The sequence below is a fragment of the Nonomuraea sp. NPDC005692 genome (assembly GCF_040631115.1).
Lineage (GTDB): Bacteria > Actinomycetota > Actinomycetes > Streptosporangiales > Streptosporangiaceae > Nonomuraea.
The window spans coordinates 225,158-271,201 of the sequence record NZ_JBEXYU010000012.1 but is presented as its reverse complement, the minus strand read 5'-3'; the positions used below and the strand labels follow the sequence as shown (position 1 = coordinate 271,201).

The 46,044-nt window shown below is 71.1% G+C and carries 38 protein-coding genes, 1 tRNA gene and 1 pseudogene (1 of these 40 running past the window's edge); 26 read left to right on the top strand and 14 right to left on the bottom strand.

What is annotated here, in order from left to right; all coding sequences use genetic code 11:
- Positions 1-690: pseudogene (locus ABZ459_RS25770) on the top strand (phospholipid carrier-dependent glycosyltransferase); the annotation flags it as partial.
- On the opposite strand, the gene ABZ459_RS25765 reads toward ABZ459_RS25770, so the two are convergent.
- Entirely contained in the window at positions 626-2,113 is a 1,488-nt protein-coding gene (locus ABZ459_RS25765; protein WP_357974890.1) for a hypothetical protein, read from the bottom strand. The pseudogene ABZ459_RS25770 and the gene ABZ459_RS25765 sit on opposite strands and share 65 nt — an antisense overlap.
- 160 nt (positions 2,114-2,273) lie before the next feature.
- Between ABZ459_RS25765 and ABZ459_RS25760 the strand changes: the two genes are divergently transcribed.
- Both ABZ459_RS25760 and metG read left to right on the top strand, forming a co-directional pair.
- Positions 2,274-3,494: a glycosyltransferase gene (locus ABZ459_RS25760; protein WP_357974887.1), complete on the top strand. Its 1,221-nt coding sequence runs from the start codon at positions 2,274-2,276 to the stop codon at positions 3,492-3,494.
- Between the two features lie 119 nt (positions 3,495-3,613).
- Positions 3,614-5,395, top strand: a complete 1,782-nt coding sequence (gene metG / locus ABZ459_RS25755; RefSeq protein ID WP_357974884.1) for a methionine--tRNA ligase — start codon at positions 3,614-3,616, stop codon at positions 5,393-5,395.
- On the opposite strand, the gene ABZ459_RS25750 is transcribed toward metG, so the two are convergent.
- A complete protein-coding gene (locus tag ABZ459_RS25750) occupies positions 5,340-6,569 on the bottom strand; it encodes an FAD-dependent monooxygenase (RefSeq protein ID WP_357974881.1) in 1,230 nt (409 codons plus the stop codon). The genes metG and ABZ459_RS25750 overlap by 56 nt on opposite strands.
- Positions 6,570-6,698: 129 nt before the next feature.
- On the bottom strand, positions 6,699-9,857 hold the full coding sequence (locus tag ABZ459_RS25745) for a BTAD domain-containing putative transcriptional regulator (protein ID WP_357974878.1): 3,159 nt from the start codon (positions 9,855-9,857) through the stop codon (positions 6,699-6,701).
- Between the two features lie 18 nt (positions 9,858-9,875).
- Between ABZ459_RS25745 and ABZ459_RS25740 the strand changes: the two genes are divergently transcribed.
- Together ABZ459_RS25740 and ABZ459_RS25735 are read left to right on the top strand one after the other, a co-directional pair.
- Positions 9,876-10,730: a TatD family hydrolase gene (locus ABZ459_RS25740; RefSeq protein WP_357974875.1), complete on the top strand. Its 855-nt coding sequence runs from the start codon at positions 9,876-9,878 to the stop codon at positions 10,728-10,730.
- Between the two features lie 158 nt (positions 10,731-10,888).
- On the top strand, positions 10,889-11,734 hold the full coding sequence (locus tag ABZ459_RS25735) for a ubiquitin-like domain-containing protein (RefSeq protein ID WP_357974872.1): 846 nt from the start codon (positions 10,889-10,891) through the stop codon (positions 11,732-11,734).
- A 64-nt stretch (positions 11,735-11,798) separates the two neighbouring features.
- Here the strand turns inward: ABZ459_RS25735 and ABZ459_RS25730 are convergent, their stop codons facing one another.
- On the bottom strand, positions 11,799-13,046 hold the full coding sequence (locus tag ABZ459_RS25730; RefSeq protein WP_357974869.1) for an FG-GAP-like repeat-containing protein: 1,248 nt from the start codon (positions 13,044-13,046) through the stop codon (positions 11,799-11,801).
- Entirely contained in the window at positions 13,043-15,130 is a 2,088-nt protein-coding gene (locus ABZ459_RS25725; RefSeq protein ID WP_357974924.1) for a protein kinase, read from the bottom strand. The genes ABZ459_RS25730 and ABZ459_RS25725 overlap by 4 nt, the downstream gene beginning before the upstream one ends.
- A 71-nt stretch (positions 15,131-15,201) precedes the next feature.
- Between ABZ459_RS25725 and rsmA the strand changes: the two genes are divergently transcribed.
- Both rsmA and ABZ459_RS25715 read left to right on the top strand, forming a co-directional pair.
- Positions 15,202-16,062, top strand: coding sequence for a 16S rRNA (adenine(1518)-N(6)/adenine(1519)-N(6))-dimethyltransferase RsmA (gene rsmA, locus ABZ459_RS25720; RefSeq protein ID WP_357974866.1), 861 nt, complete (start codon positions 15,202-15,204; stop codon positions 16,060-16,062).
- Positions 16,063-16,496: 434 nt separating this feature from the next.
- On the top strand, positions 16,497-17,129 hold the full coding sequence (locus tag ABZ459_RS25715) for an NlpC/P60 family protein (protein ID WP_357974863.1): 633 nt from the start codon (positions 16,497-16,499) through the stop codon (positions 17,127-17,129).
- Positions 17,130-17,500: 371 nt separating this feature from the next.
- Here the strand turns inward: ABZ459_RS25715 and ABZ459_RS25710 are convergent, their stop codons facing one another.
- From ABZ459_RS25710 to ABZ459_RS25700, 3 genes are all read right to left on the bottom strand, one after another.
- Entirely contained in the window at positions 17,501-18,322 is an 822-nt protein-coding gene (locus ABZ459_RS25710) for an arginase family protein (protein WP_357974860.1), read from the bottom strand.
- A gap of 267 nt (positions 18,323-18,589) precedes the next feature.
- Complete coding sequence (locus ABZ459_RS25705) at positions 18,590-19,669, bottom strand: hypothetical protein (RefSeq protein WP_357974857.1); 1,080 nt, start codon at positions 19,667-19,669, stop codon at positions 18,590-18,592.
- 179 nt (positions 19,670-19,848) lie between these two features.
- On the bottom strand, positions 19,849-20,361 hold the full coding sequence (locus ABZ459_RS25700) for a sigma-70 family RNA polymerase sigma factor (protein ID WP_357974854.1): 513 nt from the start codon (positions 20,359-20,361) through the stop codon (positions 19,849-19,851).
- A gap of 336 nt (positions 20,362-20,697) precedes the next feature.
- Here ABZ459_RS25700 and ABZ459_RS25695 point away from each other — a divergent pair, with 336 nt between their 5' ends.
- From ABZ459_RS25695 to ABZ459_RS25685, 3 genes are all read left to right on the top strand, one after another.
- Positions 20,698-21,600 (top strand): 4-(cytidine 5'-diphospho)-2-C-methyl-D-erythritol kinase, encoded by a 903-nt coding sequence (locus ABZ459_RS25695; protein WP_357974851.1) that lies wholly within the window; start codon positions 20,698-20,700, stop codon positions 21,598-21,600.
- A gap of 252 nt (positions 21,601-21,852) precedes the next feature.
- A complete protein-coding gene (locus ABZ459_RS25690) occupies positions 21,853-23,670 on the top strand; it encodes an ABC-F family ATP-binding cassette domain-containing protein (protein WP_357974848.1) in 1,818 nt (605 codons plus the stop codon).
- A 164-nt stretch (positions 23,671-23,834) separates the two neighbouring features.
- On the top strand, positions 23,835-24,167 hold the full coding sequence (locus ABZ459_RS25685; protein ID WP_357974845.1) for a hypothetical protein: 333 nt from the start codon (positions 23,835-23,837) through the stop codon (positions 24,165-24,167).
- Positions 24,168-24,233: 66 nt separating this feature from the next.
- Here the strand turns inward: ABZ459_RS25685 and ABZ459_RS25680 are convergent, their stop codons facing one another.
- Positions 24,234-24,737 carry a MarR family transcriptional regulator gene (locus tag ABZ459_RS25680; protein ID WP_357974843.1) on the bottom strand — a complete coding sequence of 168 codons (504 nt, stop codon included), beginning with the start codon at positions 24,735-24,737 and terminating at the stop codon, positions 24,234-24,236.
- Positions 24,738-24,793: 56 nt separating this feature from the next.
- Here ABZ459_RS25680 and ABZ459_RS25675 point away from each other — a divergent pair, with 56 nt between their 5' ends.
- The 4 genes from ABZ459_RS25675 to ABZ459_RS25660 are packed head-to-tail and all read left to right on the top strand — an operon-like array spanning position 24,794 to position 28,632.
- Positions 24,794-25,564 (top strand): trans-aconitate 2-methyltransferase, encoded by a 771-nt coding sequence (locus ABZ459_RS25675; protein ID WP_357974840.1) that lies wholly within the window; start codon positions 24,794-24,796, stop codon positions 25,562-25,564.
- Between the two features lie 17 nt (positions 25,565-25,581).
- On the top strand, positions 25,582-25,932 hold the full coding sequence (locus ABZ459_RS25670) for a VOC family protein (RefSeq protein WP_357974837.1): 351 nt from the start codon (positions 25,582-25,584) through the stop codon (positions 25,930-25,932).
- A 52-nt stretch (positions 25,933-25,984) separates the two neighbouring features.
- The gene (locus tag ABZ459_RS25665; protein ID WP_357974834.1) at positions 25,985-27,460 is read left to right on the top strand and encodes a CYTH and CHAD domain-containing protein; all 1,476 of its coding nucleotides are present in this window, start codon (positions 25,985-25,987) and stop codon (positions 27,458-27,460) included.
- A complete protein-coding gene (locus tag ABZ459_RS25660; protein ID WP_357974831.1) occupies positions 27,457-28,632 on the top strand; it encodes a cytochrome P450 in 1,176 nt (391 codons plus the stop codon). The genes ABZ459_RS25665 and ABZ459_RS25660 overlap by 4 nt, the downstream gene beginning before the upstream one ends.
- A 4-nt stretch (positions 28,633-28,636) precedes the next feature.
- Here the strand turns inward: ABZ459_RS25660 and ABZ459_RS25655 are convergent, their stop codons facing one another.
- The 4 genes from ABZ459_RS25655 to ABZ459_RS25640 all read right to left on the bottom strand — a co-directional run bounded on the left by ABZ459_RS25655 (position 28,637) and on the right by ABZ459_RS25640 (position 33,460).
- On the bottom strand, positions 28,637-29,470 hold the full coding sequence (locus tag ABZ459_RS25655) for an NUDIX hydrolase (RefSeq protein WP_357974828.1): 834 nt from the start codon (positions 29,468-29,470) through the stop codon (positions 28,637-28,639).
- Positions 29,460-31,520, bottom strand: coding sequence for an RNA degradosome polyphosphate kinase (locus ABZ459_RS25650; RefSeq protein ID WP_357974825.1), 2,061 nt, complete (start codon positions 31,518-31,520; stop codon positions 29,460-29,462). The genes ABZ459_RS25655 and ABZ459_RS25650 overlap by 11 nt, the downstream gene beginning before the upstream one ends.
- 55 nt (positions 31,521-31,575) lie before the next feature.
- Positions 31,576-32,442, bottom strand: a complete 867-nt coding sequence (locus tag ABZ459_RS25645; RefSeq protein ID WP_357974921.1) for a TetR family transcriptional regulator — start codon at positions 32,440-32,442, stop codon at positions 31,576-31,578.
- Positions 32,443-32,521: 79 nt separating this feature from the next.
- Complete coding sequence (locus ABZ459_RS25640; RefSeq protein WP_357974822.1) at positions 32,522-33,460, bottom strand: acyl-CoA desaturase; 939 nt, start codon at positions 33,458-33,460, stop codon at positions 32,522-32,524.
- Positions 33,461-33,765: 305 nt separating this feature from the next.
- Here ABZ459_RS25640 and ABZ459_RS25635 point away from each other — a divergent pair.
- The 12 genes from ABZ459_RS25635 to ABZ459_RS25580 all read left to right on the top strand — a co-directional run bounded on the left by ABZ459_RS25635 (position 33,766) and on the right by ABZ459_RS25580 (position 45,304).
- A tRNA-Gln gene (locus tag ABZ459_RS25635) sits at positions 33,766-33,837 on the top strand.
- A 135-nt stretch (positions 33,838-33,972) separates the two neighbouring features.
- Positions 33,973-35,424 carry a bifunctional UDP-N-acetylglucosamine diphosphorylase/glucosamine-1-phosphate N-acetyltransferase GlmU gene (glmU, locus tag ABZ459_RS25630; protein WP_357974819.1) on the top strand — a complete coding sequence of 484 codons (1,452 nt, stop codon included), beginning with the start codon at positions 33,973-33,975 and terminating at the stop codon, positions 35,422-35,424.
- Positions 35,421-36,398, top strand: coding sequence for a ribose-phosphate diphosphokinase (locus ABZ459_RS25625; RefSeq protein WP_352321976.1), 978 nt, complete (start codon positions 35,421-35,423; stop codon positions 36,396-36,398). The genes glmU and ABZ459_RS25625 overlap by 4 nt, the downstream gene beginning before the upstream one ends.
- 97 nt (positions 36,399-36,495) lie before the next feature.
- Positions 36,496-37,125 (top strand): 50S ribosomal protein L25/general stress protein Ctc, encoded by a 630-nt coding sequence (locus ABZ459_RS25620; protein WP_357974816.1) that lies wholly within the window; start codon positions 36,496-36,498, stop codon positions 37,123-37,125.
- Positions 37,126-37,188: 63 nt separating this feature from the next.
- Positions 37,189-37,773 (top strand): aminoacyl-tRNA hydrolase, encoded by a 585-nt coding sequence (pth, locus tag ABZ459_RS25615; protein WP_357974813.1) that lies wholly within the window; start codon positions 37,189-37,191, stop codon positions 37,771-37,773.
- 236 nt (positions 37,774-38,009) lie between these two features.
- Entirely contained in the window at positions 38,010-39,386 is a 1,377-nt protein-coding gene (locus tag ABZ459_RS25610) for a sugar transferase (RefSeq protein WP_357974918.1), read from the top strand.
- Entirely contained in the window at positions 39,386-40,150 is a 765-nt protein-coding gene (locus ABZ459_RS25605) for a 3'(2'),5'-bisphosphate nucleotidase CysQ (protein WP_357974810.1), read from the top strand. Before ABZ459_RS25610 ends, ABZ459_RS25605 begins: the two co-directional genes overlap by 1 nt.
- 18 nt (positions 40,151-40,168) lie before the next feature.
- Positions 40,169-41,083, top strand: a complete 915-nt coding sequence (cysD, locus tag ABZ459_RS25600; protein WP_357974807.1) for a sulfate adenylyltransferase subunit CysD — start codon at positions 40,169-40,171, stop codon at positions 41,081-41,083.
- Complete coding sequence (gene cysN / locus ABZ459_RS25595) at positions 41,083-42,345, top strand: sulfate adenylyltransferase subunit CysN (protein WP_357974804.1); 1,263 nt, start codon at positions 41,083-41,085, stop codon at positions 42,343-42,345. The genes cysD and cysN overlap by 1 nt, the downstream gene beginning before the upstream one ends.
- A gap of 138 nt (positions 42,346-42,483) precedes the next feature.
- The gene (locus ABZ459_RS25590; protein WP_357974801.1) at positions 42,484-43,383 is read left to right on the top strand and encodes a sulfotransferase; all 900 of its coding nucleotides are present in this window, start codon (positions 42,484-42,486) and stop codon (positions 43,381-43,383) included.
- The gene (locus ABZ459_RS25585; protein ID WP_357974798.1) at positions 43,380-44,267 is read left to right on the top strand and encodes a glycosyltransferase family 2 protein; all 888 of its coding nucleotides are present in this window, start codon (positions 43,380-43,382) and stop codon (positions 44,265-44,267) included. Before ABZ459_RS25590 ends, ABZ459_RS25585 begins: the two co-directional genes overlap by 4 nt.
- Positions 44,264-45,304, top strand: a complete 1,041-nt coding sequence (locus ABZ459_RS25580; protein ID WP_357974796.1) for a WecB/TagA/CpsF family glycosyltransferase — start codon at positions 44,264-44,266, stop codon at positions 45,302-45,304. Before ABZ459_RS25585 ends, ABZ459_RS25580 begins: the two co-directional genes overlap by 4 nt.
- Here ABZ459_RS25580 and ABZ459_RS25575 read toward each other — a convergent pair.
- Positions 45,294-46,044, bottom strand: partial view of a sulfotransferase gene (locus tag ABZ459_RS25575; RefSeq protein WP_357974793.1) — the 3' portion only. It continues 140 nt past the right edge of the window; the window shows 751 of its 891 coding nt (coding positions 141-891); its start codon lies off the right edge, out of view; the stop codon is at positions 45,294-45,296. The genes ABZ459_RS25580 and ABZ459_RS25575 overlap by 11 nt on opposite strands.

Sequence of the window (46,044 nt, the reverse complement as noted above, 5' to 3'; positions counted from 1 at the left end):
ACCGGCTGGTTCGCCTCCGCGGGCGGCTACGGCCGCAACTGGGACCAGGCCACCTCCTCCGGCCCCTTCTTCTTCCTGTTCGACTCCATGCGCTCATGGGTCCAGTACCAGTGGCAGGTCTTCACCTTCCACAGCGGTGTGCACGACTATCACCAGTACATGTCCGACCCCTGGACGTGGCCGCTGCTCATCCGCCCGGTGTCGTTCCACTACCCCGCGAACCTGCCGCCGTCGGCGTGCGGGGCCTCCGCGTGCGCGCAGGCGATCCACGGGGTCGGCACCCCCGCCCTCTGGTTCGGCGCGCTGCTCGCGCTGGCGGGCACGGCCGTCCTGTACGCCAGGAGACGCGACTGGCGGGCCGGGGCGGTGCTGCTGGCGTACGCGATGGGCTGGCTGCCCTGGTTCTACTACGCCCTGGCCGACGACCGCACGATGTACCTGTTCTACATGCTGCCGGTGGTGCCGTTCATGGTGCTGGCGGTCGTGCTGATGGCCGGGCTCGTGCTCGGCCGGGCCGACGCGCCGCCCACGCGCAGGGCCGTCGGGGCGGCGTTCGTGGGCGCGTTCGCGATGATCGTGCTGATCAACTTCTGGTGGCTGCAGCCGGTGCTCACGGCCGAGACGCTCACGCAGGCACAGTGGTGGGCTCGGATGCTGATGCGCTCTTGGGTGACCGCCGCCCCCAAGTGACGCCCTTGCGCAGCGTGATGGCCGCCGCGATGCAGGCCAGCGGGACGGCCGGCAGCACGTAGCGGTAGTCGAACTCGGCCGTCGCCGCCGGGGCCAGCAGCAGCCCGAACGCCCCCAGCCAGGGCAGCGCCACCGGGCCGCCGAACCTGCGCCAGCGGACGACAATGCCGTACAGGCCGATCAGCATGATGCCGCCGAGCATGATGCCGCGCAGGTAGAAGATCTTCTGGTAGCCGCTCATGATGTCCGCCCACGGGTGGACGATCCTGGTCTCGGGCGGGCCCTGCTCGTAGCTGAACGCGTCGGTGTCGGTGTGGCCGCCGCCGTAGGAGGACCACTTCGGCAGGCGCTTGGGCCGCCCGGTGTCGTCCACCTCGTAATAGGGCTTGAACTGGTACATGTTGTACGTCGACTCGTCCGGGAAGCGCGGCCGTCCCCAGTGGAAGGAGCGGAAGAAGTCGCGCGCGACCACCTTCAGGTAGTCGCCCGGCTGGGACAGGATCGCCCGGGTCGCGAACGCGCTGGCCGCGTCGTTGGTGATGCCGCTGAACTTCTTGTTGATGCCCCACCGGTGGAGGACCTCGCCGGTGCCCGTGCCGTCGCCGTTGCCCTGGCCCCACAGATACCACTGTGCGTAGTCTTTGCGCTGGTTGACCGGGTCGTTGATGCACAGCAGGAGGAGCTGGACCTCCTTGTACTTGTCGATCTTCATCTCGTTGCAGTCGGCGAAGATCGCGGTACGCATGTAGAGGATGAGCCCGTCGCTGTTGGTCATCGCGAATTTGCCGTAATTTGTAGAAAACCACCCCATATAGCTAAGAACGGGAACCGCGCACGCCGCGATGACGGTCACAATGGGCCGCCACCCCGTGCGCTGGACGATCAGGTAGAGCACCACGAGCCCGAGGATCGGCATGCCGATCGACCGGGTCAGCCAGGTCAGCGCGAGCAGCAGCCCGACCACGATCCCGGCCCGCCACGACAGCCGCCGCTTCCACAGCACCAGCGTCACCACGCCCACGACCAGCAGCGTGAACAGGGTGTCGGACATGACCATCTGCTCGAGCTGGATCTGGTAGGCGTCGAACAGCACCGGCGCCGCCGCCAGCGTCGCCCCCCACTTGGGCAGCGCGAACTTGCAGCGCAGCAGGGCGTAGATGAGCGCGGCCGCGGCCAGGCCCATCAGGTGTTGGGTGAAGATGGCCAGCGTGAAGCTGTGGAACGGCTTGAGCAGCATCAGCCAGAAGCTGTAGCCGTCGGGCCTGATCGGGTGGGGCCTGGGGTGCAGCGCCACGTTGACGTACTCGTAGGAGTCGTTGAACCACATCGCCGGGCCGTAACCGAGCATGGTGATCAGCCGCAGCACGGCGCCGACGCCGAAGGCCACGGCGAACACGCGATGACGGCGCACGAGGGACAGCACGCGAGCTGCCCGGCCAGGAGCGGAGTGGTCCACAGGGGTAATCTCCGCGACGCTCACCATGCTGTAAAGAATGCCAGTCGTTTTTAGGTCTTGACCCGAGCACGCCGGGCACAGGGCATGATGGTTCACTGGAAGAGCCTTATTACTGAAGGGTTGAGACGTGGAACTGACGGTGGTCATGCCCTGCCTCAACGAGGCGGAGACCGTGGAAGTCTGTGTGCGCAAGGCATTGGCGTGCATGGAGGAGCACGGAATCGAAGGGGAAGTCCTGATCGCCGACAACGGCAGCACGGACGGCTCGCAGCAGCTCGCTCGTGATGCCGGCGCCCGTGTCGTCCACGTCGACGAGAAGGGCTACGGCAACGCCCTCATGGGCGGCATCCGCGCCGCCCGCGGCAAGTACGTCATCATGGGCGACGCCGACGACTCCTACGACTTCACCTCGTTGCTCCCGTTCGTCGAGCAGCTCCGCGACGGCGCCGACCTCGTGATGGGCAACCGCTTCAAGGGCGGCATCGCTCCCGGGGCCATGCCCCCGCTCCACCGCTACCTGGGCAACCCGGTGTTGTCGTTCATCGGCCGGCTGTTCTTCCCGTCGGCCATCGGCGACTTCCACTGCGGCCTGCGTGGCTTCCGGCGCGACTCCATCCTGCGCCTCCACCTCCAGACCGGGGGCATGGAGTTCGCCTCCGAGATGGTCGTCCGCTCCACGCTGTCCGGCCTCGACGTGCGCGAGGTGCCCACCACGCTCTCGCCCGACGGCCGTTCGCGCCCGCCCCACCTGCGCTCCTGGCGCGACGGCTGGCGCCACCTGCGCTTCCTGCTGCTCTACAGCCCCAAGTGGCTGTTCTTCTACCCCGGCGTGTTCCTGATGGTCCTCGGCCTGGTCGCGGGCACGGCGCTGACGTTCGGGCCGGTGGAGATCGGCGAGCTGGCCTTCGACGTCGACACCCTGGTCGGGTCGTCGGCGCTGGTCGTGATCGGCTTCCAGGCGGCGTTGTTCGCGGTGTTCACGAAGGTCTACGCGGCCGAGGAGGGCTTCCTGCCCGAGTCGCGGCGGATCCGGAAGATCATCGACATCGTGACCCTGGAAAAGGGCCTCGTGGTCGGCGGCCTGCTGGCGCTGGCCGGTCTGGTCGGCCTGGTGATGTCGCTGGTCCACTGGCAGGTGCGCAGCTTCGGCGCGCTCGACCCGCGCGAGTCGCTGCGCATGGTGGTCCCAGCCGCCACGGCGCTCGTCATGAGCTTCCAGACGATCTTCGCCTCGCTGTTCATCAGCATCCTCGGCATCCGCCGTACCAAGGAGAGCTCGATCGACGTGGCCGCCAAGGCGGCCGAGGAGGCCGCTGAGGCGGTCTCCCTGGAGAAGTCCAAGCACTAGGGTCCTCCGCGTCCCGGTGGGAGCCGGCGCCGGCCACGTGCCGGCGCCGGCTTCCGTCTTTCCGCGTGGGGGTTGGGGGTTTGGACGAGGAGCAGGGCCGCGCCCCGTAGGCTAAGCACATGTCCCAGCACATCTTGACCGCCGTCGCGTGGCCGTACGCTAACGGCCCCCGCCACATCGGGCACGTCTCGGGTTTCGGCGTGCCGTCCGACGTCTTCAGCCGCTACCAGCGGATGGCGGGCAACAAGGTGCTGATGGTGTCCGGCACCGACGAGCACGGCACTCCGATCCAGGTGCAGGCCGACAAGGAGGGCGTCAGCGCCCGCGAGCTGGCCGACAGGTACAACAGGGTGATCGCCGAAGACCTGACCGGTCTCGGGCTCTCCTACGACCTGTTCACCCGGACCACGACGAAGAACCACTACGCCGTCACGCAGCAGATCTTCAAGGGCCTCTACGACAACGGCTACATCTTCCCCAAGACCACGATGGGCGCGATCTCGCCCTCGACCGGCCGTACCCTGCCCGACCGCTACATCGAGGGCACCTGCCCCATCTGCGGCTACGACGGCGCGCGCGGCGACCAGTGCGACAACTGCGGCAACCAGCTCGACCCGATCCAGCTCATCAACCCCAAGAGCCGCATCAACGGCGAGACCCCCGTCTTCGTCGAGACCGAGCACTTCATGCTCGACCTGCCCGCCTTCGCCGAGGTCCTGGGCTCCTACCTGCAGTCCAAGCAGGGCGAGTGGCGGCCCAACGTGCTGAAGTTCGCCCTCAACCTGCTCGGCGACCTCCAGCCCCGCGCGATCAGCCGCGACCTCGACTGGGGTGTGCCGATCCCGCTCGACGGGTGGCGCGACCAGCCCAACAAGCGCCTCTACGTGTGGTTCGACGCGGTCATCGGCTACCTGTCGGCCTCCATCGAGTGGGCCAGGCGCTCCGGCGACCCCGACGCCTGGCGCCAGTGGTGGCAGAACCCCGACGCCCGCGGCTACTACTTCATGGGCAAGGACAACATCGTCTTCCACGCCGAGATCTGGCCGGCGATGTTGTTCGGCTACAGCGGCATCGGCGCGCGCGGCGGCTCGGCCGGCGAGCTGGGCGCCCTCGACGTGCCGTCCGAGGTGGTCTCCAGCGAGTTCCTGACGATGGAGGGCAAGAAGTTCTCCTCCTCCAGGCAAGTAGTAATTTACGTACGCGACTTCCTGGCGCGTTACGACGCCGACGCCCTGCGCTACTACATCGCCGTGGCCGGCCCCGAGAACCAGGACACCGACTTCACCTGGCAGGAGTTCGTCAACCGCAACAACGGCGAGCTCGTCGCCGCCTGGGGCAACCTGGTCAACCGGTCGATCTCGATGGCGTCCAAGAACTTCGGCGTCGTGCCCGAGGCCGGCGACCTGACCGACGCCGACCGGGCCATGCTGGAGCGCTCGCGCAACGCGTTCGCCCCGGTGGGCGCCGAGCTGGGCAGGTCGCGGTTCAAGAACGCGATCACCGAGGCGTTCGACGTCGTCCGCGAGGCCAACAAATACCTGGCCGAGCAGGAGCCCTGGAAGCTCAAGGACGACATCGAGCGGCAGAAGTCGATCCTCCACGTCGCCCTCCAGGTCGTCGACGACGCCAAGACGATGCTCACGCCGTTCCTGCCGGGCTCGTCCAACAAGGTCTTCTCGATGCTCGGCGGCCAGGGCGTCTGGTCGGGCATGCCGGAGATCCGCGAGGTCGACGAAGACGGCGGCGCCCCCTACCCCGTCATCACCGGCGAGTACGACGGCGCCGCGCGCTGGGAGCACCGGCCGATCAAGCCGGGCACCCCGCTCGCGCCGCCCGTGCCGCTGTTCAAGAAGCTCGACCAGAAGGTCGTCGAAGAGGAGCTTGGCCGGCTGGCCGACTGAGGCCGTAGTCCTTGAGCGTGATGGCGGAGGCCGTCTTCCTGACGGACTTCGCCATCATGCCCTTCCACGGCAGATACGGCATGATCTTGTAGTTCTGGTTCATGAACCAGGCCATCAGCCGGCTCTCCGGCACCATGAACTTGCTGACGCCCACGGCCGACTTCTGGCAGCCGGTGGCGTAGCCGCGCACCTCCTGCTCATAGCGGGCGAACGCGGTCCGGTGGTCGCCGCCGGCCGCGGCCAGCTCGCCCGCCAGCACGTGCGCGCCGACGAGCGCGAGGCCCGTGCCCATGCCCGACAGCGGTGAGGGGCAGCAGGCGGCGTCGCCGATCAGCACCACCCGGCCGCGCGACCACGAGTCCAGGTGCACCTGGCTGGTCGAGTCGAAGTAGAAGTCGTCCGCGTCCCACATCTTGCGCAGCAGCTTGGGCGTCTCCCAGCCGACCCCCCGGTACGCCTCGGCCAGCAGTTCCTTCTGCCGGGTGACGTCCCGGCGGTCATGCTCCAGCGGCGGTGAGCCGAAGTAGAACATGGCCTTGGCCTCGGTGTTGTTCCTGGCGCTGTAGAGGCCGACCGTCTTGCCGGGCGTGCTGTAGAGCAGGCCCGTGTGGTCGAGGTCCAGGTAGTTGTCGAGCGTGAACACCGCGCAGTAGAGCCCGAGGTGGCTGGTGACGGCGGCCTCCGGCACGTCGAAGGCCAGCGAGCGCACGTTGGAGTGCAGGCCGTCCGCGCCGACCACGAGGTCGAACCTGCGCGTCGCGCCCCGCTCGAACGTCACCGTCACCCCGTCCGCGTCCTGGGTGAGGGAGGTGATGGAGTCGCCGAAGACGTACTCGGTGCGGTCCTTGGTGGCGTCGTAGAGGATGCGGGCCAGGTCGCCGCGGAGGATCTCGACGTCGCCGGAGAACAGGTCGCCGGGCACGGAGGCGAGCTTCCCGCCGGACTCGTTGACGTACGACATGTCGCCCATGTGGGTCTGGAGGCGCTCGACGTCGGCGAGGATGCCGAGCGCGCGCAGCGCGGTCATGTGCGCCTCGCCGCGGAAGTCGACGGAGTAGCCGCCCTCGCGCAGGGCGGGGGCGCGTTCGACGACGGTGACGCGGTGGCCGGAGCGGGTGAGGTGAAGGGCCAGGGCGGGGCCGGCGACGCTCGCGCCGGAGATCAGGATGTCCATGCCCGAGAGCCTGCCGGGCCCCGCTCACCGCCCCCTCACCCCACACTCACCGCCGGCCGCGCCCCCGCTCACCGCCTTCTACGCCCCCCGCTCACCGTCTTCCGCGCCCCCGCTCGGGTCTTCCGCGTCTCAGGTCGGGTCGTGGAGCGGGAAGTCGTCGATGGAGTGCAGGGGGGAGGCGTCGATGACCGCCGCCGGGACGCCGGCCAGCATCAGCGCCTCCCGGTGGGAGAGCCGTGCGCCCGCGCGCCGCGCCCCCGCGTACGCCTGCTCGCCCAGCGCCTCGCGCAGCCGCCGGGACAGCCCGGCGACATCGTCGTCCTCGGGCACGTCGATGCCACGGATCGCGACGGCGGCGCCGAGCAGTGTGGCCGCCGCCGCCGGATCGTCGTCGAAGGCCAGCACCGCCAGCGCCTCGATCGCCCGGACGCTCTCCGACAGCGCGCCCGACGTGACCGTGCTCTCCATCGCCCGCAGGTAGGAGGCCCGCGCCCCGGCCGTGTCGCCCTCGGCCGCGGCCAGCCGTCCGAGCCCGACGAGCAGCCTGGCCATATTCCCGGACGTCTTCACCCAGACCGGGTCGGACCGGCGCAACGCGTCCTCGTAGAGCTCCCGGGCCCTGGGCAGGTCGCCCTCGCGTACCGCCACGTCGCCCAGGCCGCGCAGGGCCGCCGGCAGGATCGCGCCGCCCGTACGCCCGGCCAGCTCGGCGGCGCGCTCGTAGTCGGCCCGCGCGCCGGCCAGGTCGTGCCGGATGCGGTAGTCGCCCCGGTTGCAGTAGTGGTCGGCCAGGTCCTCCTCCGCGCCGAGCTGCTCGGCCAGCGTGATGGCCTCCTCGGTGCGGGCCAGCGCGGTGGCCTCGTCGCCGCACGTGCTGGCCAGCCAGGCCAGGGCGTCGAGCGTCATCGCCGAGCCCCAGCGCTCGCCGAGGCCGTGAAAACCCTGGAGGGCCGCCTTCAGGTCCGCCTCGGCGGCGGCGAACTCGCCCGCCGCCATCCGCGGGTAGGCCCAGATCAGCCGGGTGGCGGCCTTCTCCCATGCGTCGGGGCCGCGCTCGCCGCGCCGGATCAGCGCGATCGTGACGGCCGGGTCGACCGCCGCCGAGGTGACCATCGGCCACAGGCACGTGACGACCGGGTTCCGCAGGCCGTCCGCCGCGATCATCGTCTCGGCGTCGTCCTTGTGGTGCTCCCACAGCTCCCGCCGCCCGCTCGCCGCGGTGAGCAGGGTCAGCAGGTACGCGTCCCCCAGCGCGGGATCGGGCCGTGGACCGGCCGCCTCCAGCAGGGCCGCCGCCGCCTTGGCGGGAACCGTGCGCATGCCGCGCATCCACAGCGAGAACGTCTGCGCGGCCAGCAGCCGCATCCCGAGCGCCACCTCGCCCTGCTCCACCGTCCAGCGCAGCGCCGCCTGGAGGTTGTCGTGGTCGGCCGCGAACCGGGCCAGCCACGGCAGCTGCTCCGCGCCCCGCAGCCGGGGATCGCCCTCCTCGGCCAGGGCGAGGAAGTACGCGGCGTGCGCCCGCCGGAAGGTCGCGGCCTCCTCGCCGAGCCGGTCGGCGCAGAACGCCCGGATCGTCTCCAGCATGCGGTAGCGGCCGTCGGCCACCTCCAGGAGCGACTTGTCGGCCAGCGAGTCGAGCAGGTGCTCGGGCAGGCCGCAGACGGCCGCGGCGGCGGCCGCGGTGGCCCCGCCGGAGAAGACGGTCAGGCGCATGGCCATGGCCTGTTCGGGCTCGGTGAGCAGCTCCCAGCTCCAGGCGACGACCGCGCGCAACGTCTGGTGCCGGGCGTCGGCCGTACGGCTGCCGCGCAGGCTGAAGCGGCCCTGACCGGCCAGGCGTTCGGCCAGCTCGCCGGCCTCGTGCGTACGCATGCGGGCGGCCGCCAGCTCGATGGCCAGCGGGAGGCCGTCGAGCGCGGCGCAGATGCGTTCGACCGGCTCACCAGGGGTGAAACCGGGACGTACGGCCTTGGCCCGGTCGGTGAAGAGCGTGCGGGCGTCGGAGGGGGCGAGGGGGCGTACCGGCCACAGGTGTTCGGGGGTGATCGCGAGCGGCTCGCGGCTCGTGGCCAGCACGCGCAACGCCGGGCACGCCGACAGCAGCCGCTCGGCCAGGGCCGCGGCCTCGCCGACGACGTGCTCGCAGTTGTCCAGGACCAGCAGGGCCGGCCGATCGGCGAGCACCGCGACCAGGCGGGCCAGCGGATCAGGCTCACCGGCCGCGCCCAGCGCAGCGGCCCCCAGCAGCGCGCCGTCGCGTACGCCCAGCGCGACGAGGACCGCTCGCGCGAGGTCGGCCCCCGGGCCGAGCGGGGCCAGCTCGACCAGGACGGCGTCGCGGTGGTCTCTGGCCAGCTCGACCGCCAGCCGGCTCTTGCCCGCGCCGCCGGGGCCGAGCAGCGTGACGAGACGGGTGGCGGCCAGCAGCGCCCGGACCTCGGCCAGGTCGCCGTCGCGGCCGACGAAGCTGGTGAGCCTCCCGGGCAACGGCACCGGCGCTGTGCGCGTCTCGGCCCGGGGCGCCGAGGGCGGGGGCGTGCTGGTCGCGCCGCGCAGGAGGGACCGGTGGAGCGCGGCGAGCTCGGGGGAGGGGTCGGCGCCCAGCTCCTCGGCCAGCAGCCGCCGGGTCTCCTCGTAGAGCACCAGCGCCTCGGCCGGCCGGCCGTCGGCGCGCAGCGCCCGCATGAGCTGGCCGCGCAGCCGTTCGCGCAGGGGGTGGCGCTGGACCAGCTCGCCCAGCTCGGGGATGACGCCCTGGTGGCCGCCGCAGCGCAGGTCGGCCTCGATGCGGTCCTCCAGCGCGGCCAGGCGGCGCTCCTCCAGCGGCGCGCCGTGCACGGGGTCGAGGTCGGCGAACGCGGGCCCCCGCCAGAGGGCCAGCGCCTCCCGCAACAACTTCCCGGCCAGCGCGGCGTCGGCCCGGTCGGCGTCGGCCCGGTCGGCGGGGTGGTGGCTGAGGAGGGTGGCGCGGCCGGTGTCGGCGAGGTGGAGGAAACGGCCGGCGTCGATGTCGTCGGGGGCAACGGGCAGCCGGTAGCCGGCGGGGGTCAGCTCGACCGGGATCCCGTCGCCCCGCAGGCGGGAGACCTGGGAGTGCAGGGCGTGCTGGGCGTTCTTCGGCGAGCGGTCGCCGTACAGGAGGTCGACCAGGCGGTCCTGGCTGACGATCTCGCCCGGACGGACGAGCAGCAACGCCAGCAGCGCGCGCCTGGCCGGACCACCCAGGGGTACGTCGACGCCGGCCGCGTCCCAGGCTCGGGTGCTGCCGAGAATGCCGAAGCGCATGGAGGCTACTTTAGATGCGTGAGCAAGATTCCCGCCGCGCCCGAGCCGCTTTCCGCACCGGTGTTCGACAGCCACTGCCATCTGGACATCATGGTCGGCAACAGGCAGGCGTCCTCGGGCGATCCGGTGGCCCAGGCCGCCCAGGCGGCGTCGGCCACCGTCCGGTCCATCCTGCGGGACGCCCGCGAGGTCGGCGTGACCAGGCTGGTCACCATCGGGTACGACCTGCCCTCCTCGCGCTGGAACGCCGAGGTGGCGGCCGAGCAGGAAGGCGTGTACGCCGGGGTCGCCATCCACCCCAACGAGGCCCACGAGGCGACCCCCGAGGTCCTGGCCGAGATCGAGTCGCTGGCAGGGCAGGCCGACGTCCGCGCGGTGGGGGAGACCGGCCTCGACTACTTCCGCGACTGGGCGAGCAAGGACGACCAGCACGCGAGCTTCCGCGCGCACATCGAGATCGCCAAGCGCACCGGCAAGGCGCTGGTCATCCACGACCGGGACGCGCACGACGACGTCCTGAAGGTGCTGGCCGAGCAGGGCGCGCCGGACAAGGTGGTGTTCCACAGCTACTCAGGCGACGCCGAAATGGCGAAAAAGTGCGCGGAAGCCGGATATTTCATGTCTTTCTCCGGTCCCGTCACCTACAAGAACGCCGGTTACCTGCGCGAGGCCGCCGCCGTCGCCCCCGTGGAGCTCATGCTCGTCGAGACCGACGCCCCGTACCTGCCGCCGGTCCCGTACCGGGGCAAGCCCAACGCCCCCTACCTCATCCCGCTCACCCTGCGCTGCCTCGCCGAGGTCAAGGGTGTCCATCCGGACGAGTTGTGCGCGGCGATCAGCACCAACGGAGTCACGGTCTTCGGCGAGTGGTGACCATCTTTCGGTGCGGCTTTTCGTGAAGCGGTGGAGGCGGTCGCGCCGCCGCCGCTAGCGTTCGGGCGATCCCTGGCCGTTTCCGGAGGTGGTTCGTGCGAGGCAGGAGGCGTGCGCCGCGTCCGCGGATCCCCTGGCGTTCTCCGTGGACGCCGGTGGTGTGCGTCGTCGGTACGCTGGCCGCCGGCCTGCTGGTCGCGGCCTCGTACCTGGTCAAGGATGTCGTCGTGGTCGTCGACGGCAGCCCGGTGGCGATCCGCAGCTTCGCCGCGCGGGTGGCCGACGCGCTCGGCGAGGCGGGCGTGGCCGTGGGGCAGGGCGACGTCGTGCGTCCCGCCCTGAGCGAGGGCCTCGCCGACGGCTCCACCATCGAGGTGCGCCACGCCCGCCTGATCACGCTGACCCTCGACGGCCACACCACGACCCACCTGGTCACCGCCACGAACGTCCGGGACGTCCTGGCCGAGCTCGACGTCGAGGCGGCGGCCGGCAGCCTGTCCGCGCCGCCCGGCCGCCCGGTGCCGCTGTCGGGCATGTCGCTCACGGCGTACACCGAGCGCAGGGTCTACGTGGTCGCGGGCACCACCCGGCTCGCCTCGCGCACCACGGCGCGTACCGTCCGGCAGGTGCTCAGGCAGGAGCGCGTCGTCGTCCGGCGCGGGTCCATGGTGCGCCCGCCGCTCGGCAGCTTCCCCGAGGACGGGACGGTCATCACGGTCATGCCGCCGCGAGCCGTACAGATCCCGTGGGAGGTGACCAGGCTCGACTGGCAGGCGCTGGCCGCCTGCGTGGCGCGCGGCGACCCCCAGGCGTACAACCCCGACGGCCCCTACTACGGGATGTACCAGTTCAGCCTGCCCATGTGGCAGGCGGTCGGCGGCGTCGGCCTGCCGAGCGCCTGGCCCGAGGAGGAGCAGACCTACCGGGCGCAGCTGCTCTACCAGCGGGTCGGCGGCCGGTGGCAGACCCAGTGGCCCAACTGCGGCGACCGCCTGTTCACCTGACGCCGCCCTGTCCGCCGCCCTGTTCGCCGTCCTGTCCGGGACCCTGTCAGGGGCCCCGGCCCGCTCACCCGGCCAGTGACGTCCCGAAGTCGGTGCCCTTGGCCGGTTGCACCGACTGCACGTCGTCGGCGTTGCGCGGCGCCACCGCGACCTTCCCGTACGGCGGCCCGTCCGGCTGGCCCACGAAGAGCTTGTTCCCGCTGAAGGCCACCGACCAGCCGAACAGCCCCTCGGCCGCCGGGAGCTTCCGGTCGTCGGCCGGGTTCTTCCACGAGAACACCTGGACGCCGCCGCCATAGGGCGCGCCGACGGCCAGCCTGCCGTCCGAGGAGGCGGCCATCGAGAAGCCGAACGCCTGCCTGCCGCCCTGCTTCAGCATCCTCGTCTGCTTCCTGCCCAGGTCGAGGAGCTGCACGTAGCCGGGGCCGGGCGCGCTGACCGCGTAACCGTTGCCCTCGGCGTAGGCGACCGCGTAGCCGTACCGGTCGCCGGAGGCCTTGGTGGGGGAGTCGAGCTTCAGGCTCACGATCCGGGGAGCCAGCACGTCGTCGATGAAGACCACCGACCCCGAGTCGATCTTGCCGGCCTGGACCTGCCGTCCCGCGCCGTCGTCGTTCTCGTACGGGACGCCGACGACCAAGCCGTTCCGCGGCCCGATCGCCAGCGACCAGCCGAACTGGTCGCCGACCTCGCTGTTGCCGCGCACGTCCACGGTCTCCTGGCTGATCCGGCGCAGCGCGTCCGAGCCCTGGCGCACGTAGACCGCGCCGGCGTCCTCGATCTGGCCGTCGTCCTCGTAGGGCGCGCCGATCACCGTCAGGCCGCCCCTGGCCGCCAGCGACCAGCCGAAGTGCGCGAACCGCTGCGGTTGCGGGGCGGTCAGGCGTTGCGGGGGCGCGGCCTTGCCGCCGTAGACGACGTAGACGCTGCCCGCGTCCTGCTCGCCGTCCACGTCCGCGAAGGGGGCGCCGATCAGCAGGTCGGCGCAGGAGTCGCCGTTGACGTCGGCCAGGCGTACGGACCAGCCCAGCCCGTCCCCCTTGACCGGCCCAGGCACGGCGACGGGGGTCACCTTGGCGCCCGACAGCAGGTGGACCGACCCCTTACGGCCGTCGCCGAACGGGTCGCCCACGGCCACGTCGTCCGCGCCGTCACCGTCGAAGTCGGCGGCTCCGGCGCAGGCGCCCCCTGCTGTTGCCGTTCCCGACGCGGCGGCGGGCGCCGTCGCCAGGACGCCGCCGGCGGCGAGCAGGACGGCCATCGCCACGGCCGTCCTGAGGGGACCGGCGGGGAGCGTTCGGACGGGGCTCACAGGGCGACCTCGATCTGTCGGCCGTTCTCCAGCATGGTCGCGGTCATCTTCACGGGCCTGCGATAAGGCGCCAGGTCGAACACGAAGGCGCCGTCCACCCGCCCGCCCGGCTGGAGGGCCGGGGGCAGGGTGACCGGGGCGGGGGCGTGCTCGCCGCCCTTGTCGTCGACCATGGTGACGACGGGCCGGACGAGCCGGCGGCGTTCACCGCCTGGATTGATCACGGTCCAGTGGACCACGCAGAGCTGCCCCTTCGTGGTGGTTTGCCCCTCGAACTCCTTCAGCCCGCACTCCGGCGCCTCCGGCACGACCACGACCGGGTCGTCGAAGCTCCCGCCCAGCGCGAACCTGCGGCCCACGTCGCCCGAACGCGGGTTCGTCACGGTCCTGGAGGGGCTGTTGGAGGTGGCGACGCCGGCGGAGTTGCGGCCGGAGTTCACGATCAGGACGGTGACGGTGACCACGATCGCCAGGACGGCGGCCGCGGCGGCGATCAGCCAGCGGGTGCCCTTCGTGCGGGTGCCGCCCAGGGTGTCCGGTTCGTCGGGGGCGTACGTCAGGACGCCCGGATCCGTACCCTCGCCGCTCCGGGAATCGCCGCTCCGGGAATCGCTGCTCCGGGAGTCGGCTGTGGATCGGGACCCGGTGAAGGGTCGGGATTCAGTGGCGGGACGGGTTTCGGAGATCGGCCGGGACTCGGGGGGCCGCCGGGACTCGGGGGTCATCTGGGACTCCGGGGTCCGGCGGGACCGCGCCGGGTGCCCGCCCGAGGCGGCCTGTCTGCGTGCCAGTTGGCGGGCCTGCTCAAGCTGGCGTTCCTGCTCCTGGCGGCGGGCCTGCGCCTCGGCCTCCCAGCGGGCCAGCTCCTCGCGGGCGGCCTGCTCCTCGCGCCGCGCCAACTCGTCCGGGGACGCCTGCCGCGCCCCTGCCTGCCCGCCCGCTAAGTCGGCGGCCCCTCCGGGCGCGTTCCGAACATCAGGCCCGGCGTCCGCCCCGAACGCCCCCGGCACCTTGCGCCGCCCCGCCCCCGCTCCTGACCCCGACTCTGCTCCGGGGCCTGGGCCTGCTCCTGGCCCTGACCCCCCTCCCGGGTCCGCGGCGCCCCCAGGGGCGGGGGTGCGCGCGCCCGTCGCGTCGCTCGGCGGCGGGGTCGTGAACGTGGCCGTGACGTCCGGCTCGTCCACGACGTTCTGCGGCGGCTCCCAGTCGGTCAGCATCTCCGTGGCGACCAGCGTGGGCGGATTGTCGGCGATCGCCGGAGTGCTCCCGCCCACCAGCGCGATCAGCAGCTCCTGGGCCGTGGGCCGATGGGCGGGGTCCATGGCGGTGGCGCGGCGTACCAGGTCGTTGAGCGGCGCGGGAAGCGCGCCGAGGTCGGGCGGCGTGTTCAGCACGCGGGTCGCCATCGTGATGGGATCGCCCCGCCCGAACGGATGCCGCCCGTTGCCCGCGTACGCCACCAGGCACCCCCAGGCGAAGATGTCCGCCGCGGGGGACACGAGCTCACCCCGCACCTGCTCGGGAGCCCACCACCCGGGGCTGCCCAGCAGCTCCCCGGAGAGCGTGAACCCGGTCTCCCGGTCCAGCGCCCTGGCGATCCCGAAGTCGATCACCCGCGGCCCGGACAGCGACAGGATGACGTTCGCCGGCTTCAGATCCCGATGCACCAGCCCGGCCACGTGGATCGCCGCCAGCGCGGCGGCGACCCCCAGCGCCACGCCGTGCAGCGGCCCCGGGTCGAGCGCCCCGAAAGTCACGATCTGGTCGGAAAGAGGGGTGCCCGCGATGTACTCGGTCACCATGTAAGGACGTCCGTCCCCGGTGTTGCCGTTGTCGAGCACCTGAGCCGTGCAGAAGGACGCCACCCGGCGCGCGTTGTCCACCTCGGCGTGGAAGCGGGCGGCGAACCCCTCCTGGTTGGCGAACTCCGCCTTCACCACCTTGACCGCGACGAACCGCCCCGTCGGGGCCCTGGCGAGGAAGACGGTCCCCATGCCGCCTTCGCCGAGCCGTCCGAGCAGGCGGTAGGGCCCGATCTCCCGCAGATCGGTCGGACGGAGCGGCGCGGCGCCCGTTGGCTCCATCAGGGACGTCCCTTCCTGTTCCACGCCATCCTCTCCTTAGGTCTCCCCCATCCGCCATCGCAGGTTGTTCGATGCGGGAGACTGGTTGGATGATGAGGCTGTTGGGCCCTGCAGAAATACGTATTTTGGCGAACAAGCTAGATCTTCGCCCCACGAAAAAGCTAGGCCAGAACTTCGTGATCGACGCGGGGACCGTCCGGCGCATCGTCCGCGTGGCCGACCTGTCGGCCGACGACGTGGTCATCGAGGTCGGGCCCGGCCTCGGCTCGCTCACCCTGGCGCTCCTGCCCGAGGCCGCGCACGTGGTGGCCGTCGAGATCGACCCGGTCCTGGCCACCCAACTGCCCCTCACCGTCGCCGAGCGCGGCCCGTCCGACCGGCTCACGGTCGTCAACGCCGACGCCATGAAGGTCTCCCTCGACGACCTCGCCGGACACGACCCCACAGCCCTGGTGGCCAACCTCCCGTACAACGTGGCCGTCCCCGTGGTGCTCCACCTCCTGGAGACGCTGCCCTCGCTGCGCAAGGGCCTGGTCATGGTGCAACTGGAGGTGGCCGACCGCCTCGCCGCCGGTCCCGGCTCCAAGGTGTACGGCGTGCCGTCGGTCAAGGCCGCCTGGTACGCCGACGTACGCCGGGCGGGCCCGGTCGGCCGTACGGTGTTCTGGCCCGTCCCCAACGTCGACTCCGGCCTGGTCTCCCTGACCCGCCGCGAACCCCCCGCCACCACGGCCACCAGGCAAGAGGTCTTCGCCGTCGTGGACGCCGCCTTCGCCCAACGCCGCAAGACCCTGAGGGCGGCCCTGGCGTCCTGGGCCGGCAGCCCGTCCCAGGCGGAAACGGCACTGAGAGCCGCCGGCGTGGACCCCTCGGCCAGAGGCGAACAACTCACCATCGAGTCCTTCGCCCGAATAGCCGAACAAAAGCCCTAACCCGCCCCGCCCTTAAGCCCCACCAGAGCACCCCCTCCACCCCCCAGGGCTTGTGGCGTCCCGCGACCATGCCAGAGGTCCCTCCAGCCTGAGGCATCCGCCACCCGGCCCTGGCCACGTGCAACTTCGGCCCACAGAGCTTCCACCCCTGGGCTCGCACACCCTCAGGTGCCTCGCCTCACATCGCATGCGACCCCCGGGCGTCCGCCTACGTCGGCACGGCAAACCTGCACAGCCCCCACCACACCCGCCTTCCTCGCAAGCGCCCCACCCGCACCCAAACTCGCTCGCACGGGTCCCCCGACACCAGGCGCTGTCCACAACCCAAGACGCTCAACAACCACCTATCCACAGAACCCTGTTCGGCCCCTCCGCCCACGGTTCACCCACGTGATCCTGGCTCCCGTCCCTCATCACGACGAAGGAGCCCACTCATGCACCGCCGCCACCACGTCACCCAACTGTCGATCATCCTCAGCGGCGGCCTCCTGACCGTCACAGGAGCCCACCCCGCCCTCGCCAGAGCCACACCCGCTCCCTGTCTCCGGGCCACCGTCACCATCCCCGCCACCGGCGCCCAAGCAACCGCCACCACCCGCTGCCCGGCCCCCCACCACCCCAAGAAACCGAAGCCGAAGAAACCCAGAAAGCGCCCGAAGCACAAGGGCGAAATCGCAGCCGCCGCAGCCCTCACCCAGTTGGGCGTCTCGTTCTCCTGGGGCGGCGGCTCCTCAAGAGGCCCCACCATCGGAGTGGGCACCGGCGCGAACACAAGAGGCTTCGACTGCAGCGGCCTCACCCTCTACGCCTGGTCCAAAGCCGGAGTAAGGCTCGCCCACTACACCGGCACCCAGTTCCGCCAGGGCCGCAGAGTCCCCCTCGCCTCCAGACGCAAGGGCGACCTCCTCTTCTTCGGCGGCACCGGCGACCCGACCCACGTAGCGCTCTACCTGGGCGACAACATCATGATCCACGCCCCCCGCACCGGCGACGTAGTACGAAGAACCAACTTCCTGAACTCCGCCTACTACCGAACCACCTACCGAGGAACCATCCGCCCCGCCTGACACCACCGCCCCCTGGGCCGGCAAGGAATAGCCCGCCCCCGACCGTCCACCAACCCCGGCCGTCCACCAACCCCGGCCGTCCACCAGCCATGGGCGCCCGCCAACCAGAGTGCGCGCCAACCCCCGGGCGTCCACCAACTGTTGACGACGCGCCCTTCGGCGGGCGGCCATCCGCCCGGATGCCTACTCGTCACCCGAGCCCGGCCACCACGGACCAGCACTGCGACCAACCACTTACCCCGAGCAGCGCAACGAGCACCCATCGTCCCCGGACCAGCACCACGGGCGCCCACCGTCTACCCGATCAGCGCCGCAGGCGACCGCCTGCCCCGGCCAGCACCCCGGGAGGACCACTCCACCGGAAGCGCCACCTACCGCCCGGCGCAGACCGCCACCAACTCCTTCACCACCGACGTGAGCAACGCCTGATCCTCAGCCCCCGCCGGCTCGTACTCCATGAGCCCCAACCCCACCACCTCGAACCGCCCCGCAATGGCCCTCACCAGCTCCAGAAGCTCCTCAGGCCGGAACCCTTCCGGCGCAGGAGACCCCACGCTCCCGAAGATCTGCGGATCAAGCACATCGAAGTCGACATGCACATAAACAGCCGTCCGCTCCCCGCCCCCCGCCGCAGCCGCGGCACCGACAGCCTCGACCAGAGCCTCCGCATCCGCCGCCCGTACCCACCGCACCCCCCGAGTCTCGACGAACGCGACCTCGGCCGGATCCAGATCCCGCACCCCCGCCAGCACGACCTGCCCCGCCCCGACCGGCTGCCCGGCCACCAGCCCGTCAGGCCCTTCACCGGTCAACGCCCTCAGGACCATGCCATGAAAGGCCCCCGACGGCGACGACTCCGGCGTGTTCAGATCCCCATGCGCATCGAACCAGACGACGACCAGCCCATCCCCGAACCTCCGCCGCGCCGCCGCCACCGGCTCCAGTTCGACACCGCAGTCCCCACCCGCGGTGACCAGAAGCCCGTCCCACCCGGCCTCGGCGACCGCCACCCGAACCCTGGAAGCAGTGACCACCAGATCATCGTCATCGACCTCGACCTGAATCCGACGATCCGCGTCCACCATCTCCGCAACCAGCTGAGCCCCCTCACGCAGCCGCTCGGCCGTACGAGCCCCCGACCCCCGCCACTGCGGCACCTCGACAACCGTCACCTCGGACACGAGCACCTCCACATCAAATAGTCCCTCTCAGCATCCCAAGGACGAACCCATGCTGACCACCACAAACCCCGCTAACCCGATCGATGAGTGCCACATGGAAGCCCCGGCCGTCGTCCTGAACGGCGGGCGCCCCCGAACGCCACCCACCATGACCGCCTCGGCCGGATCCCGCACGTTCGACTCACAGGTGGGCGGTGATGTGCCATGAGCACTCCTGACCCCGAACGTCCCCAACGTCAGGCCAAGAAGGCCGACGCGGCAGCACCACCCCGTACGTGGTCATCTGTCCCGCTTGCACCCCTTGGGCGCCGGAGCCGGCGGGCCGGTCCAGCCGGATTCGGGGCCGCGTGCCCGATAGCTCACGACCTCGTCCTCGCTCACCCCCGCAGCCGTACGAGCCGCATAGGAGACCGACGCGAGCAGCTCGCCCGTCCCGGGATCGAGGATGTGCCTGTCGCGGACCGCCACCGTCCTGCTCGGCGACAGCAGTTGGCTCCCGGTGCCGCCGAAGTCCACCGACAGCCCTGCTCTGCCCAGCGGATCCCTGACCGTGCCGACGACCTTGGTGGACGGCAGCCCGGCCAGCACCCGGATGACCGCCGCACGCTGGGACGGGCCGAGCGGCATGGCCAGAAGGTTCACGGTGACGGGCAGGAACTCCTGGAAGGACTGGGCGAACCCGCGGGCCGTCGAGAGCTCGTGGTAGCCGTGCAGCCGCTTCAGAAGGTCGTCAGGACGGGCAGGGAACGCGGACAGATCCGCCATGGTGAACTCGGCGACCGTCATATCGGGATAGATCCCTCTAGGCTCCAGCCCTGCGCTGTACACGCAACCCTTGGGACCGTCCACACCGGTGATCGACCTGGCCTCGCCGCCACGAGCCGACGGCGTCCCGCCCACGACATCCCCTTCGCTCATCGGAACCGGACGGCACGACGTCCTGCCGCCGCCGTAGCACGGGCCGGCCACCTGGGCGGGTGCCCCGGAAGCGCGCCAGCCACGTTCGTCCGCGACCGTGGCCGGGCGGGCGACGACCGGCGACCGCTGCCTGATCACCACGTCGGCGGGATCGCGCGGCTGCCAGGTCTCCCGGCGCTCGACCACCATGATCGTGTACCCGCTGCCGGCCGACCAGGCGTTGCCCTCGATCCGCACATCACGCCAGTACGCGCCGCCGCTCGCAGAGAGCTTCTCGATCCTGTCGGCGAGGTCGTACAGCTCCTGGTTGGGTCTCGACGGCGTGAGCACGGACGGGGCAGCGGTCAAGCTCGTGACCAGCGTGACGACCAGGGCGACGACCGCGGCCGTCGCCACCGGCGCCCAGAGAACCCGCAGACGGGGGAAGCGCGGCTCCCGCACTGCACGTACGCCACCGACGACTGGCACACGCCTCCGGCCTGGGAGGCGAAGGAACCGCAGACGGCGTGCACGCCGCGGCTCGTCCGCCATGATCGCGTCCCGCAGCTGGCGCGCACCGGGTCCCTGAGGAAGCGCCTGCGGAGCGGGATCGATGGCCTTCACCAGATCGTCTATGTCGTTCATGCCTTCCTCATCACCATGGTCCAGGACGGCTGCCGCTCCAGCAGCGCCGCCAGCCGTCTGCGCGCACGATGCAACCGGGTACGGGCGGCGATCGCCGTACACCCCAGGACCTGGGCGATCTGCTCGCCGCTCAGCCCCTCCCAGCACGCCAGCGCCAGAACCTCGCGGTCCCGTTCGGGCAGTTCGTCGAACGCCTTGCGCACGTGGTCGAGCTCAACCGGCGTCACCGTCCGGGCGGCGGCCAGCTCGTCGCGGAGGCGTTCGGCCAGCACGGCCCGCCGCGAGGCGCCGCGCTGCTGGTTGGCCAGCACCCGCCGTGCCACGCCGTACAGCCACAGCAACGCCTTGTCCCCTTGGGGGACGTCGCCGATCCGCCGCCACGCGATGAGGAACGTCTCGGCGAGCACGTCGGCCGTGTCCTCGGGCGAGCTGGTACGACGGGTGGCGTACTGCTGTATCGCCGGGTAGTACGTGTCGTAGACCGCCTCGAAGCGATCTCGCTGTGTCACAGGTTCTCCTAGCGAAAGGTGCCGGACACAGTGGTAAATGTCCGGCACCCGCCCACGTGTTGCACCACCGCCGACAACGGCCGCGACCGCCACCGAAGCAGAAGGCAAGGCGTCGTTCCGGAGAGAAGCTTGGCCCGAAGCGAAGGCGGTGGCAGAAAGACGGCAATGTCGGCGTATGACCCTCTGACGGGTAGAAAGCCGGACGAACCTCACTCTGCGTGGCCCGCAGTCGGCCATCTCACACGTCTAATTCCGAGAACCGCATGTCAGCGCACCCCACCCCGATAACATCGAGTGTCCTTGACCCCGGCAAGCGATGAAAGTGGCAGAAGATCGATGAGTTCGGTGACCGTACGTGTGCCCGCGAAGGTCAACGTGCAGCTTTCAGTCGGCCCGCTCCGGGAAGATGGCTACCACGACCTGGTCAATGTCTTCCACGCAGTGTCGATCTTCGATGAGGTGGTCGCCAAGGAGGCCGAGTCGATCACCGTCACGGTCAACGGCAGATGGTCCGACCAGGTGCCCGTCGACGACGACAACCTCGCCATCCGCGCCGCCCGCGCCCTCGCCAAGCACGCGGGCCGCTCCTACGGCGCCGACCTGATCATCGAGAAGGCCATTCCGGTCGCCGGCGGCATGGCGGGCGGCAGCGCCGACGCGGCGGGGGCCCTTGTGGCGTGCAACGAGCTCTGGGGGCTCGGCCTGCCCTTCGAGGACCTCATGGAGATCGCCGGAGACCTGGGGAGCGACGTACCGTTCTCGCTGCTCGGCGGCACGGCGGTCGGCACCGGCCGCGGCGAGCAGCTCAGCGAGCTGCCCACGGGCGGCACGTTCCACTGGGTGTTCGCGTTGGCCGACGGCGGCCTCTCGACCGCCAAGGTCTACGCGGAGTGCGACCGCCGGCGCGAGGCCTCGAACGCCCGCGTGCCCTGGCCCGAGCTCGACGCCCCGCTCATCGAGGCCCTCGGCACCGGCGACGCGTACGCCCTGGGCGCCCACCTGAGCAACGACCTCCAGGCCGCCGCCCTGGCCCTGCGCCCCGAGCTCGCCACGACCCTCGACAGCGGGCGCCAGCACGGCGCGCTGGGTGCGATCGTCTCCGGCTCCGGCCCCACCTGCGCCTTCCTGGCCATCGACGCCACCCACGCCCGCGACCTCGCCAACAGCCTCACCGCGACAGGCGCCGCCACCACCACGGTCGCCGCCCACGGCCCCGTGACCGGCGCCACCCTGCTCTAACCCCTGGGTGACACCCACCAGGGCCCCAACCACCACCGCCACGCTGAGCGCGGCACGACAGACCCGCCCACAGTGCGGGCGGGCACCGCGCGCACCTTCCCGTCGTGTGAGGGGCTGACGCTGCATGGGGCCTGGACGAGAAGCCGGGCGCTCGCAGTCGGCATGCGGTCCGGCAATCCCAGCCCCGTAGACGATCAAGGGACGTCGTGGGCGTCGGGAAGCGGTTGAGGGGACCGATACCCTGGACACGTCATGAATCTGGTCAACCTTGAGTCGGTCTCCCACGCCTACGGGCCCAAGCCGCTCCTCAGCGACGTCTCCCTGGGCATCGAGGCCGGGGAGCGCATCGGCGTCGTCGGCCGCAACGGGGGCGGTAAGACGACCCTGATGTCGGTCATCGCCGGTGACGTTCGTCCCGACAGCGGCCGGGTCACCCACACGCGCGGGCTGCGGGTCGGGCTGCTGTCCCAGCAGGACACCCTCGACCCCGAGGCCACCGTGAGCCAGCTCGTCCTGGGGGACAGGGCTGAGCATGAATGGGCAGGTGACCAGCAGGTCCGCGAGATCCTGGCGAACCTGATCGGCGACCTCGACCTCAGCGCCAGGGCCGCCGCGCTGTCCGGCGGCGAGCGCCGGCGTACGGCGCTGGCCCGTCTGCTCATCGACGACCACGACCTGGTCATGCTCGACGAGCCCACCAACCACCTCGACATCGAGGCGATCGCCTGGCTCGCCGCCCACCTGGCGGCCAGGAAGAGCGCCCTGCTGGTCGTGACCCACGACCGCTGGTTCCTCGACGCCGTCTCCACCCGCACGTGGGAGGTCGTCGACGGCCGGGTCGAGCGCTACGAGGGCGGCTACGCCGCGTACGTGCTGGCCAAGGCCGAGCGTGCGCGCATCGCCCAGGCCGCCGAGGACCGCCGCCAGAACCTCATGCGCAAGGAGATCGCCTGGCTGCGTCGCGGTCCGCCCGCCCGCACGTCCAAGCCGAAGTTCCGGATCGACGCCGCGCAGGCCCTGATCGCGAACGAGCCGCCGGCGCGGGAGACCGTCGAGCTGATGCGGTTCGCCGCGGCCAGGCTCGGCAAGACCGTCTACGACCTGGAAGACGTCACCCTGCACGCGGGCGGCCCCGGCGACGGGCCGCTGGTGCTCGATCACTGCACGTGGCAGTTCGGGCCGGGCGACCGTATCGGCCTGATCGGCGTCAACGGGTCGGGCAAGTCGTCGGTGCTGCGGTTGCTCGCCGACGGCGTCCAGCCGGACTCGGGCCGGGTGATCCGCGGCAAGACCGTCCGCCTGGCGCATCTGTCCCAGGAGCTGACCGAGCTCGACCCGTCGCGGCGGGTGCTGGAGTCGGTGGAGGAGATCCGCAAGTACCTCCAGCTGGGCAAGCGGGAGTGGACGGCGTCCCAGTTGCTGGAGCGTCTGGGCTTCAAGGGCGACGCGCAGTGGAAGGTCATCGGCGACCTGTCCGGCGGCGAGCGGCGGCGGCTGCAGCTGCTGCGCCTGCTGATGGACGATCCCAACGTGCTGCTCCTCGACGAGCCCACCAACGACCTCGACATCGAGACGCTCAACGAGCTCGAAGACCTGCTGGACGGCTGGCCGGGCACGCTGGTGCTGGTGAGTCACGACCGCTACTTCCTGGAGCGGGTGACCGACCGGTGCGTGGCGCTGCTGGGTGACGGCAAGCTCGCGCTGCTGCCGGGCGGGGTCGACGAATACCTCGAACGCCGCAGCGCCGGCACGGCCGTGACCGCCCGTATCGGCAGCGCTCCTGCCCCGGCATCCGGCGCTCCGGCCCCTGCCGCGGCCTCGTCCGCCACGCAGGCGGAGACCGGGCTGTCGGCCAAGGAGGAACGCGAGCTCCGCAAGGAACTCAACCGCCTGGAACGCCAGCTCGACAAGCTCGGCGACCAGGAGGCCCGCCTCCACGCATCCATGGCCGAAGCCGCCAGCGACTACGCCAAGCTGGGCTCCCTCGACGCCCAGCTCCGCGACGTCCTGGCCCAGAAGGACACCGTCGAGGCGGAATGGCTCGAAGTGGCCGACCGCCTCGGCGACTGACCGGCGCCGAACCCTCGCACGCGAGGGTGCGCGCCGGTTCGACGGCAGCTGCAGAGACGGCGTCGGCGGGCCGGCCCGGATCCGTCGCCGGTGCGGGTCGCAAGGCGGCGGCCGACGTGCTGGCTCTGCGACGCTCCAGAACCTTCGTGGACTAGCCTCCGGCCATGGGGAAGTTTCTCGCTGTCCTGAACGGCGCGGCCGACGAGGCTGACAAGGCGACGTTCACCGAGCAGCAGCAGAGTGAGTTCATGAACGCCTGGGCGGTATGGGCCCAGAAGAACGAGCACGCCCTGGTCGATCCCGGGGCGCCGCTCTTTCGCAAGAAGTTGGTGACGGCCCAGGGCGTCGAGGACTTCACTGACTCGAAGACCGGATACGCGATCGTGGAGGCCGAGACACATGAGGCCGCGGCGCGGCTCTTCAGTGACCACCCTCATATCGCGTTGATGCCGGGGAACTCGATCGAGGTCCTCGAGTGCCCGCCCATCCCGTCCTGAGTTCTGCTTCTTGATGGCGAGGCGCGGCGCTGCCCGCGGCAGAGCGTGCATGACCTCGTCGAGGGGTTACTGAGGGGAGTCGAAGGGGGCGAGGAGCAGGCGGAGGAGGGCGGCGAGGGAGCGCTGGTCGGCGGGTGGGAGGCCGGAGAGCAGGTCGCGCTCACGCCGGAGCAGGTCGGCGAACGCCGCGTCCACCCGTGCCACCCCCGTGTCCGTCAGCGACACCAGCACGCCGCGCCGGTCCTCGGGGTCGGGCCGCCGCCGCACCAGGCCCGCCTGCGCGAGCCGATCGATGCGGTTGGTCATGGTCCCGGACGTCACCAGTGTGGCCCGCAACAGGGCCCCGGGGCTCAGCTCGTACGGCTTCCCGGCCCGCCGCAACGCGGTGAGCACGTCGAACTCCCAAGGCTCCAGATCATGTTCGGCGAACGCCGCCCGCCTGGCGCGGTCGAGATGTTTGGCCAGCCGTGACACCCTGGAGAGGACCTGGAGGGGCTCGACGTCGAGATCGGGCCGCTCGATCCGCCATGCCGCGACCAGCCGGTCGACCTCGTCATCCTGTGGCGTCATGACACAGAGTCTACTGTCTTGACATCGAGATATCTCTCTCGATATCAATTATCTCTATGTCAAGAGATATCTGGGACCCGGTGACGTACGCCGTCTACGCCGACGAGCGGTCGCGGCCGTTCATCGAGCTGATATCCAGAGTCGGTGCGGTGGCTCCCGATTATGTCGTGGACGCGGGCTGCGGCAGCGGCGAACTCACCGTCATGCTGGCCGAACGCTGGCCTGGCGCCACCGTCGAGGGCTTCGACGCCTCGCCCGCGATGATCACCAAGGCCCGCCAGCTCACCAGCCGGGTGCATTTCGCCGTGGCCGACGTCGACACCTGGCACCCGGACCGCCCCATGGACGTGATCGTCTCCAACGCCGTCCTGCAGTGGGTGCCCTCCCACCACGGCGTGCTCGAACACTGGCTGGAGGAGCTGGCTCCCGGCGGCTGGCTGGCCTTCCAGGTGCCGGGCAACTTCGACGCCCCGAGCCACGTCGCGATCCGCGAGCTGTGCGCCTCCCGCGCCTGGTCCGACCGGCTCAGCGACCTCAACAGGAACAACCCGGTGGACGACCCGGTCCAGTATCTCGACTTCCTCAACGACGGCGGCTGCCAGGTGGACGCCTGGGAGACCACGTACGTGCACCTGCTCCAGGGCGAGAACCCGGTCCTCGACTGGGTCTCCGGCACGGCCCTGCGCCCGATCTTCGACCGGCTCGACCCTGCCGAGCAGCGGCGGTTCAAGGCCGACCTGGCCGGGCCGCTCGCCGAGGCCTACCCGGCCAGGAGCTACGGCACCCCCTTCCCCTTCCGCCGCATCTTCGTGGTGGCCCAGAAATAGCTCCCGGAGACCCAGAGATGACGATCAAAGCCCTGCACCACGTCCAGCTTGCCGCGCCCAAGGGCAGCGAGCCCGAACTGCGCGCCTTCTACGGCGACGTGCTCGGCCTGAGCGAGGTCCCCAAACCGCCTGAGCTGGCCAAACGCGGGGGCGCCTGGTTCCGCGGCGACGGCGTGGAGATCCACCTCGGCATCGAGGACGACTTCAGGCCCGCACGCAAGGCCCACCCGGCGTTCCTGGTCGAGGACCTCGACGCCTACGCGGCCAAGATCCCCGGCGCGGTGCCCGACGACCTCTTCCCGGGCTACCGCCGGATCTACGTGACGGACCCCGTGGGCAACCGGATCGAGCTCCTGCAGGCCGTGTGATGTTCACCTGCAGGTGGCATCATGGTCCGAAATCGGACACTTGTGAGGTGCAGTGGGCATCGAGATCGAGGACAAGTTCGACGTTCCAACCGACTACGCGATCCCGGACCTGAGCAGTCTGGCCCAGGTCACGGGCCCGCGCGGCCATCAGCTCGTGGCGCTCTACTACGACACGGCCGATCTGCGGCTGGCCGCGCGCGGCGTCACGCTCAGACGCAGGCGCGGCGGCGACGACGCGGGCTGGCACCTGAAGCTGCCCAAGGCCAGGGGCGTGCGCCAGGAGATCACGTGCCCGCTCACCCGCAGCACCAAGGTCGTGCCGCCGGAGCTGGCCGAGCTCGTCCGGGCCTACGCCCGGGGCGCGGAGCTCCAGGTCGTGGCCGAGCTCGACACCCGCCGCAGCGTCACCCTGCTGCACGACGGCGACACCCGGCTGGTCGAGATCGCCGACGACCGGGTGAAGGGCACCGTCCACCGGGACGGCAGGGTGCTGCGGTGGCGTGAGGTCGAGGCCGAGCTGCTGGCCGAGGACCGGCGGGACCTGCTGGCCAAGGTCGGCAAGCGGCTGCGCAAGGCGGGGGCGAGCCCGGCGGGCAGCGCCAGCAAGCTCGCCCGGCTCCTCGAACCCGCCCCGCCCGCCAGGGTCGCCACCGAGCCCGGCACGGCGGGCGAGACCGTCATCGACTACCTGTCGAGCCAGGTCGCCGCCCTTCTCAGCCAGGATCCGCGGGTGCGCAGGGCCGAGGAGGACGCCGTCCACCAGATGCGGGTGGCCTCGCGCAGGCTGCGCAGCGCGCTCAAGGCGTTCAAGTCGGTGGTGACCGGCACGGAGCAGGTGCAGGAGGAGCTGCGCTGGCTCGGCACGGTGCTCGGCGAGGCCCGCGACCTGGAGGTGATCAGGGCCAGGTTCGCCGGCGAGCTGTCCGGCCTCGCCCCCGAGCTGGTCACCGGCCCCATCCAGACCCGCCTCGGCGCGGACCTGCGCGTACGCGAGCAGGAGGCGTACGAGCGCATCAAGGACGCACTCAGCGGCGCCCGCTACTACACCCTCCTGGACGCCCTCGACGCCCTGATCGCCACCCCCGAGCTGGGCAGGGCCGCCGCCAAGCCGGCGAAGGAGAAGCTCACCGCCCTCGCCTCCGCCGGCTGGGACCGCGTGACCAGGGCGTACGAGGCCGCCCAGGCCACCGAGGACGCCGGACGCCGCGAGATCGCCCTGCACGACGTCCGCAAGGCGGCCAAACGCGCTCGATACACCGCCGAGGCGCTCGAACCCACCCTCGGCAAGGGCATGGCCAGGCTGGCCGAGCTGGCCGAGAACGTCCAGGAGGTGCTGGGGGCGCACCGGGACGGCGTGGTCGCCCAGGAGACGCTGGCCAAGGAGGCCGAGGGCGCCCGGCAGGCGGGCGAGGACACCTTCACGTACGGGCTGCTGATCGGGATCGAACGCAACACCGCCGAACGCGCCGAGGCCGATTTCCCCAGAGTCTGGGCGGAAACCGTGAAGGCGGTTAAGAAGGTTCTATGACGAATCTTCCGGCAATTCCCTTCGCGCGCAGCGACCCCCTCGACGTTCCGGCGGCCTACCGGGAGCTGCGGGCGAAGGAGGGCATCGCGCGGGTGCGCACCTCGGTGGGCGACGAGGTCTGGCTGGTCACCGGCTACGAACAGGCACGCAGGCTGTTCACCGACAGCCGGCTGGGACGTTCCCACCCCGAGCCCGAGCGGGCGCCGCGCGTGTCGAACTCGGCCCTGCTCGGCGGGCCGCAGGGCGAGGCCGCCACCGAGAAGGCCGACCACGAGCGCCTGCGCAAGCTGTTCGCCCCCTCCTTCTCGGCCCGCCGGATGAGGCGGCTCGCCGACGAGGTCGGCTCCCTGGTCGAGGAGCGGTTGGACCGCCTGGCCGGGCTGACGCCGCCGGCCGACCTGCACGCCGAGCTCTCCTTCCCGCTGCCCGTGCTGGTCATCTGCCGGCTGCTCGGCGTCCCGTACGAGGACAGGGAGTACTTCAGCGGCGTGTCGGCACGCATGGCCGACCTCCAGGACGAGGCGGCCGGCGAGGCGGCACGGGCCGAGCTCAGCGCCTACATGGCCGGGCTGATCGCCCGCAAACGGCACGAACCGGCCGAGGACGTCCTGTCGGACCTGGCGAACGAGCTGGACGACGACGGCAAGATCGCCGAGCTGGCCGCCGGCCTGCTGTTCGCCGGGCACGAGACCACGGTCAACCGCATCGACCACGGCGTGCTCCTGCTGCTGGCCAACCCCGGCCAGCTCGCCCTGCTGCGGTCGAACCCCGGGCTCGCGCCCGCCGCGGTCGAGGAGATCCTGCGCATGGCCGTGCCGAGCCTGCACGGCCTGCCCAGGTACGCCCACGAGGACATCGAGATCGACGGCCGCACGATCCGCCGCGGCGAGGCCGTCGTCCTCAACACCGGCGTGGCGAACCGGGACGAAGACGTCTATCCCGATCCCGACACCTTCGTCATCGGACGTCCTCCGGCCGACCCGCATCTCGCCTTCGGGTACGGCCCGCGGTTCTGCATCGGCGCGAGCCTGGCCAGGGTGGAGCTGGAGGCGGTGTTCAGCCGGCTCTTCCAGCGGTTCCCCGGCCTGCGCCTGGCCGTCCCCGTCGCCGAGCTGCCGCGCAACGAGGGCAGGATCACCCAGGGCTTCGCCCGGCTGCCGGTCACCTGGTGAGCCGTCAGGTCGCGTAGCGCTCCACGCCGACGACGTGCCCGCCGACCCGGTGCAGCACCGCGAACGCGCCCTTGCGCAGGTGCACGTCCTTGCCGCTCAGCGCGTGGATCAGGTGCGGCAGGACCTTGCCGTGGCTGCACACGGCGGCGGGCACGGCGAGGTCGCCGACCAGGTCCGGCGTCTTGTGCGGATCCTGGCCCTCCTCGCTGAGCAGCGGCTCGGTCCTGATCTCGGTCCCGTACGGCTCCAGCGTCTGGACGCACCGCCGGCTGGGCGAGCTGACCAGCAGCTCGGGCCGGTACGCGGGCAGCGCGGTGGCCAGGGCGGCGGCCTGGGAGCCGCCGTGGTCGTCCAGCGGGCGCAGCGCGTCGTCGCCTTCCCACCGGCTCCTGGACCCGGCCGTGGCGTGCCGGACGAGCACCAGCGGCACGGTCGCCAGCGGCGCGGCGGCCAGGGCGCGCAGCAGCCCGGCGTCCCACTCGTAGGTCAGCAGCTCGCGAGCCCGGTCGACGGGCAGCCAGCGCAGCCCGTCGACCTCGTCGCCCGGCTCGAAGCCGGCGTCGGAGGCGACCCGCGCCGTCCAGTAGTCGACGCGCTTGAGCCGGCCGCCGCTGAGGTAGTGGATCGGCGGCAGGGCGCGGCCCAGGACGACCGTCAGGCCGGTCTCCTCGGCGACCTCGCGCAAGGCGGCGGCGATGACGTGTTCGCCGCTCTCCAGCTTGCCCTTGGGGAAGGTCCAGTCGTCGTAGCGCGGGCGGTGGATCACCGCGACCTCGGGGCTGCTCTCCGCGCCCCTCCAGACCACGGCCCCGGCGGCCCGGAGCAGGTCAGTCGTCAACGGTCCTCCATCGCCTGGTGCCGACGAGATGGCTCTGCAGGTCCTCGCCCTGGTGGCGGATCCAGGTGCCGTCGGAGTTGAGCCACCACGCGTTCGTGGTGTCGGCCATGGCCAGGTCCATCAGCTCGATCAGGTACGCCTTGTGCTGCTGGGAGGTCACCTTGACCAGGGCCTCGACCCGGCGGTCGAGGTTCCTGCGCATCAGGTCGGCGCTGCCGATCCACACCTCGGGACGTCTGCCGAGGCCGAACTCGTACACGCGGGAGTGCTCCAAAAAGCGCCCCAAAACCGACCTTACGCGGATATTTTCTGACAAATTGGGGATTCCTGGGCGAAGGATGCAGATACCGCGCACCCACAGGTCCACCGGCACCCCCGCCCTGGACGCCCGGTAGAGCGCGTCGATGATCGGCTCGTCCACCAGCGAGTTCGTCTTGATCCTGATCCGCGCCGGGCGGCCCGCCTGCTGGTGGGCGATCTCCCGGTCGATCCTGGCCAGCAGGCCGCTGCGCATCGAGTGCGGCGCGACCAGCAGCCGGCGGTAGGCCGAGTGGTTGGAGTAGCCGGTCAGGTGGATGAACAGGTCGGTGACGTCCTCGCCCACCAGCGGGTCGGCGGTGAGCAGGCCGAAGTCCTCGTACTGGCGGGCCGTCTTGGGGTTGTAGTTGCCGGTGCCGATGTGGCAGTAGCGGCGCAGCTCGCCCGAGGGCTCCTGCCGTACGACGAGGGCCAGCTTGCAGTGGGTCTTCAGGCCGACCACGCCGTAGACCACGTGGCAGCCGGCCCGCTCCAGCTTCCTGGCCCAGGAGATGTTGGCGTGCTCGTCGAAGCGGGCCTTGATCTCCACGACCACGACGACCTGCTTGCCCGCCTCGGCCGCGTCGATCAGCGCGTCGACGATGGGCGACTCGCCGCTGGTCCGGTAGAGGGTCTGCTTGATCGCCAGCACCCGGGGGTCGGCCGCGGCCACCTCGATGAAACGCTGCACGCTGGTCGCGAACGAGTCGTACGGGTGGTGCAGCAGCACGTCGCGCTCGCGCAGGGTGGAGAAGAGGTCGTCCTCGGCGTTGATCACCTCGGCCGGCACGAACGGGCGGTAGCTCAGCTCGCCGCGGTCGAGGTCGGCGATGGCGTGCAGGCCGGTCAGGTCGAGCGGGCCGGGCAGCCGGTAGATCTCGTGCGGGGCCAGCTCCAGCTCCTCGATGAGCGGTGCCAGCACCTCGGGCGTGATCGTGTCCTCGACCTCCAGCCGCACGGGCGGCCCGAACCGCCGCTTGAGCAGCTCCTTCTCCAGCGCCTGCATGAGGTTCTCGGTGACGTCCTCGTCGACGTCGAGGTCTTCGTTCCTGGTGACGCGGAAGACGTGGTGCTGGAGGATCTCCATGCCCTTGAAGAGCTGGCCGAGGTGCGCCGCGATGACGTCCTCCATCGGCACGAACCGGTCCTTCGACGCCGGCACGAACCGGGGGAGCTGCGAGGGCACCTTCACCCGCGCGAAGACGGTGTGGTCGGTGATCGGGTTGCGCACCAGCACGGCCAGGTTGAGGCTGAGCCCGGAGATGTAGGGGAACGGGTGGGCCGGGTCGACCGCCAGCGGCGTCAGCACGGGCCTGATCCGCTCCCTGAACAGCTTGCGCAGCTCCGTGCGCTCCTCGCGGCCCAGGTCGTCCCACCGGACGATCTCGATGCCCTCGGTCGCGAGCTGGGGGCAGACCCGGTCGTGGAAGGCGGCGGCGTGCCGCTTGGCCAGGGAGTCGGCGATCGTGGCGATCCGGGCCAGCTCCTCGCGCGGCTTCAGCCCGCTCTTGGTGCGCAGCAGCAGGCCGGTGGCCATGCGCCGCTTGAGGCCGGCCACCCGTACGCGGAAGAACTCGTCGAGGTTGCTGGCGAAGATGGCCAGGAAGCGCACCCGTTCGAGCAGGGGGACCGACGGGTCCTCGGCCAGTTCGAGTACGCGCTCGTTGAACTGGAGCCAGCTTTCCTCGCGGTTGAGGAACCGCTCCTGTGGCAGGGGCAGGTCGTTTCCCGATTGCAGCGGTTCCGCGGACATATGGCCTATATTGCCCCGATTGGTTGAACGGAACGTTAACGTAGCCGCAACGAACTCACTCTGGCTGGTCGGCCTGCTCCAGGCGTGCGGCGCGCTCGGCGAGCCTGGCCTCCCGCTGACGGATCTTCTCCTCGCGCTCGCGGGCCTTCTCCGCCTCCTTCAGCAGCCGCTCGCGCTCCTTCAACTCTCGTACCCTGGCTTTCTCCGCATCACGCAACTCTCGCTGGCGGAGCTTCTCGGCTTCCTTGAGCTCCTTCTCGCGCGCCTTCTCGAAGTCGCGCAGATCCTTGTCGCTGACGCGCGGCTTGGCGGCGGCGGCCTGGTTGCGGGTGGCCACCGAGATCGCCGGGCTCGGGTTCAGGCCGGTCAGGCCGTTCCAGGCCAGGTTCACCAGGTGCGCGGCGACCTCCTCGCGGCCCGGCTTGCGCACGTCCAGCCACCACTGGCCGGTCAGCGCGACCATGCCGACCAGCATCTGGGCGTACATCGGGGCGAGCTTGGGGTCGTAGCCCCGGCCGGCGAACTCGTCGGCCAGGACGTCCTCGACCTGGCTGGCGATCTCGCTGATCAGGCTCGCGAACGTGCCCGTGCCCGAGGCCGCGTGCGAGTCGCGCACCAGGATGCGGAAGCCCTCGCTGCTCTCCTCGATGTACTGGAGCAGGGCCAGGGCGGCCCGCTCCAGCTTGATGAGGGAGTGGGAGGCGGCGAGGGCCGAGGTGATCATGCCGAGCAGCTTCTGCATCTCGCGGTCGACGACGACCGCGTAGACGCCTTCCTTGCCGCCGAAATGCTCGTACACCACGGGTTTCGACACCTGCGCGGTGGCGGCTATCTCCTCTATGGAGGTCCCGTCGAACCCCTTCTCGGCGAACAGCGTGCGGCTGATCCGGATCAGCTGCTCTCTGCGCTCTCTACCGGACATGCGCCTGCGAGATCGGGGTTCGGTCACGGGTTCCATAATGACGGCCACGGACGAATGGCCGTTCATCGGCTGATTCTCGTCAGGCAATGCGCTTCGCCGCCAGGCGTTCTGGCGTCGGCCAGCGCACGTCGGACACCCAGCCCGCCCGTTCGAAGAGGCGGATCGTGCCGGCGCTGAGATCGATCTGGCCCTTGAGCGCGCCGTGCCGGGCACAGGTGGGGTCGGAGTGGTGCAGGTTGTGCCAGGACTCGCCGAACGACGGGATGGCCAGCCACCAGACGTTGCGCGACTTGTCACGCGTCTGGAAGGACTCCTCGCCGAAGACGTGGCAGATCGAGTTGATCGACCAGGTCACGTGGTGCAGCAGGCCGATGCGGATCAGCGAGCCCCAGAACAGCGCGGTCAGGCCGCCCTGCCAGGACCAGGTCAGCAGCAGGCCGAGCACGCCGGGCAGCAGGATGGAGACGAGGGCCAGCGTGGGGAACCACTTGTGCAGCTTCTGGATGTCCTCGTCCTTGCACAGGTCGGGGGCGTACTTCTCGCGGTTGGTGCGCTCGCTCTCGAACAGCCAGCCCATGTGGGCGTACAGCAGGCCCTTGGACATGGACTTGAAGCCGGGGCCGAAGCGCCACGGCGAGTGCGGGTCGCCCTCCTTGTCGGAGAACTTGTGGTGCTTGCGGTGCGTGGCCACCCAGTCCAGCACGGACATCTCCAGCGACAGGCTGCCCGCGATGCCCATCGCAATCTTCAGTGGCCGCTTGGCCTTGAACGAGCCGTGCGTGAAGTAGCGGTGGAACCCGACGGTGACGCCGAGCCCGGAGACGACGTAGAAGACGAAGGCGATGGCGATGTCCGTCCAGCCGAGTCCCCATCCCCAGGCCAGGGGCACCGCCGCCGCGAGCGCGACCAGGGGCAGTCCGACCACGAGGGCGAACGTGATGATCTCTGCCCTGGATTTCGGGTCGGGTTCGAAGTCGGGCTTCGGGGCGGGGGAGGAACGCTCGGCGAGAACGGTCATGGGCTACCTCCAACGACATGTATGAGGATGAATGTCCAGGCTACGCCACCGTAACCTACGCCATCGTAAGTAAGGAAGCCCTAAGTTGTGGATGTCACTTAGCTGACGGTCGGCTCGCCCAGGTGAGTGGGTTTCGTGCCTTGCGGCATTTGGGGTGGTCTGTTATACGGTCAGCGCGCCGACTACCCCTGCGTGTCCCCGGTATTCACGGCCACTGGAGATGTGGGAGAGAATTGAGGGCGCATACGCCCGTGCGGGCTCGGTATCGTAGGGGCTGTGTGTCGGACGCCACGGCGTCCGGTCCGTCCCGGATCGTCTAATCGGCAGGACAAGTGGTTTTGGTCCACTTTGTAGGGGTTCGAGTCCTCTTCCGGGAGCCTTGACAGCCATCCCGCGACTCCCCGCGCGAGAGAGTTACGAACCGGGCAGGTATCCTCACGGTGTCGGGGGGGTTGCGGCGCGGTAGCCGCGCCGACGACCCTGATCCGTCCAGTCACAGGGAGTCTCAGTCCGTGAGTGTGCCGCGCCCGGCAGCCGTCATCGTCCTCGCCGCGGGCGAGGGCACCCGGATGAAGAGCCAGACCCCGAAAGTCCTCCACGAGCTGTGCGGCCGCGCGCTGGTCGACCACATGCTCGCCGCCGCCCGCGACCTCGATCCCGAGCGGCTCATCGTGGTCATCGGCCATGCGCTCGAACAGGTCGGCGGTCATCTGGCCGCCACCAGCCCCGACGCGCGCGCCGTCGTCCAGCGTGAGCAGCGCGGCACCGGCCACGCCGTCCGCACCGTGCTCGAAGAGGTCGGCACGATCGCCGGCACGATCCTGGTCACCTACGGCGACGTGCCGCTCATGCAGGCCCGCACCCTCGCCACGCTGCTCGCCAAGCACGCCGCCGACGGCAACGCGGTCACCGTGCTGACGGCCGAGGTGCCCGATCCGACCGGCTACGGCCGGATCGTCCGCGACCCCTCCGGCGCCGTGCTGGAGATCGTCGAGGAGAAGGACGCCGACGACGAGCAGCGCGCGATCAAGGAGATGAACTCCGGCATCTACGCCTTCGACGGCCTGCTGCTCGCCGACGCCGTCAAGCGCGTGTCCACCGACAACGCCCAGGGCGAGGAGTACCTCACCGACGTCCTCGGCATCCTGCGCGGCGACGGCCACCGGGTCGGCGCCTGCGTGGCCGCCGACTACGTCGAGGTCGAGGGCGTCAACGACCGCGTCCAGCTCGCCTTCGCCCGCAAGGTGCTCAACCAGCGGCTGCTGGAGCAGCACATGCGCGCCGGCGTCACCGTCGTCGACCCGGCCACCACGTGGGTCGACGTTGGCGTCGAGATCGGGCCCGACGCCGTCGTCCATCCCGGTACCCAGCTCCACGGCCGCACGGTCATCGGCGCCGGAGCCGAGGTCGGCCCGGCCACCACGCTGACCGACACCCGCGTCGGCGAGGGCGCCGTCGTGCGCAACGCGGTCTGCGACAACGCCGAGATCGGCCCCGAGGCCAACGTCGGCCCCTACGCCTACCTGCGCCCCGGCACCGTGCTCAGCCGCAGGTCGAAGGCGGGCACGTTCGTCGAGATGAAGAACACCAAGGTCGGCGAGCGCTCCAAGGTGCCCCACCTCACCTACGCCGGCGACGCCACCATCGGGGAAGACGTCAACATCGGCGCCTCCACCGTCTTCGTCAACTACGACGGGGTCGACAAACACCACACCACCGTGGGCGACGGCGCGTTCGTCGGCTGCGACACCATGCTCATCGCCCCCGTGACGATCGGCGAAGGCGCCAACACCGCGGCCGGATCCGTGATCGTCAGCGACGTACCCCCAGGGGCGATGGGCGTGGCCAGGGCGCGACAGCGCAACATCGAGAAATGGGTCCTGCGCAAGCGCGCGGGCACCAAGTCGGCCGCCGCCGCCGAACGGGCGCTGGCCGAGCGAGCACAGCAGGAGAACGAACAGTGACCAGCATCAAACAGCCGGGCGAGAAGAACCTCATGCTCTTCTCCGGCCGGGCCTATCCAGAGCTGGCCGAAGAGGTTGCCGAGCACGTCGGCGTCTCCCTCACCCCCACCAAACTGATCGACTTCGCCAACGGCGAGATCTACGCCCGCTACCTGGAGTCCGTCCGCGGCTGCGACGCGTTCGTGATCCAGAGCCACACCGGTCCCATCAACAAGTGGATCATGGAACAGCTCATCATGGTCGACGCGCTCAAGCGGGCCTCGGCCAAGCGCATCACCGTGGTCATGCCGTTCTTCGGCTACGCCCGCCAGGACAAGAAGGGCCGCGGCCGCGAGCCCATCACGGCCCGGCTGATGGCCGACCTGTTCAAGACCGCCGGCGCCGACCGGCTCATGTCGATCGACCTGCACACCTCGCAGATCCAGGGCTTCTTCGACGGTCCCGTCGACCACCTGTTCGCGATGCCGGTGCTGGAGAGCTACCTGAAGAACAAGCTCGACCTGGAGAACACGACCGTCGTCTCGCCCGACACCGGCCGCGTCCGCCTGTCCGAGCGCTGGGCCGACACCCTCGGCACGCCCCTGGCCTTCATCCACAAGCGCCGCGACCTCGACGTGGCCAACTCGGTGAAGGTCAGCGAGGTCGTCGGCAAGGTCAGCGGCCGCACCTGCGTGCTGATCGACGACATGATCGACACCGCCGGCACGATCTGCAAGGCCGCCGACGCCCTTTACGAGCAGGGCGCGACCAACGTCATCGTCGCCGCCACCCACGCGGTCTTCTCCGACCCCGCCGTCGACCGGCTGAAGAACTCGCGCATCTCCGAGGTCATCGTGACCAACACGCTGCCGCTGTCGGAGGCCAAGCGGTTCGACAAGCTGACGGTGCTCTCGATCGCGCCGCTCATCGCCCGCGCCGTCACCGAGGTCTTCACCGACGGCTCCGTCACGAGCCTGTTCGAGGGCGACACCTGAGCGAGTAAGCTGTACGGGTTGCGCTCGTAACGCCTTCCGCTAGGGCGGGTGAGGGGGAGCGCGCCACAATCCGATCTCTGCATCCCTAGGAGATGTCGTGTCTGAAGTACGTATCGCCGCCGAGTCGCGCACGGTGTTCGGCAAGGGCGCCGCCCGCAAGATCCGCCGCGCCGACAAGGTGCCCGCCGTCCTCTACGGGCACGGCATCGACCCCAAGCACCTGACCCTGCCCGGTCACGAGGTGCTGCTCGCCCTCCGCACGCCCAACGTGCTGATCCGCCTCCAGGGTGACGGCGTCGACGAGCTGGCCCTGCCCAAGGGCGTCCAGCGCGACCCGATCAAGGGCTTCGTCGAGCACGTCGACCTGCTCCTGGTCAAGCGCGGCGAGAAGGTCACCGTCGAGATCCCGGTCACCACGACCGGCGACGTCAACTCCGAGGGCCTGCTCGACCAGCAGCTCGTCTCGGTGGCCGTCGAGGCCGAGGCGACCCACATCCCGACCGGCGTCGAGGTCGACGTCGAGGGCATGGAGGTCGGCACCGTGATCACCGCCGCGCAGCTCAACCTGCCGTCGGGCGCCACGCTGGCCGCCGACCCCGAGGCCGTGGTCCTCCACGTCATCGCCAAGCCGACCGAGGAGCCCGCCGCGGAGGCCGAGGAGGCCGCCGAGGGCGAGACCGCCGAGGCCGAGGGCGAGGGCGAGAGCGCCGAGGCTGCCGCCGAGTAAGCACGTACCGCGAAAACGGGGGTGGCGCGAGGCCGCCCCCGTTCCGCTGTAAGGGGAGCGCACATGGACCGCTGGCTGATCGTCGGACTGGGCAATCCGGGGCCCGAATACGCGGGTAACAGGCACAACGCGGGCTTCATGGTGCTCGACGAGCTGGCCGCGCGGGCCGGCGGGCGCTTCAAGGCGCACAAGAGCAGGTCCGAGGTGCTGGAGACGCGGGCGGCCGTGCTGGCCAAGCCGCTGACGTACATGAACCTGTCGGGCGGGCCGGTCAAGGCGCTCGCCGACTTCTACAAGATCGGCTCCGACCGGCTGATCGTCGTCCACGACGAGCTCGACGTCCCCTACGGCGCGCTGCGCGCCAAGCTCGGCGGCGGCGACAACGGCCACAACGGGCTCAAGTCCATCACCAAGGTCCTCGGCACCCGCGACTACCTGAGGGTGCGCTTCGGCATCGGCCGGCCGCCCGGCCGCATGGACCCGGCCACCTTCGTGCTCCGCGACTTCGCCACCGTCGAGCGCAAGGATCTGCCCTTCCTCGTCGACCGGGGCGCCGACGTCGTCGAGTCGCTCATAGCACGTGGCCTGGAAGCCACCCAGAACGACTTCCACCGGGCTGATCTGCACATTTCCGGCCCTCCGCGCTGATCGCCGCATAGAACCGTTCGCCGCCTGTCGCGGTGCAGGCGCGGCTAGCATCGGTGACTGTCCGTTCGGGAACGGGCACACAGAGGCGTGCGTGCCACCGCCCGGAGCGACGGCGGGAGCGGAGCGGGGGAAGACGGCATTTGGCGACCGAGGCCGCCTCACGGAGTGAGGCAGGAGAGCCCGTGAAGTCCGGCGAGGCCCTCTCGTGGCGGGTCAGCCCGGTGACTCCGGCGTGGATGCGTTCCTACCGGTTCCGTGCCGTGGTGGGTGATCTGTGCGGGGCGGGCATCGGGTCCGCCGCCGCCTTCTGCGGCAGGTTCGGCGGGTTCACCCCTTACGTGCTGCCGTACCTGCTGGTCAGCGTGGCGTTGCCGTGGGTGTGGGTCTGCGCGGTCGCGCTCAACCGGGCCTACGAGCCGCGCATGATCGGCGTCGGCTCCGAGGAGTTCCGCCGCGTCGTGCACGCCGGCGTGGCGCTGACCGCGGCCACCGCGATCGGCTCGTACGTCACCAAGACCGACGTCGCCCGCGGCTACGTCGTGCTCGCGCTGCCCCTGGTCACGCTGCTCACGCTGGTCGCCCGCTACGTGCTGCGGCGCTCGCTCAACCGGCGCAGGGCGGCCGGGGCCTGCATGCGCCGCGTGGTCGCGGTCGGCCATCCGGCCTCGATCGCCGAGCTGGTCCACCTCTTCCGCAGGGAGCGCCACCACGGCATGGACGTCGTGGCCGCCTGCCTGCCCTACGGCGAGCCGCCCGGGGTGCTGACCGAGGTGCCCGTCGTGGGCGACTTCGGCGACGTGCCGTTGGTCGTCGACCAGGTGCGCGCCGACACCGTGGCGGTGCTGGCCTGCCCCGAGATGGACGGCGACGCGCTGCGCCGGCTGGCCTGGCGGCTGGAGCGCACCCACACCGAGCTGGTGGTCGCCCCCGCCCTGATGGACGTCGCCGGCCCGCGCACGATGATCCGGCCGGCCGCCGGGCTGCCGCTGCTGCACGTCGAGCACCCCGAGCTGACCGGCGCCCGGCAACTGGTCAAGAACGTCTTCGACCGCGTGGTCGCCACCGCGCTGCTGGTGCTGCTGTCGCCGCTGCTGGCGGTCCTGGCCGTGGCCGTACGCGGCACGAGCCCGGGGCCCGCGCTGTTCCGCCAGACCAGGATCGGCAAAGACGGCAGGCCGTTCACGATCCTGAAGTTCCGTACCATGCGGCGCGGCTCGGAGCAGCAGAAGATCACTCTCGTCAGCGACCACGACGGCGTGCTGTTCAAGATCCGCAACGATCCGCGCGTGACGCCGCTCGGCACGCTGATGCGCCGCCACTCCCTCGACGAGCTGCCCCAGCTCATCAACGTGCTCCTCGGACACATGTCGCTGGTCGGCCCCCGTCCGCCGCTTCCGGAGGAGGTGGCGCGCTACGGTGACGACGTGCGCAGACGGCTTCTGGTGCGTCCGGGGCTGACCGGGCTGTGGCAAGTGAGCGGGCGATCTGACCTATCGTGGGAGGAATCCGTCCGTCTCGACCTGCGTTACGTGGAGAACTGGTCCCTCACGCTGGACCTCCAGATCCTGTGGAAGACTTGGTCGGCCGTCGCCCGCGGGCAAGGAGCATATTGATGACGATTCGCGACGACCACGCCGTGGCCGGCGACCTGGCGACGGAAGCTGGCGAGAGGCTGCTGCGGGTCCGCGAGCAGACCGGGTTCGGCGACTCCGCCGCGCTGCGCGCGGAGGGCGACCGGGCCGCGCACGTGTTCCTCATGGAGGCGCTGGCACGGTTGCGTCCCAGTGACAGTGTCCTGTCCGAGGAGGCCACCCGCGAGGAGCGGCTCGACCCGCGCCGGCTGGGCGCCGAGCGCGTGTGGATCGTCGATCCCCTCGACGGCACGCGCGAGTTCGCCGAGGAGGGCCGGGCCGACTGGGCCGTGCACGTCGCGCTGTGGGAGCGCGGCAAGCTGACCGCGGGCGCAGTGGCGCTGCCCGCGCAGGGCCGTACGCTGACCACCGCCGAGCCGCCGGCCCTTCCCGCCTTCGAGAAGGGCCGCTTCCGTATCGCGGTGAGCCGCACCCGGCCGCCGGAGTTCGTCCAGAAGCTGGCCTACCTGCTGGGGGCCGACCTCGTGCCGATCGGATCGGCGGGGGCGAAGATCTCCGCGGTGCTCACCGGCGAGGTCGAGGCGTACGTGCACGCCGGCGGCCAGTACGAGTGGGACTCCGCGGCCCCCGTCGCCGTCGCCCAGGCGGCCGGGGCGTTCGCCAGCCGCGTCGACGGCTCGGAGCTGACCTACAACCAAGCCGACCCCTCACTACCGGATATCCTGGTTTCCCTACCGGAGCTGGCGACATCCCTGCTCGCCGGAATTCGGGACCTGCATCGCTAACCGCCGGAGGAAGCGCCCATGCTCCAGCGCGACTACACGACGTCGCAGCTCGACGTACTCGAAGCCGAGGCCATTCACATCATGCGCGAGGTGGCGGCGGAGTTCGAGCGGCCGTGTCTGCTCTTCTCCGGCGGCAAGGACTCGATCGTCATGCTCCGCATCGCGGAGAAGGCGTTCTGGCCCGCGGCCATCCCGTTCCCGCTGATGCACGTCGACACCGGGCACAACTTCGACGAGGTCATCGAGTTCCGCGACCGCCGTTCCGAGGAGCTGGGCGCGCGCCTGATCGTGGCCAGCGTGCAGGAGTCGATCGACAGCGGCCGGGTGGTCGAGGAGACCGGCCGGCGCGCCTCGCGCAACCGCCTGCAGACCACCACGCTGCTCGACGGGATCGAGGAGCACGAGTTCGACGCCGTCTTCGGCGGGGCCAGGCGCGACGAGGAGAAGGCCCGCGCCAAGGAGCGCGTGTTCTCCTTCCGCGACGACTTCGGCCAGTGGGACCCGAAGAACCAGCGCCCCGAGCTGTGGAACCTCTACAACTCCCGCATCCGCAAGGGCGAGCACATCCGGGTCTTCCCGCTGTCCAACTGGACCGAGCTCGACATCTGGGACTACATCCGGCGTGAGGGCATCGAGATCCCGTCCATCTACTTCTCGCACACCCGCAAGGTGTTCGAGCGCGACGGCATGTTGCTGCCCGACTCCGACGTCGTGTCCCGCGGCGACGACGAGCCGCTGTTCGAGGCCGTCGTGCGCTACCGCACGGTCGGCGACATGACCTGCACCGGCGCCGTGCAGTCCACGGCCGCCACGGTCGAGGAGATCATCGAGGAGATCGCGGCCACCCGGATCACCGAGCGGGGGGCCACCAGGGCCGACGACCGCTCGTCCGAGGCCGCCATGGAGGACCGCAAGCGAGAGGGCTACTTCTGATGGACATTCTTCGCTTTGCCACCGCGGGAAGCGTCGACGACGGCAAGTCCACCCTCATCGGACGGTTGCTCTTCGACTCCAAGGCCATCTTCGAGGACCAGCTCGAAGCGGTCGAGCGTACCTCCCGCGACCGCGGTACCGAGTACACCGACCTGTCGCTGCTGACCGACGGCCTGCGGGCCGAGCGCGAGCAGGGCATCACGATCGACGTGGCCTACCGCTACTTCGCCACGCCCAAGCGCAAGTTCATCATCGCCGACACGCCCGGGCACATCCAGTACACCAGGAACATGGTCACCGGCGCCTCCACGGCTGACCTGGCGATCATCCTCATCGACGCGCGCAAGGGCGTGCTGGAGCAGTCGCGCCGGCACGCGTTCCTGACCTCGCTGCTGCGCGTGCCGCACCTGGTGCTGGCCGTGAACAAGATGGACCTGGTCGACTACTCGCAGGAGCGCTTCGAGGAGATCCGGGAGGAGTTCACCTCCTTCGCCTCCAAGCTCAACGTGAGCGACCTGACGTTCATCCCGATCTCCGCGCTCAACGGCGACAACGTCGTCTCGCGCTCGGAGAACATGCCCTGGTACCTCGGCACCTCCCTGCTCCACCACCTGGAGAACGTGCACATCGCCTCCGACCGCAACCTGGTCGACGTGCGCTTCCCCGTCCAGTACGTGATCCGTCCGCAGAAGGCCACCGACCACGCCTTCCACGACTACCGCGGCTACGCGGGCCAGGTCGCGGGCGGAGTGCTCAAGCCGGGCGACGAGGTGACCCACCTGCCGTCCGGGCTGAGCACGCGGATCGCCTCGATCGACACGTTCGACGGGCCGGTGGAGGAGGCGTTCCCGCCCATGTCGGTCACGCTGCGCTTCGAGGACGACCTCGACATCTCGCGCGGCGACATGATCGCCAGGCCCAACAACCAGCCGCACGCGGCCCAGGAGCTGGAGGCCATGGTCTGCTGGATGGCCGACAGCCTCAAGCTGACCCCGCGCACCAAGCTGACGATCAAGCACACCACCCGTACGGCGCGGGCGCTGGTGCGCGACCTGCACTACCGGCTCGACGTCAACACGTTGCACCGGGACGAGCAGGCCACCTCCCTCGGCCTGAACGAGATCGGCCGGGTCTCGCTGCGGGTCACCCAGCCGCTGTTCGTCGACGACTACGCCCGCAACCGGCTGACCGGCGGCTTCATCCTCGTGGACGAGGCCACCAACGGCACGGTCGGCGCCGGCATGATCATCGACGCCAGCTGAGCGTTCCGAACGGCCCGGCGACACCACGCCGGGCCGTTCGCCGTTTCGGTAGATCTTTGCGGGGTTTCCTGACCATCTGATTACCCTCCGCGCTAGGGTCGTCGCGTTCCGTGTTGGCGACGTGAAGGCCCTCCCCCTGTGACCGACCGCGCATCCGCCACCCGAGTGATCTTCCTCGGGGGCCTCGGCCGTAGTGGCACCACTCTGCTGGAGCGACTGCTCGCCGAGCTGCCCGGCGTGGTGGCGCTCGGCGAGGTGGTCCACCTGTGGTCGAGGGGCGTGCTGGCCGGAGAGCCGTGCGGCTGCGGCGCGGCCTTCGCCGCCTGCGACTTCTGGCGGCAGGTGGGCCGGGCGGCGTTCGGCGGGTGGCGGCCGTCGCTGGCCGAGCGGATGCTCACGTTGCGGCAGCGGGTCGATCGCACCCACCGGATGGGGCGCATCGCGCATCCCGACCTGGCCGAGTACGCGCGGGCCTACCGGAGGGTCTACGAGGCGACCGGCGCGCCCGTCGTGATCGACTCCAGCAAGCACGCCTCCCTCGCCCACTGCCTGGTCGCGGCCGGCATGGACGTCCGCGTCGTGCACGTCGTCCGGGACCCGCGGGCGGTGGCCCACTCCTGGCGCAGGACCGTCGAACGGCCCGAGGACGGGCGTCCCATGACCCGCTGGGGGCCGCTGCGCACGTCCCTCCACTGGACGGCCCAGAACGCCGGCCTCGAGCTCCTCGCCCGCCAGGGGGCCCGCGTGACCCGGGTGCGCTACGAAGACCTGGTCGCCGACCCGGAGCCCACGCTGACCGCGCTGGCCGGCTTCCTCGGGCTCGACGTTCCCGGCCTGCCGTTCCTGGAGGGCACGACGGCGCGGCTCGGGCCCGCGCACACCGCGTCCGGCAATCCGATGCGTTTCCAGGTCGGGGGGATCAGGCTGCGGTGCGACGACTCGTGGCGTTCGGCGCTGCCCGTCCGCGACCGGCGGCTGGTCACCGCGCTCACCTGGCCCCTCCGCGTCCGGTACGGCTACCGGGAGGTCGCCGCGTGAGCGCGTTGCCGTCCGTGGGGGTGGTGATCCCGTCCTGCGGCGACCGGCCAGAGCTGTTGCGCGAGGCGGTGGCGGCGGTGCTGGCCCAGGACTATCCGGGGCGGCTCGTCGTGGTCGTGGTCGACGACGGGGGGCGCGGGCGCCCGGGGCCGGAGCTGGGCGTGCCCGTCCTGGCCAACCGGCGTACCCCTGGGCTTCCTGGAGCGCGCAACACCGGCATAGCGGCTCTCGACACCGATCTCGTCGCCTTCTGCGACGACGACGACCTGTGGCTGCCGGGCAAGCTCGCCGCCCAGGTGCGGGCGCTGACCGCCGCCGGTGGCGAGTTCGCGAGCTGCGCCATCGAGGTCGAGCACGGGCGGCGCCGGGTGGCCAGGCTCGCGGGCGCCGACTCGGTGACCACGGCCGACCTTTTGCGGTCGCGCATGGTGATGGTGCACTCCTCGACGTTCCTGTTCCGGCGCGGGGCCCTGTGGGCCGACGAGAGCGCCCCCGGGGGCCAGAACGAGGACTGGGACCTGGCCCTGCGCGCGGCCCGGCGGCGGCCGATCACGCACGTCGACCGGCCGCTCGTCCGCGTGCGGTGGGGTGGGTCGTCCTACTACGCGGCCCGCTGGGCGGACCGGATCGCGGGGCTCGACTGGATGCTCGACCGCCATCCCGAGCTGGCCGCCGACCGGCGCGGCGCGGCGCGGGTCTACGGCCAGCTCGCCTTCGCGTACGCGGCGCTCGGGCGGCGGCGCGCGGCGGTCCGGTGGGCGTTGCGCGCGTTCGGGGCGCGGCCGGGTGAGCCGCGGGCGCCGATCGCGCTGGCCGTCGCGGCGGGGATCGTCCCGGCCGCGACCGTGCTCGGGCTGCTGCACGGACGGGGGCACGGCATATGACCCCGCCCAGGACCCGCATTCCCGCCGTCCCCGTCCAGCGCCCGCCCACCCCGAATCCCGCTGCCGACCCCGCGACCGCTCGCGGCCATGCCGCCGAGTCCGCGTCCGCCCGGACCCACGCGTCCGGGGCCGGGCATGCCGCCGAGTCCGCGTGGACCCGCCCGGCCGGGCCCGTGGCCGGCCGGGCCCGTGGCTCCGAGCCGGGGGCCGCCCGCAACCTCCCGCCCGAGCGACCGGCGGGCCGCGGGCCCGCCGAGGCCGGTCGCCGGAGGCGTGCGGGGGAGCGCGTGCGGGTCGGCGGCGTCGGGCTGGACGTCGTCACCGAGGCCGACGTGGTGCGCTGGGTGGCGGCGGAGGCCGCGGCAGGCAGGGGCGGCCGCATCGTGACGCCCAACGTCGACATCTGCCGGGCCGTCGCCCGCGACCCCGCCCTCCAGGAGCTCGTGGGCTCGGCCGAGATCGTGGTGGCCGACGGCATGCCGCTGGTGTGGGCGGCCAGACTGCTCGGCACCCCGCTGCCCGAACGGGTCACCGGGGCCGACCTGATCTGGTCGCTCAGCGAGGTGGCCGCGGCCCGCAACTGGCCGGTGTACCTGCTCGGCGGGCCGCCGGGGGTGGCCGAGCTGGCCGCCGACGAGCTCAGGAGCTGCCGTCCCGGGCTGAAGGTGGCCGGGGTGCACGCGCCGCCGTACCACTTCGACGAAACGGCGGAGGGGCGGGAGCGGGTGCGGCGCCGGGTCGTCGCGGCGCGGCCCCGCCTGGTGTTCGTCGGGCTGGGCTTCCCCCGGCAGGACCTGCTCATCGCCGAGCTGCGCGAGGAGCTGCCGCAGGCGTGGTTCGTGGGCTGCGGGGCGGCCATCGCCTTCGCCGCCGGCACGGTCCAGCGGGCGCCGCGCTGGATGCGGCGGGCCGGGCTGGAGTGGGCGTTCCGGCTGATGAGCGAGCCCGGACGGCTGGCGCGGCGCTACCTCGTGGACGATCTCCCCTTCGCGGTACGCCTGCTCGCCGGCTGCCTGCTGACCAGGCTCAGGCGGTGAGGGCCCGGACGCGGTCCGCCTCCTGAGGGGTGAGACCCCGGGCCGCCGTGGCCAGGGCGTGACGGGAGTCCATCGGACGGAAGGCCGTCCGGGACAGCCCCGACCACGCGAACGCCGCCGACCGGCGGGACGGCGTGGTGCAGGCCCGGACGATCCGGCGTTCGGCGGACGGTGACCACGGCAGGCCCGCATGGGCGTAGAGACGCCGGAAGCCGGTGACCGGATCCTCGGCCAGCGACTCGTACGAGGCGACCAGCACGCCGGGCGTGGCGGCCAGCACCGTCCGCGCGGCCCGCCACAGGGCCGCGATGGTGGCCAGGTCGTCGGCGGAGCCGAGCAGCGGGCACAGCTCCAGCAGGCCGGGATGGTCGCGGACGAGCAGCGGCTGGCCGACCAGGTCGCCGACGTCGAACCGCCACCCGAGACGGCGCCAGCTGGCCACGAACGACACCGGATCACGGACGAGGACGATGACCGCGCAACCCAGCCGCCGGGCGAACCAATGAGCCGACAACACCGCGAACGGGTCGTCGAGCAGCGCCCGGCGCCCGCTCAGGCGGCCGAACGCGAACGCGGTGCCGTAGCGCGCCAGACGGGCCAGGTCGTAGGGGGAGCGGTTGGCGCGCAACTCGGCGAGCCAGTGGTAGCGCAGGGCGACCGTGTCGCGGAAGGCGGGCAGGAAGTCGGCGGCGTTGTCGTCGCAGATGTACTGGAACCGGTGGGTGACCTCGGCCCGCAGC

Excerpts from the sequence above, each read along its gene's own strand:
- pth (WP_357974813.1), top strand. The coding sequence starts at position 37,189 with ATGGACCGCTGGCTGATCGTCGGACTGGGCAATCCGGGGCCCGAATAC.
- cysD (WP_357974807.1), top strand. The coding sequence starts at position 40,169 with ATGCTCCAGCGCGACTACACGACGTCGCAGCTCGACGTACTCGAAGCC.
- ABZ459_RS25610 (WP_357974918.1), top strand. The coding sequence starts at position 38,010 with ATGCGTTCCTACCGGTTCCGTGCCGTGGTGGGTGATCTGTGCGGGGCG.
- ABZ459_RS25750 (WP_357974881.1), bottom strand. The coding sequence starts at position 6,569 with ATGGACATCCTGATCTCCGGCGCGAGCGTCGCCGGCCCCGCCCTGGCC.
- ABZ459_RS25660 (WP_357974831.1), top strand. The coding sequence starts at position 27,457 with ATGACGAATCTTCCGGCAATTCCCTTCGCGCGCAGCGACCCCCTCGAC.
- cysN (WP_357974804.1), top strand. The coding sequence starts at position 41,083 with ATGGACATTCTTCGCTTTGCCACCGCGGGAAGCGTCGACGACGGCAAG.
- ABZ459_RS25605 (WP_357974810.1), top strand. The coding sequence starts at position 39,386 with ATGACGATTCGCGACGACCACGCCGTGGCCGGCGACCTGGCGACGGAA.
- ABZ459_RS25650 (WP_357974825.1), bottom strand. The coding sequence starts at position 31,520 with ATGTCCGCGGAACCGCTGCAATCGGGAAACGACCTGCCCCTGCCACAG.
- ABZ459_RS25680 (WP_357974843.1), bottom strand. The coding sequence starts at position 24,737 with ATGACGCCACAGGATGACGAGGTCGACCGGCTGGTCGCGGCATGGCGG.
- ABZ459_RS25695 (WP_357974851.1), top strand. The coding sequence starts at position 20,698 with ATGAGTTCGGTGACCGTACGTGTGCCCGCGAAGGTCAACGTGCAGCTT.
- metG (WP_357974884.1), top strand. The coding sequence starts at position 3,614 with ATGTCCCAGCACATCTTGACCGCCGTCGCGTGGCCGTACGCTAACGGC.
- ABZ459_RS25645 (WP_357974921.1), bottom strand. The coding sequence starts at position 32,442 with ATGTCCGGTAGAGAGCGCAGAGAGCAGCTGATCCGGATCAGCCGCACG.
- ABZ459_RS25685 (WP_357974845.1), top strand. The coding sequence starts at position 23,835 with ATGGGGAAGTTTCTCGCTGTCCTGAACGGCGCGGCCGACGAGGCTGAC.
- ABZ459_RS25670 (WP_357974837.1), top strand. The coding sequence starts at position 25,582 with ATGACGATCAAAGCCCTGCACCACGTCCAGCTTGCCGCGCCCAAGGGC.
- ABZ459_RS25580 (WP_357974796.1), top strand. The coding sequence starts at position 44,264 with ATGACCCCGCCCAGGACCCGCATTCCCGCCGTCCCCGTCCAGCGCCCG.
- ABZ459_RS25725 (WP_357974924.1), bottom strand. The coding sequence starts at position 15,130 with ATGGAGCCAACGGGCGCCGCGCCGCTCCGTCCGACCGATCTGCGGGAG.
- ABZ459_RS25745 (WP_357974878.1), bottom strand. The coding sequence starts at position 9,857 with ATGCGCTTCGGCATTCTCGGCAGCACCCGAGCCTGGGACGCGGCCGGC.
- ABZ459_RS25715 (WP_357974863.1), top strand. The coding sequence starts at position 16,497 with ATGCACCGCCGCCACCACGTCACCCAACTGTCGATCATCCTCAGCGGC.
- ABZ459_RS25640 (WP_357974822.1), bottom strand. The coding sequence starts at position 33,460 with ATGACCGTTCTCGCCGAGCGTTCCTCCCCCGCCCCGAAGCCCGACTTC.
- ABZ459_RS25675 (WP_357974840.1), top strand. The coding sequence starts at position 24,794 with ATGTCAAGAGATATCTGGGACCCGGTGACGTACGCCGTCTACGCCGAC.
- rsmA (WP_357974866.1), top strand. The coding sequence starts at position 15,202 with ATGCGGGAGACTGGTTGGATGATGAGGCTGTTGGGCCCTGCAGAAATA.
- ABZ459_RS25690 (WP_357974848.1), top strand. The coding sequence starts at position 21,853 with ATGAATCTGGTCAACCTTGAGTCGGTCTCCCACGCCTACGGGCCCAAG.